The organism is Streptomyces sp. NPDC026673, assembly GCF_040638135.1.
GTDB lineage: Bacteria > Actinomycetota > Actinomycetes > Streptomycetales > Streptomycetaceae > Actinacidiphila.
Map to the genome: position 1 here is coordinate 1 of NZ_JBEZXR010000065.1, position 53,064 is coordinate 53,064.

The following is a 53,064-nucleotide window of genomic DNA, read 5'->3' on the forward strand; positions in this document are numbered from 1 at the left end:
TGACATCCAGTGTCACCTTTCGTCTGACCGCAGGACGGACAGCCGTCCGTCAGGGTGATTCTGTGGCGGAACGTCGGGGCCGTCAAGCGAGGTCTCCGACGCCTTGGCCGGTCGGAGGCGCGTCCGTGCCGGGTGTCTCGTTTTGGGACGGACCCCGGACGGGTTGCGGCGCGCAGAGGTTCCGAACCGCGTCGCGAGGCTGGCGCTCTTCCTGGTGACCGAATAGCGTACTGGTGTCCGTCAAGCGGCCAAGGGAGTTCAGTGATGGATAAGGTCGAGGCATTCACCCCGGGACGGCCCGTCGTCCTGCGCGGTGGCACCGTGTTGCCCGTCAACCGTGAACGCGAGGTCCTCGCGGACACCGACGTACTCGTCGTCGACGACCGGATCGCGGCGATCGGTCCGCGCCTCGCCGTGCCGGACGGGACGGCGGAGATCGACGCCACGGGCGGCATCGTGATGCCGGGCATGATCGACACGCATCGGCACATGTGGCAGACCGCGATGCGCGGCTACGGCGCCGACTGGACCCTCACGCAGTACTTCGTCTGGTACTACCTCGAACACGGCAGGAAGTTCCGCCCCGAGGACGTCCACGCCGGCAACCGGCTGGCCGCCGTGGAGGCGCTCGAGGCCGGTGTCACCACCGTCGTCGACTGGTCGCACGGCCTGCAGACCGTGGACCACGCCGACGCCGCCGTGGACGCCCTGCGGTCCGTGCCCGGCCGCTTCGTCCTGGCCTACGGCAACATCCAGCAGGCCCCCGCCGAGTGGACGGCGGCACCGGAGTTCCGCGACTTCGTCGGCCGCCGCATCAACGGCGACGACATGCTCGGCTTCCAGCTCGCCTTCGACGTGACGGGCGACCCGGCCTTCCCCGAGAAGCCCGCTTTCGAGGTGGCCCGCGAACTCGGCGTCGCCGTCACCACGCACGCCGGGGTCTGGGGCGCCACCAACGACGACGGCATCCGCCTGATGTACGAGAACGGCTTCATGACCCCGGGGACGGTGTACGTCCACGCCTCGACGCTCACGGCGGACTCGTACCACCGCATCGCGGCCACCGGAGGCTCGGTCTCGGTGTCCACGGAGAGCGAGCAGAGCGCCGGCCAGGGCTACCCGACCACCTGGGCCATCCGCTCGCACGACATCCCCGTCTCCCTGTCGATGGACACCAGCGTGTGGTGGAGCGGCGACCTGTTCTCCGCCATGCGCACCACCCTCGGCGCCGACCGCGCCCGCGCGCACCTGGAGGCGCACGCCAAGGGCGAGACCGTCACCCACTGCGCCCTGCGTGCCGACCAGGTCGTGGAGTGGGCCACCCTCGGCGGCGCCCGCGCCCTCGGCCGGGAGCAGGAGCTCGGCAGCCTGGAGGCCGGCAAGAAGGCCGACATCGTGCTCCTGAAGAACGACCACTCGCCCGTCTCCTTCCCGCTGCTCAACCCGTACGGCCAGGTGGCCTTCCAGGCGCAGCGCGGCGACGTGCACACCGTGCTCGTCAACGGACGGGTGGTCAAGTACGAGCACCGCCTGCTCGGTGTGGACCTGGCCGCCGTGCGCCGCGAGGTCGAGCAGACCGTCGACCACCTGCGTTCGGCCATGGGCGAGGAGGAGTGGCGCAAGGGCATGAACCCCGACGTCCCCGAGACGAAGGTCCTCGACAACCCCTACACCTACACCGACTACCGCAGCGCGTCGACGCACGGCCAGTGATCCGAAGGGGGTCCGAGGCATGAGCATGGGGCTGCTGCTGCTCCGACTGCTGCTCGCCGCCCTGCTCTTCGGCCACGCCACGCAGAAGCTGCGCGGCTGGTTCGGCGGAGCGGGGCTCGCGGGCACCGGCACGGTCTTCGAGCGCTGGGGCTTCGTCCCCGGGCCGCGGATGGCCCTGGTGGCCGGAGTGGCGGAGCTGGCCGGGGCGGCGTCCGTCGCGGCCGGACTGCTGACGCCCGGCGGGGTCGCCGTCGTCGTCGGGACCATGGCGGTCGCCGCCGCGGCGACGGCGCCCAACGGCTTCTGGGCGCAGAAGGGCGGCTGCGAGGTGCCGTTCTGGTACGGCGCGGTCGCCGTCGTCCTCGGTTTCACCGGGCCGGGCCCGTGGTCGCTCGATCACGCCCTCGGCCTGACCTGGCGGCCCGCCCCGGCCTGGGGTCTGGCCGCGCTCGCGGCCGGGCTCCTCGCGGCGGTCGTGCCGCTCGCCGGCCGCGCCAGGGTGCTGCGGGGAAGGAGGGAATCCCCCGAGTCCCCCGAACCCCACGGGAACGCGTAGCCACTTCCGGATAAGCCGCCTCCGGCCGGGCATACGGCTGGGGTACGCCACGCGACGCCGCGGCCGGACCGGCCGCGGCGGTACCGGAACCGGGGGCAGGACGACATGGGCACTTCGCTCGAGGGCACCGACCGTACGCACGGAGCGCGGCCGGAGCCGGCCGTCGCCGAACGCAAGCAGGAGCTGCGCCGCCGCCTGGAACGCCTGATCGGCATCGCCGCGACCGAGGGGAACCGGCTGCAGGCCCTGCGCAACGGCGACGAGATCTTCCCCGCGATGCTGGACGCGATCCGAGCGGCGAAGCACACCGTCGACATGACCACCTTCGTCTACTGGCGCGGTCAGATCGCCCGCGACTTCGCGCACGCGCTGGCCGCCAAGGCGGAGGAGGGGGTACGGGTACGGCTGCTCCTGGACGGCTTCGGCGGACGGCTGATCGAGCAGGACCTGCTCGACGGCCTGGACCGGGCCGGTGTGGACGTCGCCTGGTTCCGCAAGCCCGTACGGCTCTCGCCGTTCAAGCAGAACCACCGCTGCCACCGCAAGGTCCTGGTGGTCGACGCCCAGGTGGCCTTCACCGGCGGCGTCGGCATCGCCGAGGAGTGGTGCGGCGACGCCCGCCACCCCGGCGAATGGCGGGACACCCATGTCCGGGTCACCGGCCCCGCCGTGGACGGTCTCGCCGCGGCCTTCGCGCAGAACTGGGCCGAGTGCCGGCAGGACGGCCTCTTCGACGACCGCGACCGCTTCGGCGAGCACGAGCAGAACGGCGGCGCGATCGTCCAGGTGGTGCGCGGCTCGGCGAGCGTCGGCTGGCAGGACATGCGCACCCTGCTCCGCGTCGTGATCGCCTCCGCGGAGCGGCGCATCCGGCTGGCGACCGCCTACTTCGCACCCGACCCGTACTTCGTCGGCCTCCTGTGCGAGGCGGCGCGGCGCGGAGTGGAGGTCGAGATCCTGCTGCCGGGCCCGCACACCGACAAGCGCGTCTGCCAGTTGGCGGGGCAGCGCTACTACCAGCGGCTCCTGGACTGCGGTGTGCGGATCTGGCACTACCGGCCGACGATGATGCACGCCAAGGTGATCACCATGGACGGCGTCGCGACCCTGATCGGCTCGACCAACTTCAACCGGCGCTCCCTCGACCACGACGAGGAGGTGATGCTGGCGGTGCTCGACGAGCACTTCACCGCCGGCCTCGACGCCCACTTCGACGAGGACCTGCTGCGCAGCGAGCCCGTCGACGGGACCCGCTGGCGCGGCCGTTCCCCGTGGGAGCGGGCGCAGGAGGCGGCGACCGCGCCCATCCGCCGCTTTCTCTGATCCCCGCGCCCGCCCGGCGCGGACCCGCGGGATTCCGGAGAGGGGTGCCGGCCGCCGGGGACGGTGACGATGATGGTGTGTCCCGCGAGCCACGCGGGCGCACGGACCCCGGTCGCGTCATCGCACCGCTCACCCTGGAGGGCGACATCAACGTCAACACCGGCACAGAGGAACCCGCTTCGACGGACAGCCTCCCCGGCGCCGCCGAGGGTGCCGCCGATACGGCACGGCACGACGTGTTCCCCGCCGACCTCGAGGTCGCGGCGGTGGCCGAACTGACCGCCCTGATGGTCGCCGGCCACGTCACGAGCGTCGCGCTCACCCGCGCCTACCTGCGGCGCATCGAGGAACTCGACGTCGGCGGGCCCGCCCTCAACGCGGTGCGCTGCGTCAATCCCGCCGCGTTGGAGGAGGCCGCGGCGGCCGACGAACGCAGGGCGGAGGGCGGCCCCGGCGGGCCCCTGCACGGCATACCGGTGCTCGTGAAGGACAACATCGACGTGCTGGGCATGCCGACGACGGCCTGTTCGGTGGTCCTGGCCGGCTCCTTCCCCGCCCAGGACGCTCCGCTGGTCACCCGGCTGCGCGAGGCCGGCGCGGTGATCCTCGGCAAGGCGAACCTCACGGAGTTCGCCAACTACCTCACGATCGGCATGCCCAGCGGGTACAGCTCGCTGGCCGGTCAGGTGCTCAACCCGTACGACCTGAGCGAGACCCCGAGCGGTTCCAGCGCCGGTTCGGGAGTCGCCGCCGCGGCCGGTCTGGCCGCCGTCACCATCGGCACCGAGACCGACGGCTCCATCCTCAGCCCGGCGTCGGCCACCTCCGGGGTGGGCGTCAAACCCACCCTCGGACTCGTCAGCCGTACCGGGATCGTGCCCATCGCCTCCAGCCAGGACACCGCCGGACCCATGACCCGGACCGTGGCGGACGCCGCCGCGCTGCTCACCGTCATCACGGGCACCGATCCGGAGGACCCGGCCACCGCGGGCAACCCGCTGGAAGGCCACGACTTCACCGCCGACCTGACCCCGCACGCCCTGCTCCGCGCGCGCCTCGGCGTCGTCGCGGAACAGGTGCCCGAGGACGGCACGGACGAACGGGCACTGTGGGACGCGGCCCTGGCCGCGCTCGCGCGACGGGGCGCCGAACTCGTCGACGTCACCATCGAGGCCCGCCGCCGCTACGACGTCGCCTCCCCGGTGCTGAGCCACGAGTTCAAGCGCGACCTCAATGCCTATCTCGCGCGGCTGCCCGAGGGCGCGCCGGTGCGCACCCTCGCCGACGTGATCGCCCACAACGAGGCCCACGCGGGTGTCGCCCTGAAGTTCGGGCAGAGCCTCGCCCTCGCCTCGCAGGCCAGGGACCTCGGGCCGGACAGCGCGGACACCGTCGAGTACAAGGCCGCCCGCGCCCGGGACCTGGAGGAGAGCAGGGACCGCATCGACGCCCTCATGGCCGAACACGACGTCACCGCCCTGCTCTTCGTGAACAGCGGCAGCTCGTCCATCGGCGCCAAGGCCGGCTACCCATCGATCACCGTCCCCGCGGGCTACCTCGCGGCCAACCGCCGCCCGTTCAACATCACCTTCCTGGGGCGGGCGTGGAGCGAGCCGGTGCTCATCGGCTACGCGTACGACTACGAGCAGGCCACACGGCTCCGCAGGCCGCCGTCCGAGGTCAATCCCACCCTGCTGCGGCGGCGTTCCCTCGCCGTCCCGCCCGCCCGGGACGGTGCCGCCGGCGACTGACGGCCCGCGGGACCCACGGGCCTTGCGGGCCTCGCGGGCCTCGCGCGGTCAGCCGTCCCCGGCGTCCTCGAGCAGCTCCCGCACCTCCTCGGCGGTGGTCTCGCGGAGCTCCTCGCCGACGAGCAGCCAGCGGGTGATCCCGACCGACGTGAGGAACGGCAGGTCGTGGCCGGCGATGAGGAGCGCGCCCTCGAAGGAGTCCAGGGCCGTGGTCAGCTGCCGGACGCCGCTCAGGTCGAGGTTGTTGGTGGGCTCGTCCAGCACGAGCAGCTGCGGCGCCGGCGCGGCGAGCATCGACGCCGCCAGGGCGGCGCGGAAGCGCTCCCCGCCGGACAGGGTGCCCGCGGGCTGCTCGGCGCGGGCCCCACGGAACAGGAACCGGGCCAGCCGGGCGCGGATCTCGTTGTCGGAGACCCCGGGGGCGGCGCGGGCCACGTTGGCCGCGACGCTCAGCTCCTCGTCCAGTACGTCGAGGCGCTGCGGCAGGAACCTCAGCGGCACATGCGTCCTCACCTCGCCGGACAGCGGGGCGAGTTCCCCGGTGAGGGTGCGCAGCAGGGTGGTCTTGCCAGCTCCGTTGCGGCCGACCAGTGCCACGCGCTCGGGTCCGCGGATGTGGAACTCGCCGTCGCGCAACGCCCCGAAGCGCGGCCGGAGTCCGTGCGCGGACAGCACCGCCCGTCCGGCGGGGACGGCGGTGTGCGGCAGGCTCACCCGGATCTCGGCGTCCTCGCGGATCGCCTCCGCGGCCTCGTCCCGGCGCTCGCGCGCCTGGTGCAGCCGGTTCTCCTGCACAGCGCGGAGCCGGTCCCCGGACTCCTGCGCGGAGCGCTTGCGCTCCCCGGCGACGATGCGCGGGGCGCGCCGCTGGGCGTCCATCTTCCGGCTGTGCCGCATCCGGCGCGCGGCCTTGACGTGGGCCTCCTCCAGTTCGCGCCGCTGCCTGCGTACATCCGCCTCGGCGGCCCGCAGGACGCGCCCGGCCGTCTCCTGCCCGGCGGCCACGGCCTCCTCGTAGGCGGACCAGCCGCCGCCGTACCAGGTGACGGAGCCCGCGCGCAGCTCGGCGACGCGGTCGACGCGCTCCAGCAGCTCCCGGTCGTGGCTGACCACGACGAGGACGCCCGAGCGCCAGGTGTCGACGGCGTCGTGGAGTCGACGGCGTGCGAAGAGGTCGAGGTTGTTGGTGGGTTCGTCGAGCAGGAGGACGTCGGGGCGCCGCAGAAGAAGTGCGGCCAGGCGGAGCAGGACGGTCTCGCCGCCGGACATCCGGCCGACGGTACGGTCCAGATCCAGGCGGCCGAGCCCGAGGGAGCCGAGGGCCGCCAACGCGCGTTCCTCGACGTCCCAGTCGTCGCCGACGGATGCGAAGTGCTCCTCGGCGACGTCCCCCGCCTCGATGGCCCGCAGGGCGGCGCGCCTCTCGGCGATGCCGAGAACCTGGTCGACGCGGAGCGCGGTGTCCAGGGTGACGTCCTGCGGCAGGTAGCCGAGGCTGCCGCCGACGGTCAGGGACCCCCGGGTGGGGATCAGCCGGCCGGCCAGCAGCTTCAACAGGGTCGACTTGCCAGTGCCGTTGGCGCCGACGAGCCCGGTGCGGCCGGTGCCGACGGTCAGCGACAGTTCGTCGAGAACGGGTGTGCCGTCCGGCCATCGGAAGGTCAGGGCCGAGCAGGTCACGGACGCGGTGGGCGTGGTGGGGAGGGACATGGCGGTCCTCGCAGTCGCAAGCGCAGGGATGGCGGGCTTCGTGTGCGAGCACCACGCGGCGACCGTGCCGGAACGGGGGTGGCGGTCCTCCGAGGACGGGGACGGCTCGTGCACCGAGGTCGCAAGCGCGCGGGGTCACGGGCGGCGGTGACGCCGACCGCGCGTGACGGGCGTACGGCCGCGGGGCCGTATCGCGCGATGATCGCGGACCTCAGAGGAGCAACATCCACCTCTATCGGAGACAACAGGACCCGGGAACTGTACCCCAACCGGTGCCGGAAGTGCACGGCCGCGAATACCGGGGTGCCAGTCGATACAATTCGAACAGGGAACGGCGGCATCCGGCGCCGGCCGTTCGCATTCCCTGCGAAGGGGGAATCCGGACCGATGGTCGTTGAATTGTCTCCCATTTCCGGCCGCGTGGCGGTGGTGCGCGATGGGTTCGATTCCCCATGACGTGAGCGTGTACGCAGGGCGGTCCTCCGGGCTCATCGGGGCCCAGATCGCCGGGTACCGCGTGGAGCGGGAGATCGGCCGCGGCGGAATGGCCGTGGTGTACTGCGCCAAGGACCTCCGGCTGGACCGGACGGTGGCGCTGAAGCTGCTCGCCCCGGAGCTGGCCCGCAACGACACCTTCCGCCGCCGTTTCACACACGAGTCACGCGTGGCGGCCGCGATCGAGCATCCCCACATCGTGCCGATATTCGAGGCCGGGGAAACCGACGGTGTCCTCTATATCGCCATGCGTTATGTGTCGGGCCTCGATCTGCGGGCGCTGTTCGACCGGGACGGCCCGCTTCCCGTGCCCACCGCATTGCGCATCGCCACCCAGGTGGCTTCCGCATTGGACGCGGCGCACGAGCACGACCTGGTGCACCGCGACGTGAAGCCGGGGAACGTCCTGGTCGCGAAGGGCACCGACAGCGAACACCCGGAGCACGTCTACCTCACGGATTTCGGGCTGACCAAGAAATCGCTGTCGCTCACCGGATTCACCACCGTCGGTGAATTCGTCGGCACGCTGGATTACGTGGCGCCCGAGCAGATCTCCGGGCGGCCGGTGGACGGCCGCTGCGATCTGTACAGCCTGGCCTGCGTCGTCTACGAGAGCCTGACCGGGGGCCTGCCCTTCGAGCGCGAGGAGGACATGGCGCTGCTGTGGGCGCACCAGTACGACCAGCCGCCGCCGCTCACCGAGCGGCGGCCGGAGATCCCGCCGGCCATGGACGACGTCATGGCAAAGGCACTCGCGAAGATGCCCGAGGACCGCTACGACTCGTGCCTGGAGTTCGTGGGCGCCCTGCGCGCCGCCGCGAGCGGCCGGGACGAGGGCGGCCCCGCGCGTACCAGCGGCGCCGATCACGAGGCGACCCGGGTGACGCCCCGGCCCGCCGTGGTCCTGGCGCCCCCGGGACCGCCGCCGGACCCGCCGATGTGGGCCCGGGCGGTCTTCCGTCGTCTGTCCGGCTTCTGAACGTCAGGTGTTGCTCAGCTGCTTGGGCTCCGTGGTGTCCAGGGTGTTGTCGGCGAAGGTGTTGCCCTTGCCCTTCAGATCGCGGTTGGCGAGGTCGGCCGGCTTGTTGCCGCGGGCGACGTTGTCACGGATCGAGTTCTCGGAGTTGGACGTGCCGACGACGCTGCCGAACAGCACGATGCCCCCGGACATCGGGGACTTGCCGTGGTTGTCCCGCACCTCGTTGTTGGTCACGACGGTCTTCTCCACGCCCGTGAGCAGGATGCCCGTGCCCTGGATGAACGGGAGGCGGGCGTTGGGCGCGCAGTACTTGTTGTTCCCGGTCACGGTGTTGTGGGTGACGGTCAGCGCGCCGCCGCGGGGGACGCCCTCGTCGCCGACGACGAACACGCCGCCGCAGTTGCCGGTGATCCGGTTGCTCTCGACGGTGACGCCGCGGACCCGGCGCAGGCCGACGCCGATCCGGTTCTCGGTCAGCTTGTTGTCGCTGATGACGGCGCCCTGGGTGTCGAGCGCACCGCCCTCGGTGTCCATGGAGTTGGCGAGGAAGATGCCCGACTCGGCGTTGTTGTGGGCGGTGTTGTCGCGGAAGACCGTACGGACGGACTTCTCCACCAGGATGCCCTGGAGCTTGTTGTCCCGCGCCGTCACCCGGAGGACCTGCAGGCCGTCGGCCCGCGACGCGTGGATGCCCGCCTTCTTGAAGCCGGCGACGGTCAGCTGTTCCAGCGTCACGTCGGACGCCTTCTTCTTCTCCGTGCCGGTGACGCAGATGCCCTCGCCCGCCTTGGCGCAGGCGTTCTCCTTGCCGTTCGTGCCGGGGGTGATCACGGTGCCCGTGCCCGCTCCGCGCAGCGTCAGCCGCGGCGTGCTGATCTGGACGCTCTCGTGGTAGGTGCCGGCCGCGATGTCGATGACCTGACCGGGCTTGGCGCGGTCCACCGCCGCCTGGATGGATTCCCCCGCGCGAACGGAGATCTTCTGCGCGTCCGCGGACGACGAGGCCGTGGTCTGCGACTCGCCGCCGCAACCGACCGCGCCCCCCACGATGGTCGCCGTGGCGGCCGCCGCGACGACGGCCCTGCGGGACCGACAGAGCTTCATGTGTGTGCACCTGCTTTCCGTGATATGTGATCAGCCGAAAACAGACGCTATGGACGTATCTGACACCTCGCCACTCCAGAGCGCACGGCGCGCGGGTGACGATCCCCGGATCGGCCGGTGAGCCCGGCGGCCCACGGGGGCGTCGCCTTCTGTGGCCGGAATCGACCCGGTACGGCTGATGGGGTGGCCGTGGCGGCATCAGGGCCCGCGCCGCGGGCAGGCGCATCGTCATGGGAGTGCTGAGGCGATGGGAACGGGTGATCGAGGACTGGGAGCGCGCGCTGGTGGCGAGGGTGCGCCGCCGCGGGCCGGTGGAAGTGCTGGACGCCCTCCGGCGTGAGTGCGACGGCCGGGCGGTGGTGTGCAGCCCCAGTCGTGTGGTGGTGCCCAATGTGTACACGGTCGAACTCGCCGACGTGCCCCACCGGGAGCTGAGCCCGTACCGCGCCCGCGTGGGGGAGGAGTTGACGGACTCCCTGCTGCGTCACGCCGACCGGTGCGGGTACGAGTGGGCGGGCCCGGTCACCGTGCGGATCGTCCGGTCCGCCCATGTGCCCAACGGCCGCTACCGGGTGAGCAGCAGTCCGATGAGCCACATCCGCGCGGACGCTCTCGCCCGGACCTCGCCCGGGTGGTCGTGAACCGCGGCCTCCCGCGCCGACGCGCCCCGCTTCCCGTTCCGGCCGCCCGGCTCCGGCCCGGTCAGCGCGTGATGCCCTGTGCCGGGGTGAAGGCCACGTCCTCGGCGGAGAGCACGGCGCCCGTGTCGTCGACGAAGGCGACGCTGACCGGGCGCCCCGCACCCGCCGACCGCCGCAGGTGGCTCGGCCCCCGCGCGGGGGTGCGGTGCACGTCCCCCCACTGCTGGAGCGCCGCGAGGATCAGTCGCAGTTCCTCGCCCGCGGCCGTCAGGTGGTAGCTGTAGCGGGTGCGGCTGCCCGGCTCCCGGTACGGCCGCTTCTCCATGATCCCCTCGTCCACCAGCGCGGTAAGGCGGCCGGTGAGCAGGTCGGGGGCGATGCCGAGCTCGCGGCGGAAGTCGGCGAACCGCGACACCCCCCGCAGCGCCGACTCGCGCAGGATGAGGAAGGTCCACTTGTCGCCGACGACCTCGAGGGTCCGGGCGATCGAGCAGACCGTCTCTTCCTTGGTGGCGGCTTTGCTGCTGGACATGGGCCGATCCTACCTCTGAATTGACATTTCCAATTCAGCCGGGGGTGCGGCGTCCGGCCGCCGCGGGCTCATCGTGCGGCCGGGGCGGGCAGGCCGGGGTAGAGCAGGTCGAATCCCGCGGACAGGGCGGCCTTGACGTTGCGGCTCAGATCGTCGACCACCACCTCGGGCGCCCGCTGCTCGATGCCGTCCAGCGCCAGGCCGGCCACCCACGCGGGGTCGACCTTGTCGGAGGGGGCGACATAACCGGCCATGTCGGTGTCCATGTAGCCCACATGGAGCGCGGTGACGTCGATCCCGGAGGGGGCGAGTTCCTGGCGTACGACATTGGTCATGGCCCACTCGGCGGCCTTGGCCGCGCTGTACCCGCCGTATCCCGGGCGGTGGACCCAGGACAGGACGGAGAGGACGTTGAGGATCGCTCCGCCGCCGTTCGCCGCGAGCACGGGGGCGAAGGCCCGCGTGACGCCGAGGGAGCCGAAGAAGTGGGTCTCCATCTCGAGCCGGATGTCGGCCATGTCCCCGTCGGTGAGTCCCGCGTGGGTGCTGACGCCCGCGTTGTTGATCAGGAGGGTGGCGTCGGGAGCCGTCCGGGCGGCCCGGGCGATCGACGCGGGGTCGGTGATGTCCAGCTGGAGCGGCACCGCGCCGGGCAGGTCGAGGGAGGCGGGATCGCGGACGCCCGCGTAGACCTTGGCGGCGCCCCGGTCCAGCAGCTGGGTGGCCAGCTGCCGGCCCAGGCCCCGGTTGGCGCCGGTGACGACGGCGACGGAGTTCTTGATGTCCATGGGTTGCTCGTTCCGTTGTCCTGGGTAGGTATTTCCAATCTAGGTCAGCTGAGTTTGGAATTGCAAGTCAGAGCTCCTTGCTCCACGCCCGAGGGTTTCCGGCCGGCTGACGGTGCCGCTCCCGGCGGGCGGTGCCGCTCCCGGCGGACGGTGCCGCTCCCGGCGGGCGGGCCGTCCGGCACCGCGCCGTCCGCCGCGCGGAGCCCGCCCGAGTGGTGACCTCGCCCGCCTGCGCAAGACTGGGAACCAGAGGACCGGAACCCGATCGGACGGTCATGGGTACGTGGACAGCGCGAGAACCCGGAGAAGGACGCGAGGAGCCGGCGGGACGCACGGCGGCGCGGATGGTGATCGACGCGCACGGCGCGATCGCCGGGTGGAACCCCGCAGCCGAGCGCCTGCTGGGCCACCGGGCGTGCGACCTCCTCGGCCGGCCCGTGACGGACCTGATCGCGCCCTGCGCCGATGCCGCCGATGCGGAGCCCGGCGGCCCCGCCGCGCAGGGGCGCGTACTGCTCCGGCACTGCGACGGCCGGTCCGTCGCCTGCCGACCGTGCCTCCACTCGGTGGGCGACGACGGCACGGGCCCACGCCTGACCGTCGACCTGATGCCCGAGGAGTCGGGATCCCGGCTCTCCCCGGACATCGACCGCGCCCTGCTCGAGACGCTGTTCACCCGGTCGCCCATCGGCCTGTTCGTGCTGGATCCGCAGCTCAGACTGATGCGCTTCAACGCGGCGGCGGAGGGCATGAACGACCACCGGTCGGAGCTCGCCCTCGGGCGGCGGCCCACGGAGGTCTGGCCCGACTTCAGCGCCGAGCTCGCCGAGCGTGTGATGGGCAGGGTGCTCAGGACCGGGGAGTCCGCGATCTCGTTCGAGAAGCGCGGCCGCCCCCCTGGCGACCCCACGAGGGAACACGTCTACTCGGCCTCCGCCTTCCGGCTGGAGGCGGAGGACGGCCGGATCCTGGGCGTGGCCGACGCCGTGGTCGACGTCACCGAACGCCACCTCGCCGAGCAGCGCCTGGCGCTGATGGCGGAGGCGGGCAGGAGGATCGGCACCACCCTGGACCCGATCCGCACCGCGCAGGAGCTGGCCGAGGTGGCCGTGCCCGGACTCGCCGACTGCGTGAGCGTGGACCTGCTGGCATCCGTCCTCGGCGGCGAGGAGATGGCCCCGGGCCCGGTCGCGGACGACGCGGGGCTGCGGCGTGCCGCGACGTCGGCCCGCTGCGACCGGGCCGGGGGCCACACCACCGGGGCGGTCAGCAGCCACCCGGCGGGCTCACCCGGCCTGCGGGTGCTCACCGACCGCGCGCCGCGTCTCATTCCCAGGCTCGCCCAGGAGAGCGCGTGGCTCCGGGACGACCCCTCACGGGGCGGCAGGGTGCTGGAGGAACGCGTCCACTCCCTGATGGTGGTGCCGCTGCTGGTCCGGGACTGCGTGCTGGGCCTGGTCACCTTCCACCGCTGGGACCCGAGTCTGGGGCCGTTCGACGAGGACGATCTCGCGCTCGCCGTCGACCTCGCCGGCCGCGGGGCGATGGCGCTCGACAACGCCCACCGCTATGTGCGCGAGCGCAATGCCGTCCTCGCGCTGCAGCACGGCATGCTGCCCCAGCGGATGCCCGCTCCCAGCGCCGTGGAATGGGCCCACCACCTGGTGCGTTCCGGCGCCGGCGGCGACTGGACGGAGGTCATCCCGCTGCCCGGGGCGCGGGTGGCCCTCGTCAGCGGAAGCACTCCCGGCCGCGGCATGCGCACCGCCGCCACGATGGGCCGGCTGCGGGCGGCCGTGCACACCCTCGCCAGCCTGGACCAGGCCCCCGACGAGGTGCTCGCCCGTCTCGACGACCTGGTCCGCAATCTGGCCGGGGAGCACTCGGGCGCCGGCTCCGGCTCGCCGCTCGGCGCCACGTGCCTCTACCTGGTCTACGACCCCGTGACCCGGCAGAGCACCATGGCGTCGGCGGGCCATCCGCCGCCCACGGTCGTCTACCCCGACCACACCGTGCGGACCCCGGTGGCACCCGCCGGGGAGCCCCTCGGACGCCCGGGACCGCCGTTCGAGATGACCACCCTCGAACTGCCCGAGGGCTGCATGCTGGTGCTCCGCACCCCCGGGCTCCTGCAGAGCCATCCGCGGCGGGCCGGGGAGGCGGAGTTCGAACGGCTGCTGGCCACACCGTGCGAGTCCCCGCAGGACATGAGCCTGCTGCTCACCGACACCCTGGTCCCCGCGGACCCGGATCACGACGCGTCGGTGCTGGTGGCCCGCCCCCGGCCGCTGGGCCCCGACTCCGTCGTCACCTGGGACCTGCCGTCCGACCCCGCCGCGGTGGCCACCGCCCGTACGCTGACCACCCACCAGCTCGCGGCCTGGGCCCTGCAGGAGGAGAGCTTCGCCACCGAACTGATCGTCAGCGAGCTCGTCACCAACGCCATCCGCTACGCGGCACCCCCCATCCAGCTGCGTCTCATCCGGGACCGGGCCCTGACGTGCGAGGTCTCCGACACCAGCAGCGCCGCGCCCTTCCTGCGCCATGCCCGTACCACCGACGAGGGCGGGCGGGGCCTGCTGCTGGTCTCCCAGTTCGCGCAGCGCTGGGGCACCCGCTACCGGGAGCGCGGCAAGACGATCTGGACCGAGCAGACGATCGGCGTCTAGGTCCGGCCTACGGTGCGGTCGCGGCCAGCCAGACGGTGGTGTCCGCGGGCACCGACCGGCCGTCCAGCGGGGAGCTTGCCAGCAGGACCTCGTCGCCCGGCGCGAGGGGAACCGGATCCGGGCCGAAGTTGGCCAGGCACCGCAGACCCGGTGCGCGGTCGAAGGCGAACCAGGATCCGTCCGCGGGGCCCTCCGGCACCGTCGTCCCGTCCGCGGGGACGGGCGCGGCGCGCCGCAGGCGCAGCGCGGAGCGGTACAGGGCGAGCATCGAGCCGGGGTCGTCCTCCTGCGCCCGGACGGTGAGGTCCGCCCAGTCGCCGGGCTGCGGGAACCAGCAGTCGTCCGGGTCGGCCGTGCTGAATCCGTACGGCGCGGACGTGCCCTCCCACGGCAGCGGCACGCGGCAGCCGTCCCGGCCGCGGTCGCGGTGGCCGGAGCGCTCCCAGAGCGGATCGCGCAGCCGGTCGTCCGGCACATGGGCCTGCGGCAGGCCCAGTTCCTCGCCCTGGTAGACGTAGGCGGCACCGGGCAGCGCGAGCATCAGCAGCGCGGCGGCGCGGGCGCGGCGCAGGCCGCGAGGGCCGCCGCCGTACCGGGTGACCGGACGGACAGCGTCGTGGCTGGAGGCGACCCAGGTGACCGGGGCCCCGACGGCGCGCATCGACGCGACGGACCGCTCGATGACCCCGCGCATCTCCACGCCGTCCCAAGGGCTCTCCAGGAAGGCGAAGTTGAAGGCCTGCTGCATCTCGCCGGGGCTGACGTAGCGGGCCAGCCTGGCCGGGTCGAACACGGCGGCCTCGGCCACCATCACGCGCTCCTCGGGGGCGACCGCGCCCGGCGGAGCCGGGTGGGTGTCCAGGAGCCGGCGCCAGGAGCGGAACAGCGGGTGCAGTTCCTCCTGGTCGTAGTACGGCATCAGGTGGTTGCGCAGGATGTCCTGGTGCTGTCCGGGTCCGGCGTCGGGGAGCCCCGGCGCCTTGAAGAGGGTGTGGGCCACGTCGACGCGGAAGCCGTCGACGCCGCGGTCCAGCCAGTGCCGGAGGGTCCGCTCGAAGTCGGCGACGACCTCGGGGTGCCGCCAGTCGAGGTCCGGCTGCTCGGGCGCGTGCAGGTGCAGATACCACTCGCCCGGGCCGCCGTCCGGCGCCGGGACGCGGGTCCAGGCCGGGCCGCCGAACGCCGACTGCCAGTCGTTCGGGGGGAGTTCGCCGTGGATGCCGCGACCGGGCCGGAAGAGGTAGCGCTCCCTGGCCGGGCTGCCCGGGCCGGACGCGAGCGCCTCCCGGAACCAGCGGTGCGTGTCGGAGGTGTGGTTGGGGACCAGGTCGATCAGCACGCGCAGTCCCAGGCCGTGGGCGCGCGCGACGAAGGCGTCGAAGTCCTCGTCGGTGCCGAGGTCGGGGGCGACCGCGGTGTGGTCGGTGATGTCGTAGCCGCCGTCGGCCAGCGGGGACGGGTAGAACGGCGTGATCCACACCGCGTCCACGCCGAGGCGGCGCAGGTGGTCCAGACGGGCGGTGGCGCCGGCGAGGTCGCCGATGCCGTCGCCGTCGCCGTCGGCGAAGGAGCGCGGGTAGATCTCGTAGCAGACCGCGTCCCGCCACCAGGGTGCGCCGGAGGCCGGCCCGGAGGTGCTCACCGTGCGCTCCCCGCTGTCGGCGGGGCGGGAACGGGCTCGGTACGGCCGGACGCGGCGGACCGCGTGGCGGCCTCCGCGACCGCGACCGCGGACCGTCCCGACGCGGCGTCCGCCACCGGTGTGCCGCCGTCGGCCGCGCAGCGCAGCAGATCGGCGAAGGCCGCGCGCACGCTCTCCGCGTACACGTGCTGCTTGCGCGCCTCACCGCCCAGATCGACCACGCAGGTCACCCGGTGCGGGACGCTCCGCTCCACACCTCTGCCGCGGGCGGGCGCGGCCGGTCCCGCGTCGCGTTCGACCGACACGGTGATCCCTTCCCCGCCGTGCGGACGCAGCCCGGGAACGGCCAGCAGCTCGGCGGTGCGCCCGGGCAGTTCCTCCCAGCGGCGGGCGTCCTCCTCGTCCGTCCAGGCCGTGATCGTCGCGTGGGTCGGGATCCAGCCGGTGACCCGTGCCTCGGCGAAGCCGTAGTCCAGGCGCATCAACTGGCGTTCGGCACGGTGGGCGTGGGTGAAGGAGTGGGTGTGGGTGGCGACGGCGCCGCCGGGGTGGGTGGCGGTGGCCACGACGATGTCGACGGGGCCGCCGTCGCGGTGGACGGCCGTGCCCTGCACCTCGACCGGCTCGCTGCCGATGAGGGCGCGGGCGGCGTCGAAGAAGTGCACGCCGTGCTCGACGTGGATGCCGCCGCTGTGGGCGGGGTCCCAGAACCAGTGGCCCGGGCCCAGGTCCTCGTCGGCGGCGTCGTTCTCGAAGGCGAAACGCACCAGCGGGTCCAGCAGCCCTTCGCCGCGCAGCCGTTCGAGCATCCGCAGGACGGGGTTGTAGCGCAGGACGTGGTCGACGACGAGGACGCCTGTGGAGCGTTCGGCCTCGGCCTCCACCCGCAGCGCGTCCTCCAGGGTCACGGCCAGCGGCTTCTCGCAGAAGACGTGCCGGCCGGCCCGCAGGGCGCCGACGGCGAGGTCGGCGTGGGTGGCCGGGGGAGTGGCGATCGCCACGACGTCCACCCCGCGGAGTCCGGCGAGCGCGGCGGCGTCGGGGCAGACCGCGGCGCCGTGCCGCCGCGCGAGGGCGGCGGCACGGTCACGGTCGGGGTCGGCGCACGCCACGACGCGTATGCCGGGCAGATCGGCGACGGCGTCCAGCAGATAGGCGCCGAAGGCGCCGCAGCCGGCCAGCCCCAGACCGAGCGGAGTCACTCGGCACGGTCCAGGCGGGCGACGCCGATGTGCGCGTCGGCCATGCCGTAGAAGACGTACCGGACGCCGTCGATCTCCTCGATCGCGGTCGGGAAGACCACGTTGGGCACGGTGCCCGAGCGCTCCTCCTCCGTCTCCGGCTCCATCAGCGGCACGTCGGTGCGCGCGAGGATGCGGGCCGGGTCCTGCGGGTCGAGGATCATCGCGCCCGCCGCGTAGCTGACCTTCTGCTGCTGGGCGAACGGGTCGTCGATCGTGCCGGACACGCCGTGGTGGATGAGCAGCCAGCCCTCCTCGACGCGGATCGGGGCCGGACCCGCGCCGATCTTGAGCTCCTCCCAGGGGTGCTCGGACAGCGCGACCAGCCGGTGGTTCCGCGGACGGGCCAGGGCGCTGAGGTCCTTCTCGACCTCGGCGACGGGAACGTAGGAGATCCAGATGCCGGGGCGCTCGTCGGTCACGCCGGCCGGCAGGTGCACGCCCTCGCCGGGGCGGAACCAGCCCAGGTCCCACATCGGACGGTGCAGCATGGCGAAGGAGGGCTCGCCGTCCGGGCCCGGCACGGGCTCGGGGAAGTGCACGACGTCCTTGTTCGGGAAGAGGTTGAGGTCGGTGTCGAGGTCGGCCTGGTAGGCGAACTGGATCGGGCCCAGGCGCTCCCAGGTGACCAGGTCCTTCGAGACGGCCAGCGCCGGCTTGGGGCCGAGCGGGCCGTAGGCGACGTACGACATGACGTGCAGCCCGAGCGCCTCGATCCAGGTGGTACGCGGGTCCTCCACGCCGGCGTTGTTCTTGCCGCGCTCCCAGCCCTCGTCGGGGGCGAGGACCACGCCGCGGCGCTCGACGCCGGTGGGCACGCCGTCCTCGATCACGACCTCGGCGAGGCCCACGCGGGAGACGTTGCCCTCCGCGACGAGGCGGGGCAGCAGGTGCAGGGTGCCGTCGGGGGTACGGCCGGAGGCGGGGTTGAGCACGCCCTCCGCCTCGTTGGCCTCGCCGGCCAGCGGGGACATCACGACGCCGACGCGGGTCAGGCGGTACGGGACGGAGCTGTTGGAGCCGGTGGTGCGGTTGGTGCCGGTGGTGCGGTCGTTCACAGCGAGTTCAGCCCTTCGTGGCGGAATCGAGGTCGGTGGAGGTGAAGCGGCTCTGGAAGACGAGGTAGAGGGCCACCGCGGGCGCGGCCAGCACACAGGCGCCGGCGAGGATGGCGCCGAACGGGTTGGCGGCGGCGGAGGAGACGGTGCTGATGTAGTTGGCCAGGGACACCGCGAGCGGCTGCATGGTCTGCTCCTTGGTGACCAGGAACGGCCACAGGAACTCGTTCCACGGCCCGGTGAAGCTGAGCAGCACCACGGAGGCGAGCGCCGGCTTGCACAGCGGGATCGCGATCCGGAACAGGATCTGCAGTTCGCCCGCGCCGTCGATGCGCGCGGCCTCGAACATCGCCTGGGGCAGTTGCAGGAAGAACTGCCGGAAGATGAACACCGCGCTGGTGTTGATGGCGAACGGCAGGATGATCCCGATGTAGGAGTCGGCCAGGCCGTAGTCGCGGACGATCAGCACGTAGAGCGGGATCATCAGCAGCTGGAACGGGATCACCTGCACCAGCAGCACCAGGGCGAAGGTGGAGCCCTTGCCGCGGAAGTGGAGCCGGGCCAGGGCGTAGCCCGCCAGCAGGCCGAAGACCGTGGTGCAGACGATGACGCCGCCGGTGAAGATACCGGAGTTGATCAGCGAGCGGCCCAGCGAGATGGCCGAGTTGATCTCCTCGTAGTTGTGCAGCGAGAGGTTCCCCGGCCGCGGGAAGGCCCCGGCGGGGCTGCTGTCGGGCTCCTTCTGCAGGGAGCCGATCAGCATGTAGTAGAAGGGGAAGAGGAAGGCGAAGGCCCCGGCGAGCAGGGCCAGCCGCGACAGGATCCGGCGGCCGCGGGAGTGCGTGTGCGGACTGTGCCCCGCCGGGCGGCGCTTGTGCGCGGGAGCGTGGACGTCGGTCATGTCAGTCCCTCTCCAGCACTCGGCGGTAGACGAGGGAGATGCCGGTGATCAGCACGACGAGGATCACGCCGATCGCCGCCGCCTCGTCCGGGTGGCCCTGCTGCAGACCGCGCTGGTACATCAGCAGCACCGGTGAGGTGGTGGCCCCGTCGGGTCCGCCGCCGCTGGTCAGCAGGTAGGGCTCGGTGAACAGGTTCGCGCCCGTCACCGTCGCCAGGACGAGCACGAGCAGGGTCGCGGTGCGGACCGCCGGCACGGTGATCGACCAGAACATGCGCACCTTGCCCGCGCCGTCGAGCGCGGCCGACTCGTAGAGCTCGCCGGGCACGTTCTGCAGCGCCGACAGGTAGAGCACGATGAAGAAGCCGAGCTGCTTCCAGGCGACGAACAGCGCGATGGTCGGCATTGCGAGGTGCGAGTTGACCAGCCACGACGGGTCCGGTGCCAGCGGCCCGAGCGCCTTGTTCACCAGGCCGTTCGAGTTGAACAGGAAGAGCCACACGCCGACGACGGCGACGCTGGCGGTGATGTACGGGACGTAGTAGGCCGTCCGGAAGAACGTGCGCGCCCGCAGCTTGGAGTTGAGGGCGGTGGCGAGGATGAGGGACGCCGCCACCGTCAGCGGCACGTTGATGACGAGGAAGACCGCGATGTTGCCGAAGGAGCGCCACACGGCCGGATCCGTCAGGACGGCCGTGTAGTTGGCCAGCCCCACGAAGGGGCGGTCCACCTGGGCGCCCGGCGCGGCGAAGAAGTAGTCGTGGAAGGAGATCCACACCGCGAAGCCGAGCGGGTACAGGAAGATCGCGGCCAGGTAGATCACGTACGGGGAGACGAAGGCGAGGCCGATCGGCTGCCGGCCCGCGAACCGCAGCCGGCGCGGCCCCGGCTCACGGCCGGTCCGGGGGCGGGCCCCGCCCCGGGCGGACCCGGGGCGGAGGACGTCATGGTGCGTGGAGGACATGGCCGTGACTCACTGCTTCGCGAGGCCGTCGACCTTGCCCGCGGCCTCGCGGAAGGCGGCGGCGACGTCGCCCTTCCCGAAGATCACGGACTTGGTGTAGGCGTCGCGGAACGTCTGCCAGATCTCGACGGAGTTCGGCACGTTCGGGGCCTCGACGGTGTGGTCGGCCTGCTCGGCGAAGGTCTTGTAGTCCGGGTGCGAGGCGAAGTAGTCGGGGTAGGCGGCCGGGAGGTCCTGCCGCATCGGCATCTGGCCGGTGGCCTCCAGCAGCTTGCCGTCCTGCTCCTTGCTGGTGGCGAACTTCAGGACGTCCCAGGCCGTGCCCTTGTTCTTGCACGCGGTGAACATGCCGATGGACTTCTCGTCGCTGAAGGTGCCCTTGGCCTCGGCGCCGGTCGCGGTCGGCACCGGCACGGCGCCCCACTTGACCTTGTCGCCGTAGACGGAGACGGCCCACGGGCCGACGATCGCCATGGCGGCCTTGCCGTCGGCGAAGGAGTCGCCGTTGTACTGCTCGTTGGGGGCCAGGTGGTCCGCGTACATGGTCTTCCAGAACTCGGCGGCCTTGACGCCGTCGGGCGAGGCGAACTGGGCCTTGCCGTCCTCGACGAGCTGCTTGCCGGTCTGGGCCGCGAAGAGCGGGTAGAAGTCGAACCAGGACTGGTAGAACTCGGAGGTGGGGGCCGGCCAGATGGCGGCGTGCACACCGCCCTTGACCAGGGTGCGCGAGGTCTTCAGGAAGTCCTGGTAAGTGGAGAGCTTGGGGTGCTCGGGGTCGAGCCCGGCCTTCTTGAACAGGTCCTTGTTGTAGAAGATCATGACGGGGTTGCTCTTCCAGGGCATCTGGTAGTACTTGCCGTCGGGCGACGCGTACTGGGAGAGCCGCTCCCCGGTCCGCTCCTCGAGGTACTTCTTCCCACCGGGGAAGTCGTCCAGGGCGACCAGGCCGCCCTGCTTCTGGAAGCCGGGCACGGCCGCGGGGGCGGTGTTGAGGATCAGGCACGGGGCGTTGCCCGCCGTGATGGCCGCGCCGATGACCTCCTCGGAGCTCTTGCCCGCGGGTATCTCCTGCGCCTTCACCTTCTCATCGGGGTGGGCGGCGTTCCAGGACGCGACCATGCTCTTGCCCCAGGCCACCTCCTGGGCGTTGTTGGAGTACCAGACGGTGATGGGGCCGTGGGCGTTGTCGCCGCCGCCGGCGGAGTCCGATCCGCCGCTGCCGCACGCGGCGAGCGGCACCGTCAAGGCGACGGCGGAAAGGACGGTGAGGAGGGTCTTCTTCATTGCGGTGGGCTCCGTGTTCTCAAGGGGTGGGAAGCGGCCGTTCCGAGGCGTCGTCCTGCCTCGGCGACGGCCCTCCGGGGGAGCGGAGAACGTCTTGGGCGCGATGGGCGCGCTCAGGGATGTGCGGTCCCGGCGGGTGCCGGGCCCGTGGAGCCGCGCAACATGAGCGCGGCCGGGTCCAGTTCCACGTACGGGGTGGTGCCCTGCTCGATCGTCTCGATCAGGGCGAGTGCGGCGGCGCGGCCCCAGCTGGCCGCGTCGGCGCGGCAGGTGGTGAGCGAGGGCCGCGTCCAGGAGGCCAGCGGGACGTCGTCGAAGCCGACCACCGACAGATCGTCGGGCAGTCGCAGGCCGGCCTCCTGGGCGACGGCCATACCCGCCGTCGCCGACAGGTCGTTGGCGTACACGATGGCCGTGGGCCGGTCGCCCCGCGTGATCAGCGCCTGCGTCGCGAGCGCCCCGCCTTCGGCGGTGAAGCCGCCGGGCAGTACGGGGCCCTGGGGCAGGCCCGCCTCCGTGAGCGCGTCCCGCCAGGCGCCGAGTCGGCGCTGGGCGTGCAGGTACTCGTCGGGGCCGGCGACGTACGCGATGTTCCGGTGCCCGAGTTCGACGAGGTGGCGGACGGCGCCCGCGACGACGGGGCGGTCGTCCAGGTTCACCGTGGCGAGTCCCTCGACACCGCCGTCGGCGCCGACGGCCACGCCGGGGAGCCCCAGCTCCCGCAGGAGCGCGGGCCGCGGATCGCCTACGCGCAGGTCGGTGAGGAACACCCCGTCCACGCGCTGGTCGTCCACCAGGCGGCGGTAGGTGTCCATCTCGTTGCGGGGCCGGGTCACGTGCAGCATCAGGCCGTCGCCGGAGTCGGCTATGACGGACTCGATGCCGGCCATGAAGGCCGGATAGAACGGGTCGGTGCCGATCAGGTCGGGCTCGCGGGTCAGGACCAGCCCCACCGCCCGGGCGCGGCCCGTCGACAGCGCGCGGGCGCTGCGGCTCGGCGTCCAGCCCAGTTTCCCGGCCGCCGCCCGTACCCGTTCCTGGGTCGCCGCGGCCACGCCGGGACGGTCGTTGAGGACGAACGACACCGTCGCCCTGGACACGCCCGCCAGTTGGGCGACATCGGCGATCGTGGGGCGTCGGGCCATGGCGGACTCTCCGGGTACGCGGCGGAAGGGGGCCGCATCCGTGCCGCGGGTCCCGTCGACCGGCGTGCCTCGGGGGCACGTCGTCCGGCGGCACCCTTGGCGCCGGAGGCAGCACGTTCTGGCACTCGCATACCGGTGCATTCAACGCGAAGCGAAGAGTTCACCAGGCGTTTGAACCGGTTTAAACGAGCGATGTGAGGAACCATGACCGCCAAGAGGCGAGGTGTCAAGGGGCCGCTTTCGATAGGGGAGTTATATGCCATGTATGTAGCTATAAGTCCGTAATGTCGGGATGTCGTTCCGTAGTCGTGTGGCGCGGGATACGTGACGTCACGTCACGGTGACCACCGGAGTGCGGACGCGGCGGAGCGGGCTGTCACGGTCCGGCCAACCGGCTGACCTGCGGCGGACGGAGCGAGAACGACGGAAACGGATGTGTTTCCGGACACGTGCCCGCGCACCGGGGGCGGTCGCATCGCGGGCTTCGGGCACGCCGGCGCCGCGTCTCGTTCTTCCAGGTTCCCGGCCGCGCTCACGGCGCATGGTGCGTGACGCCGCAGGCCCCCGCCGCTTCATCGCGGTGGGGGCCCGACTCATGGCGACGAGGGCACCGGCGGGGAGGTGCCGGACCCTCCAACTGCACCACCGTCCAGCCTGGTCGCGTCCGGGCGGGTCCGCACGCCGCACTGGGCCGGTGAGGTGACGCCGCCTCCGGCGCCCGCCCGGGCGGCGTCAGCCGGCCGGCAGGGAGACCCGTGCGGTCAGGCCGCCCTCGGGATTCGGCGTCAGCCGGAGCTCGCCCTCGTGCAGGGCGACGATGCTCGCGACGAGGGAGAGTCCCAGACCGTGGCCGCGGTGGCCGGGGCCGGTCCCCGCGGTGCGGCCCTCGCCCCGCAGGAAGGGCTCGGTGAAGGTGTCGACCGTGTCCGGCAGGAGCGGCCCCGTGTTGGTGACGGTCAGCAGCGAACGGAGCGGGTCGCGGGGGTCGGGCCCGACCGCCACCGAGACGGTGCCGCCGGTGGCCAGATTGTGCCGTACGGCGTTCTGCAGCAGGTTCACCGTCAGCTGGCGCAACAGCACCGGGTTGCCGGTGGCCGGGGACGGTGGGGTGTGGCTGTGAACGGTGATGCCGAGGCGGCCGGCCTCATCGCGGACGACGGCGAGGGCCTCGGCCGTGGTGTCGGCCAGGTCGACCGGTTCGGTCTCCGGCTGGATGTGGCCGAGGGTCGCCAGGTCCAGCAGCGCGTCCACGATCTCGATGCCGCGCTGGTTCGTCTCCCTCAGCCGGGAGACGAGCCGGGCGTAGTCCTGGCCCGCGGGGTCCGCGGCGGCGACGTCCAGCATGGTGTGGGTGATCGACAGCGGGGTGCGCAGTTCGTGCGAGGCGTTCGCGGCGAAGCGCTGCTGGGACTCGAAGGACCGCTGGAGCCGCTCCAGCATGTGGTCGAACGCGTCGGACAGATCGGTGAACTCGTCGCGGCGACCGGGCAGCGCGATCCGGTGGTCCAGCGAACCGGCCGCCGCACGGTGCGCGGCCCGGGTGATGTGCTGTAGGGGCCGAAGCACCCGCCCGGCGATCACCCAGCCCCCGGCCAGACCGATGACCAGCAGGACGAGCAGCGCCCAGCCGGAGGCCTGCAGCAGGGCGTGCAGGATGTCACGCCGGGTCGGCGCGGCTGGGTCACGCGGGTTCGCCGAGGTCAGCGGGTAGCTGGGGATGATCCGCATGGCCAGGTAGACGATCGCCATGGTGGCAGTTCCGGCGGCGACGACGAAGAACGCGTAGGTGAGCGTGAGCCGCCAACGCGCGGTCGGTTTCCTCGGCCGCCGCGCCGGGGCGGCCGAGGAAGCCGGGGTGAGGACGGGAAGCGTTCTGCCGCGGTGGGCGGTGGTGCCGCTCATCGCCCGTCGTCCGGTTCGCCGAGGCGGTAACCGACGCCGGGCTCCGTGAGGATGACGGGTGGTTGGCCGAGGCGTTTGCGCAGTGTCGACATCGTGATGCGCACCGCGTTGGTGAACGGGTCCGCGTTCTCGTCCCAGGCGCTTTCCAGCAGTTTCTCCGCGCTGACGACGCCGCCCTGTGCGGTGACGAGGATTTCCAGGACGGCGAACTGCTTCCGGGTGAGGGAGACATGGTGTCCGGCGCGGAAGACCTCGCGCCGGAAAGGGTCGAGCCGGATTCCCGCGTATTCGAGAACGGGTGGATTTCCGGTGCTGGGGCGCCGCGCCAACGAGCGTATGCGGACCACGAGTTCCTGTAGCGCGAAAGGTTTGGTCAGGTAATCGTCCGCGCCCAGTTCGAATCCGGTCACCTTCTCGTGCAGACGGCGGGCGGCGGTGAGCATGAGGACCCGGCAGCCCCATTCCCGTCGGACGATGGTGCGGCACACCTCGTCCCCGTGGGTCCCCGGGATGTCCCGGTCCAGAACCACCACGTCGTAGGTGTGGACGGCCAGCCGTTCCAGGGCGGAGTCCCCGTCCCCGACGATGTCCGAGGCGATCGCCTGGAGCCGCAGGCCCGCCTGGATCGCCTCCGCGAGGTAGGGCTCGTCCTCGACCACCAGTACGCGCATACGGCCTCTCCGTCCTCGGTGCGGGTCACCGCTTCGCCGGCTCCAGCCTAGGGCCGGGAATGACCCGCCCCTCCAGTGAACGGCAGGCGGCGTATCGGGAGCGTATCGGGAATGCGATACGGCCCGAAAACACGCCCTGTCCTGTACTGGAGCGCATTCCGACCGATCGGCGCGAGCCGACCAAGCGATACCCGGAGGCGACCGTGCGGCACCTTCCCGCCGACGATGCGACGGACCGTGTTCCATCCCTCACCGGAATCGGCACCGAATCCGATGAGGGCGGCCGGCCTGAGGCCGCTCCAGGCGGGGGGAAAGGAAAACGCCGGCGCGGATACCGCGTGCCGGCCGGGATCGTCTCCCTTGCGGCGCTCGCGGTGCTGGCCCACCTGGCCCCGCTCGCCGGGCACCAGCGCTCCTCTCCGGGGCCGGCGGCGGAGCGGGACGGACTCGACGGGGGCGAGATCCCGTCCGGTCGCGTCGTCACCCCCTTCGACACGCGGTACCCCGCCGTCACCCGACTGAGCCCCGGCCTGCTGAAGGCGCTGCGGAAGGCGTACGAGGACGCCGGGCGCTCCGGCGTCACCCTTCGTGTCACCTCGGGCTGGCGCAGCGAGGCGCACCAGCAGCGACTGCTGGACGCCGCGGTGCGGAAGTACGGAAGCCTGAGCGAGGCGCGGCGGTTCGTGAACACGCCGGAGAAGTCCGCCCATGTGCGGGGCGATGCCGTCGACATCGGCCCGACCGACGCCGACGACTGGCTCATCCAGCACGGTGCGCGCTACGGCCTGTGCCAGATCTACACCAATGAGATGTGGCACTTCGAACTGCGCGCCACGCCGGGCGGGACCTGCCCGGTCCCGCTGACCGACGCGACGGAGTAGACGCGGCGGCACCCCGGCACACCGGCGCACCGGGGCCGCGCAGGGGTGCCGGGGTGTGCGCCGGGGTACCGTTCCGCGCTCCGCGTCACTCCTGCCGCCGGCCCCAGGCGGTGAGCATGCCGGGAGCGATGTCGGCGCAGCGTGGCGAGTCCAGATAGCGAACGGCGGCGTCGATCGCGGGTCCGTCGACGAGGCCGGTGGCGATCATGGCGGCCCGCGCCCGGTCCCAGGTCTCCACCCAGAACCGGCTGACCGGACTGCCCGGCAGGAGCGGTGGCACATGGATCTCCGCCGCCACCGACCCGAGCCCGGCGGCCCGGAACAGCCCGGGGTAGCGGGTCACCCCCGAGACATCGGTCCCGATGGTGTCGCGCAGCCCCCGCCACATGGCGCGCATCGCCAGCGTGTACGGCGTGTCGGACGCGGTGGCGGTCGTGAGGTCGACGGCGTCGCTGATCACCAGGACGCCGCCGGGGACGAGCAGACCGCCGAGCCGGGAGATCATCCGCTCCGGCGACGGCAGGTGCATCAGCACGAACCGCGCGTGGACCAGGTCGAACCCTCCCGGCGAGAAGCCGTCCGCGGTCACGTCCGCCTGCCGTACGGTGAGGCCCGGCGTGGTATGCGCCTCCAGGAACCGTACGTCCCGGTCGACGGCGACCACCTCGGAGACCCCGGCCTCGCGCAGCAGCCTGCGCGCCACCGTGCCCGTTCCGGCGCCGACGTCGAGGCAGCGCCAGCCGGGGCCCGCCCCGAGCCGCCGCAGGCGGGCGAAGGTGGTGTCGTCGTAGGCGAGGGCCGCGAGGTCGATGCGGTCGGCCTCCCCGGCGTCCTCCGGGCGGAAGACGTGCTCGCCGTAGCGACCGGTGCCGGTCATGCCCTCATTGTGGCAAGCGGGGGGCACCCCCACACGTCGGCGGCCGCCGCCGACGGCCCCTGCCCCCCGCATGGCGCCGCCCGCTACACCGCGGTGAATCCGCCGTCGACGGTGAGCGTGGCGCCGTGCACCTGGGACGCCTCGTCGCTCGCCAGGAACACCACGGCCGCCGCCACCTCTTCCGGGGTGCCCGCGCGGCGCGAGGGCATGCGGGCGATGAGCGGGGTCAGGTGCTCCCCCATCGCCGCCACCTTCTCCGTCAGGGTGGGGCCGGGAGCGACGGTGTTGACCCGGACCCCGTGCGGCCCGTACTCCGCGGCCCACGAGGTGGTGAGCGAGTGCACGGCCGCCTTGGTCATGCTGTACAGCGCCGAGTGCGCCATGCCCCGCATCCCGTTGATGGAGCCCAGGTTGACCACGGCGCCGTGGCCGCGCTCGGCCATGGGCGGCGCCAGCAGCCCGGTGAGGAGGAACACCGACCGCACGCTCACGGCCAGCGCCTGGTCGACGGTCTCCTGCGGGACGTCGGCGGTGGGGGTGGGCGCCAGCAGCAGCGCCGCGTTGTTGACGAGGATGTCGATCCGACCGCCCGCCGCGGCGATCGCGTCGGTGGCGAGGCGGCCGACGGCGTCGGCGCCGCCCGACAGGTCCGCACCGACGAACGCGGCGGATCCGCCGTCCTTCTCGATGCGCGCCACCACCTCCGCGCCGCGGCGCTCGTCGCGCCCGCTGACGACGACGAACGCGCCTTCGGCGGCCAGGGCCACCGCGATGGCGGCGCCGAGGCCCGTGGTGGAACCGGTGACCAGGGCCGTCCGCCCGGTGAGTCGCTGGGTCATGTTCCGCGCCTTTCTCCGTGAACCGGCTGGGAACGGCAAAGGTGCCACCGCGAAAATGGACCTGCAAGTCCAAAAATGGCAGGATGGCGGCATGGCATCACGACTCACGGCGAAGGGTGCCGCGACGCGGCAGCGCATCGTCGAAGGAGCGGCGGAGGAGATCCGCGGGCGCGGCGCGGCCGAGACCACACTGGACGACATCCGCGCCCGTACGGCCACGAGCAAGAGCCAGTTGTTCCACTACTTCCCGGGCGGCAAGGAGGAACTGCTGCTCGCCGTGGCCCGGCACGAGGCCGGCCGCGTCCTGTCGGACCAGCAGCCCCACCTCGGCGCGCTCACCTCCTGGCAGGCCTGGCGCGACTGGCGGGACGCGGTCGTCGACCGCTACCGCAGGCAGGGGCGGCAGTGCCCGCTCGGCACGCTCATCTCCCAGCTGAGCCCCGCCACGCCCGGCGCGCAGGCCGTCACCAGGGAACTGCTCGCCTCATGGCAGGCCCAGATCACCGCCGGCATCCTGGCGATGCAGGATCGGGGTGAGATCTCGCGGGACCTGGATCCCGACCGCGCCGCGGCCGCGCTGCTCGCGGGCATCCAGGGCGGTGTGTCGATCCTGATGTCGACGGGCTCGCTCACACACCTGGAAGCGGCCCTCGACCTGGGCATCGAACGGCTTCTCGCCGCACCCGCCGGCTGACCCGGACGCCGCTTCGGCGCTGCTCACAGGACCTCCAGCGGAACCGGTCCGGCGGGCGGCGGAAAGGCGGCGTCCAGCGCGTCCAGTGCCTCAGGGGGGAGCCGGAGGTCCGCCGCGGCGCGGTTCTCACGGACGTGCTCCTCCCGCCCCGAGCGGGGGATCGCCGCCACGCCCTGCTCCAGCACCCACGCCAGCGCCACCTGGGCGGGGGTGGCCCCCAGGCTCTCGGCCACGGCCCGCAGCGGTGCGGCGCGCAGCAGCCGGCCCTGCTCGACGGGGGAGTAGGCCATGACGCCCGCACGGTTCCGGCGGCACCAGGGGAGCAGGTCCCACTCGATGCCGCGCCGGGTGAGGTTGTAGAGCACCTGGTCCACCGCGACCGCCGACCCGCCGGGCAGGGAGACCAGTTCGGCCATGTCGCCGAGGTCCAGGTTGCTCACGCCCCAGGTGCGGATCTTGCCGGCGGTCATCAGCTCGGTGAACCCGGCGAGAGTCTCCTCCAGCGGATGCCGCCCCCGCCAGTGCAGCAGGTACAGGTCCAGGATGTCCGTGCCGAGCCGCCGCAGGCTCGCCTCGCAGGCGGCGACGGTGCCCCGGCGGTCGGCATGGTCGGGCAGCACCTTGCCGACGAGGAACACCTCGGCGCGGCGTCCCGCGATGGCCTCCCCGACCAGTTCCTCGGCGGCGCCGCCGCCGTACATCTCGGCGGTGTCGACGATCGCCATCCCCAGGTCGAGGCCGAGCCGCAGGGCCGCGATCTCCTCGCGGCGGCGTGCCGGGTCCTCGCCGAGGTACCAGGTGCCCTGCCCGAGCGCGGGGACGTCCCTGGAGGAGAGCCGGACCGTCCGCATCGACGCTGTCGCCATCCCTGCCTCCCCGGCACCGCCCTGCCCGGTCCCGTGCCCGCCCGGGCCCCTCGCGCCGGCGCCCGGGACGACACACCTTCAGGCCATCACCGCGGATCCGGTCGCGCAACTCGCACCGCCAGCGGCCTCCGCGCGCGACGCCGGCGGTCCGCTGCTCCTCCCGGGTGGACGTGCGAGCACGACCGCCCGGGACGGGTAGGCAGCACTTGAGTGCCAGCCAGTCCCCGCCGCAACCGCCGCCCCACGGAGCCGTCGTGAACATCGGGATCTCGACCTTCATCACCGACCAGGGCATCCGCCCCGCCGCGCTCGGAACCGCCCTGGAGGAACGCGCGTTCGACTCGCTCTTCATCGCCGAGCACAGCCACATCCCGGTGAAGCGCGAGACCCCCTACCCCGGCGGCGGCGAGTTGCCGGAGATGTACTACCGCACCCTCGATCCCTTCGTCGCGCTCTCCGTCGTGGCCGCCGTCACCCGGAGCCTGCTGCTGGGCACCGGGATCGCGCTGATCCCGCACCGCGACCCCATCCTCACGGCCAAGGAGGTCGCCTCCCTCGACCTGGTCTCCGACGGCCGCGCCGTCTTCGGCGTCGGCATCGGATGGAACCGTGAGGAGATGCGGAACCACGGCGCCGACCCCGCCACGCGCGGCCTGCTCACCGACGAGCGTCTGCGCGCGATCCGCGCACTGTGGACCGAGGAGAAGGCCGAGTTCCACGGCCGGTTCGTCGACTTCGATCCGGTCTACGCCTGGCCCAAGCCGGTACGCCGCCCCCATCCGCCGATCTACGTCGGCGGTGGCGAGGGCGCGTTCCCCCGGGTCGCCGCGCTCGGCGACGCCTGGCTGGCCAACAGTGACTCGCCCGACGATCTCGGCCCGCGGATCGAACGGCTGCGCGAGGTGGCCGGGCGGGAGGTGCCGGTGACGGTGTACGGGGTCCGCGGGGACGCCGAAGACCTCGAGGGCTACCAGCGGCTCGGTGTCGAGCGGGTGCTGCTTTACCTGCCGACGGTGCCCGAGCGGGAGTCGCTGGAGCATCTGGACCGGCTGGCCGCACTCGCCGACCGCTTCCGCTGACCCCCGCCGCCGACAGGACACGGGGACGCGATGCCCTCCCTGACGGGCGCCGAGGCGCGGGAGCGCTTCGCGGCGGCGCGCGTCGCCCGCCTCGCCACCGCCGACGCGGGCGGCCGGCCGCATCTCGTGCCGGTGGTCTTCGCCGTGGAAGGCGACACGATCACGCTGGCCGTCGACCACAAACCCAAGCGGACGACCCGACTGAAGCGCCTGGCCAACATCACCGCCAACCCGTCCGTCTGCCTGCTCGTCGACCACTACGACGAGGACTGGGAACTGCTGTGGTGGGCCCGCGCCGACGGCCGGGCACGCGTGCTCCCGCCGGCGGCCGGGTCCGCCGCGGCCGCCCGCCGCGTCACTTCGCTCACGGTCAAGTACGAGCAGTACGCCCACCGTCCGCCCGCCGGGCCGGTGGTGGAGGTCACCGTCGGACGCTGGAGCGGGTGGCGCGCCGCATGAGGCCGTGCGGGGGCGGGGTCAGCCCGCGAGGCGGCGTGCCAGGTACGGCGCCGTACGGCTGCCGGGCGCCCGGGCGAGATCCGCGGGGCGCCCGGTGGCGACGACCTCGCCCCCCGCGTCCCCGCCGCCCGGGCCGAGGTCGATCACCCAGTCGGCACCGGCCACCACGCTCATCTCGTGCTCGACGACGACCACCGAGTTCCCGGCGTCCACCAGATCGTGCAACTGCCGCATCAGCAGCTCCACATCGGCCGGGTGCAGGCCCGTCGTGGGTTCGTCCAGCAGATACACGGTGTGCCCGCGGTGCCCCCGTTGCAGCTCCGAGGCGAGCTTGATGCGCTGCGCCTCACCGCCCGACAGCTCCGTGGCGGGCTGCCCCAGGCGCAGGTAGCCCAGCCCCACTTCCCGGAGCGTGCGCAGGCTCCGCGCCACGGCGGGGACGTCCGCGAAGAAGTCCGCCGCCGTGTCCACGGTCATGCCCAGCACCTCCGCGACGTCGCGCTCCCGGTAACGGATCTCCAGCGTCTCCTCGTTGTAGCGGTCGCCGTGACAGGTGGGGCAGGGCGCGTAGGTCCCGGGCAGGAACAGCAGTTCGACGGCGACGAATCCCTCGCCCTGGCAGGTCTCGCAGCGGCCGCCCGCGACGTTGAAGGAGAAGCGGCCCGCCTTGTAGCCGCGCCGCCGTGCGTCGTCGGTGGCCGCGAAGAGCTTCCGCACGGCGTCGAACAGGCCGGTGTACGTGGCCAGATTGGAGCGCGGGGTGCGGCCGATGGGCTTCTGGTCCACCCGCACCAGGCGGTGCACGGCCTCCAGACCGCCCGCCGGCACGACGGACGCCGCGTCGGCCCCGCCGTCCTCCCATTCCTCGCCGTCGCTCCCGTCCCGGGTGCCGCCCCCGTTTCCGGGGCCGTCCGCCGTGCCGGCCGACCCCAGATGCCGCGTCAGCACTCCCGCGAGTACGCCGACCAGCGTCGACTTGCCGGACCCGGACACCCCCGTGATCGCCGTGAACACCCCGAGGGGCAAGTCGACGTCGAGACCGCGCAGATTGTGCAGTGTCACGCCCCGCAGACCCAGCCACCCCGACGGCTCCCGCGCGGTACGCCCGGCGTCCGGAGGGGGGCCGGAGGGGAACAGGAAACGGCGGGTGGCCGACTCGGCGACGGCCTCCAGGCCGTCCACCGGACCGCTGTACAGGACCCGGCCGCCGTGCTCGCCCGCGAGCGGGCCGACGTCGACGATCCAGTCGGCCCGGCGCGCCACGTCCATGTCGTGCTCGACGACGAACACGGAGTTCCCCGCCTCCCGCAGCCGTACCAGCACCGTCAGCAGCGCCTCGCCGTCCGCCGGGTGCAGTCCGGCCGAGGGCTCGTCCAGCACATACACCACGCCGAACAGTCCGGACCGCAACTGCGTTGCCAGGCGCAGGCGTTGCAGTTCCCCGGGGGAGAGCGTCGGCGTCGTGCGGTCCAGGCTCAGATAGCCCAGCCCGAGTTCGGTGACGACCTCGATCCGGGCGACGAGGTCGGCGCAGAGCGCCGTGGCGATCCGCCGCTGCGGGCCCTCGGGCAGGTCGTCCACCTCGCCCCGCGCGGCGGGCCGCAGCACCTCGGCGAGCCGCGCGAGCTGCAGGGCGTTGAGCTCGGCGATGCTGTGCCCGGCGAAGGTGACGGCCAGCGACTCCGGGCGGAGCCGGCTGCCGCCGCAGGCGGGACAGACCGAGCTCTCCAGGAACCGCTCCGCGCGGGCGCGCAGCGCCGGGCTCTTGGAGTCGGCGAACGTGTGCATCACATAGCGCCGGGCGCTCTGGAAGGTGCCCTGGTAGGGGCGCTGGATCCGGCCGGCCTCCCGCACCGGGTGCACGGTCACCACGGGCTGCTCGTCGGTGAAGAGGATCCACTCCCGGTCCGCGGGCGGCAGTTCGCGCCAGGGCCGGTCGACGTCGTGGCCGAGGGTCCGCGTGACGTCCCGCAGGTTCTTGCCGTGCCAGGCACCGGGCCAGGCGGCGATCGCGCCCTGCGCGATGCTCAGCGAGGGATCGGGGACCATCAGTTCCTCGGTGGCGCGATGCACCCGGCCGAGCCCGTGGCAGACCGGGCACGCGCCCGCGGCCGTGTTGGGGGAGAAGGCGTCGGAGTCCACGGGCCCGGCGCCCTCGGGGTAGCGGCCCGCGCGGGAGAAGAGCATCCGCAGCGTGTTGGACAGGGTCGTCACGGTGCCGACGTAGGAGCGGGAGGTCGGCGCGCCGCGCCGCTGCTCCAGCGCGACCGCGGGGGGCAGTCCCAGGACGTCGTCGACGGCCGGCGCGCCCACCTGGTGGATGAGCCGGCGGGCGTACGGGGCGACGGACTCGAAGTAGCGGCGCTGGGCCTCCGCGTAGATCGTGCCGAAGGCGAGCGAGGACTTGCCCGAGCCGGACACCCCCGTGAACACCGCCAGCGCGTCCCGGGGGATGTCCACGTCGACGTTCCGCAGATTGTGCTCGCGGGCGCCGCGCACCCGGACGTACGGGTCGTGGGCCGTGCTGTTCATGCCCCTCCGGAGGGCGTCGGGGTACGGAACGGGCGGACGCCGCCGCGCCTTCGGCACCAGTGTGCGCGTCCGGCGGCGTGTCCGCAGGTCCGGGGCGCGGGCGTCGAGGGCGGTCCGGGCGGCGCGGACGTCACGGTGACCGTGAACGTCATGGCAGGTAGGAGAGCAGCTTGCGGGCGGCGGGGGAGACCCGGTCCTCCTGGGGCAGCGCCGCGGACACCTCCCACAGATGATCCTCGGCGCCCGCCAGGGCGACCGTGCGCAGTCCCGCGGCGTGCTCCTTGCGCGCGATCGGCTGCGGCACGACGGCGACCCCGAGCCCGTGGTGGACCAGGTCGATCAGGCTGTGCACGTCGTTGACCTCCAGGGCGACCCGGCGCTGCACGCGGTTCGCGGCGAAGGCCCGGTCGGTGAGGCCGCGCGCGCCCCAGTCGGGATGGAAGTCGACGAACACCTCGCCGCCGAGGTCCGCCCAGTCGGCCGTGCCCGCCCCGGCCAGCCGGTGCTCCGGGTGGCACAGCAGGACCATCGGGGCCCGGGTGATGGGCTTCAGCCGCACCCCCTCGGGCGCCCGGCCGCTCAGGGCCGTGAACGCCACGTCGAGCCGGCCGCTGGTGATGTCCTGCACCAGGGCCGCCGACCCGGCCTGCCGCAGCCGTACCTCGACGCCGGGGTGCCGGCCGCGGAAGCGGGCCAGCAGGGCCGGTACGTCGACCCCGGCCAGGCACTGCTCGGTGCCGATCGTGAGCACACCTCGCATCAGGCCCTGCACCGCGGCCACCGCCTCCTTGGCGGCGCGCACGCTGGCCAGGGCACGGGACGCCTCGCCCAGCAGGGCCCGCCCCGCGGCGGTCAGCTCCACGCTGCGGGTGCTGCGCACGAAGAGCGGCGTCCCGAGCTCCTGCTCCAGGGCGCGGACGGAGGCGGACAGCCCGGACTGGGAGATCATGAGGCGTTCGGCGGCGCGGGTGAAGTGGTGCTCCTCCGCGACCGCGACGAAGTACTCGAGATGGCGAAGCTCCATGATTCAGAAGCGTAGCTCCTGAATATGTTCGCTTTCTTCTATTGGACGTGTGGGTGCGGCTCCGGCGAGGCTTGATCCCGTGCCCGCACGGCTGCGGCCCCATCCGGCCGTGCCGGGCACGCCCATCGGTTCGCACGAACCGAGACGCACGTCGAGAGAGGCCACGGACACATGCAGACTCGCCGCATCGGTGACACCGAGGTCAGCGCGATCGGCCTGGGCGGCATGCCCATGTCGATCGAGGGGCGGCCGGACGAGGCGCGGTCCATCGACACCATCCACGCCGCGCTCGAGGCGGGCGTCACGCTGATCGACACCGCGGACGCCTACCACCTGAACGCCGACGACGTGGGCCACAACGAGTCCCTCATCGCCAAGGCCCTCGCCTCGCACGAGCGCGGCTCGGAGGTCCTGGTCGCCACGAAGGGCGGCCATCTGCGCCCGGGCGACGGCAGGTGGACCCTGGACGGCTCGCCGGAACACATCAAGCGCGCCTGCGAGGACTCGCTGCGCCGGCTCGGCGTGGAGGCGATCGGCCTGTACCAGTTCCACCGCCCCGACCCCAAGGTGCCGTACGCGGAGTCCGTCGGCGCGGTGCGGGACCTGCTCGACGAGGGCAAGATCCGCATGGCCGGCATCTCCAACGCGAACCCGGAGCAGATCCGGCAGGCCGACGAGATCCTCGGCGGCCGCCTGGTCTCCGTGCAGAACCAGTTCTCCCCGTCCTTCCGCTCCAGCGAGCCGGAGCTCGAGCTGTGCGACCGGCTCGGCATCGCCTTCCTCCCCTGGAGCCCGCTCGGCGGCATCTCCCAGGCCGGCGAACTGGGCTCGGCCTACGCGCCGTTCGCCCGGGTGGCCGAGGCCCACGGGGTCAGCCCGCAGCGTGTGTGCCTGGCGTGGATGCTGGCCAAGTCGCCGGTCGTCATCCCGATCCCGGGCTCCAGCCGTCCGGAGACGATCCGCGACTCGGTGGCGGCGGTGGAGCTCGTGCTCACCGCGGAGGAGATCGCGCAGCTGGACACCGTCTGAGGCGTCGCGGTCGCGATCGCGGTCGAGTGCCGTACGGAACGGGGCGGGGCGGTGCGCCGCCCCGTTCCGTCGCGCGGGTCAGGCGTTGGGGTCGAAGGGGATGCCCGCCGGCTTGGCCTTCGCCAGGTGGGAGTTGAGGTTGCCGTCCTTCAACCCGAAGACGGCACTGCCGAAGTCGGCCTGGCTGAGCTTGTCCCGCAGACCCGCGGGGTAGCCGTTCCAGCCGATCAGGTCGGGGAACTGCCAGCCGTGGTAGTGGTTCTCCGGCGGCTCGTCGTTGGTGTTGGCGGGGCGGAAGCAGTGCGTGCTCGCGCCGTCCTTGTGGTAGACGACCTTGGGGTGGGTCCCGTCCCAGCGGATCTGGTCGCGGCTGTAGACGTTGAAGTTCCCGTGGGCCGAAGTGGACACGTACTGGGCCTGGTTGTTCTGCACCCAGACCACGACGTGCTCCCAGTCGTGGCGGTGTCCGCCGAGGCTGATGCCCGGTATGGCCTGGTCCTTCTCGAAGTAGAGGCCGTAGATGATGGCGCACCAGCCGTTGTTGCACTTGTAGCGGGCGTACCCGTTGGTGTTGTCCAGGTCGGACTGGTCGCGGCAGTTGCCGTTGAGGGCGCCGGTCGGGTTCAGGCCCGGGTTGATGGAGCCGTCGGGGCCGATGGCGGGAGTGGGGTAGCAGCCGTCCGTGTCGTAGTCGAACGCCGGCTGGAACGTCTGCTCCATGCCGTCCGCGTTGGCGGGCAGGGCGGGGGGCGGGGCGGCGAACGCCGTACCCGGAAGGGCGATCACCAGCGCGACGGCGCTGCCGAAGACGGCCGAGACCCTGCCGATACGCGAGCTTCTCTTCACTTGCTTCCTCCTGGTCGACCGCGGTGGGGGAGCACGGCCTGATTGACATGCCCGGCTCATCTTGGCGGAACCTCGGTGACACGTCGAGCGTCCGTGGATGTCTCGTTGATGAAGCGTCAACCAATAGCCGGGTCACGCCTGTTCGGTGACGAGTTCCGGAATCCGTCACCGCGGCGTACCGATCCCGTCCGCCCCCGCGACGCGCGCGTCCGGATCCCGTTGGATTGCGTCGGCCGGACGTCGTGGGGGCGTCCTGACGAGGGGGAAGCCATGAAGTACGCGGTGCCCGTCGCCCTGTTGCTGCTGCTCACCGCCTGCGGCGGCGGGGCCTCGAACACGGGCGGCGGATCGTCGTCCGACGCGCCGAGGCCGGACGCGAGCGCGAGCGCGTCGAGGAGCGCCGCTTCCGGGGCCCCGGCGCAGGACCGGACCGGGAACCCGGTCGACGCCGCGGCCTTCTGCGCGTTCCTGGCCGAGGAGCAGCCCAAGCTGAAGAGCGTCGGCTCCGAGGTCGGTGCGCAGGCCGCGCTGACGATCGACCTGGCGGGCTGGATCGAGGAGCACCCGGAGCAGCAGCCGCGCACCGCGGCGGACTTCGACGACGCCGCGCGGCGCGACTGCCCGGACGTCCGGGAGTCGATCCTGGCCGCCACGGGCCACGACACTCTGCGGGAGGTCCTCGGCTGACGGCCGGGTCGCGGTACCGGCCTGCCGTGGGGCGGGCGGGGGCGTCCGGGCCGGCCGGGCGTTGTCGCGGCCGGGTTCGTCGTCCGGCGGACGGTGCCGGGCGCCGGTCCCCTCGACCGCGGCCGTCCGCGCTCCGCTGCCGCCGGTGTACCGCCCACGCTCCTCACGTCCGGGAGTCGATCCTGGCCGCCACGGGCCACGACACTCTGCGGGAGGTCCTCGGCTCACGGCCGGGTCGCGGCTTCGGGGGCGGTACCGGCGAGCGCGGCGGGCGAGGACGTGGCGCTCGCCGCCACCGGCCTGCCGTGGGGCGGGCGGGGGCGTCCGGGCCGGCCGGGCGTTGTCGCGGCCGGGTTCGTCGTCCGGCGCACGGTGCCGGGCGCCCGTTCCCTCGACCGCGGCCATCCGCGCTCCGCTGCCGCCGGTGTACCGCCCACGCTCCTCCGCAGCTGGGGTGGGGGCGGAGGGCCGGTCGGCGCAGCCCGGCGTGCGGAGCGGGGACGGTGCCACGAAGCTGGTGAACAGGGTGTGCCGTCACGACGCAAGGAGACCTTCCATGACCTCCATGAGCGCGGAAGCCGACGCCCGCGACTCCGGCACGTTCGCCATCGGCGGCGACCTGCCCGTCCGCCGGCTGGGGTACGGGACGATGCAGCTCACCGGAGAGGGTGTCTGGGGCGATCCCCGGGACCCGGACGAGGCCGTGCGGGTCCTGCGGCACGCGGTCGCACTGGGCGTCACCTTCGTGGACACCGCGGACTCCTACGGCCCCTTCACCGCCGAGCTGCTCATCCGCAAGGCGCTCCGCCCGTATCCGCCGGACCTGGTGATCGCCACGAAGGCGGGTTTCGCGCGGCCGGGCCCCGGTGAATGGGTCCCGGTCGGACGGCCCGCGTACCTGCGCCAGCAGGTCGAGCTGAGCCTGCGCCACCTGGGCGTGGAGCGCATCGACCTGCTCCAGTTGCACCGCGTCGACCCGGAGGTCCCCATCGCCGACCAGGTCGGTGAACTCGCCGCGATGCAGGCGGAGGGAAAGATCCGGCACATCGGACTCAGCGAGGTGAGCCCGGAGCAGATCGAGGAGGCCTCCAGGACGGCCGTCATCGTCTCCGTGCAGAACCGCTACAACCTCGCCGACCGCGCGGCCGAGGACGTGCTCGCCTACGCCGAGCGGCAGGGCATGGGCTTCATCCCCTGGTTCCCCCTCGCCACCGGCGAATTGGCCAGGGCCGGCGGTCCCCTGGACCGCATCGCCGCCGAGCACGGCGCCCACCCGTCCCAGCTCGCGATCGCGTGGCTGCTGAGGCGGTCACCGGTCATGCTGCCGATCCCGGGGACGTCCAGCGTCGCGCACCTGGACGACAACGTCGCCGCCGCCGGCATCAGGCTCACGGACCAGGAGTTCGAGGCCCTCACGGCGGCTGTCTGACAACGGCGGACCGGTGCGGTCCCGTGAGCCGGGGCCGGGGCCGGGGCCGGGGCCGGGGCTGGTGGCGGGGCCACGCGTGCGGTAGGAAGATCGAATGAATCGACTCCCCGCCTGCGGCCCCGAGGGGCCCCTGCGCGTCACGGACGCCGTTCGGGAGCCCGTGCCGGTGCGCGCGGTGCTCTTCGACTTCTCGGGGACGCTGTTCCAGATAGCCTCGTACGCGGACCGGATCCGGGCCGCGTTCCAACGCCCCGTGGGCGAGGCGGAGATGAGCCGGCTGCTGGACGGGCTGGAGGCCGGGCTCGCCGATCCCGAGGTGATCCGCGCGCAGCCGGGGCGGGACGTGTCGTCGACGGCGCATCGCCACGCCTTCACGACCTGGTACGCCTCGGTTCCCGAACTGGCACCCTACGCGGGGGCGCTCTACGAGCAGTTGCAGGCGCCCGAGCACTGGGTGCCCTACGCGGACACCGAGGCCGCCCTCAGCGCCCTGCGGGGTGCGGGCGTCGCGCTGGGCGTCGTGAGCGACGTGGGCTGGGACCTGCGGAAGACCTTCGCCCACCACGGGCTCGACCGCTACTTCACGGCGTGGGTGCACTCCTACGCGTACGACACAGAGAAGCCCGATCCGCTCCTCTTCGCGCAGGCCTGCCGGGAACTCGGCGTCGACCCGGCCGGGACCCTGATGGTGGGCGACCATCCGGCCAAGGACGGCGGTGCGGCCGCCGCGGGCCTGCGCTCGTACGTCCTTCCGGCCGGCGCGGCCCCCGGCGCGCACCGCGGGCTGGACGCGGTGCTCCGGCTGGCCGGGCTGCGGTGATGGCCGGGGTGCGGTGATGGCCGGGCTGCGGCGATGACCGGGGTGCCGGGTGGCGAGGGCCGGCCACGGAGCGGGCGCCCGGGGCGGGGCTGAGCCGGCGGTGCCGGGCGGGCGCGTCTCGCGTGTCCCGGGAGTGGTTTCCGCGCGTCGTGTGCGGGGACGGCGGTCGTCCGGTCGCGTGCCCCGTCCCTGGCCCCGTTCACCGGCGGACCGCACCGCCTACGCCCGGCTCCAAACGATCCGCAGCCGGCGCCCCTGCGCACGCCCGGCCTCGGCGGCGGGCCGGCGGGTGGACGGGTCGAGCGGGTTCGTGCCGATCGCCGCCAGCGACGCCTCGTCCGGTTCGACGACCGCGACCTCGGCGCCCGCGGCCCGCAGTTCGCCCAGAGCCTGATCGAGAGGTTTCTCGCTGGGGAACAGTTCGGCCGCCCCCATCGGGGCGATCACCAGCACCCGCGACGCCCCCAGGGCGAGGTCGGCGTTCGCGCTGGACCGCACGCCGCCGTCGACGTAGCGGCGCCCGTCGATCGTGACGGGCGGCCACACGCCCGGTACGGCGCAGCTCGCCGCGACCGCGTCGACCAGGCCGACTCCCGAGGCGCGGTCGAAGATCCGCGGCTGCCCCGTCTCCGCGTCCACGGCGACGATCCGGATCGCCCGGGCCGCGGGCCAGTCGTGCGACGGGAGACGCGACTCGATCACCCGGCGCCGTGCCGCCTCCGGCACGGTCTCGGCCACGAGGGCGTACGCGCCGACCGCGCGCCGCAGGGCGGAGGCGGTGTCGGCGTCCCGCAGCACCTCGGCGATGTCCGCGCCGAAGTTCGCCAGGTCCACCTCGGCCGTGATCTCGGCGGACTGCAGCTCCGGCTCGGTCTGCCGGGCGTAGAGCTCGTCCGGCGACAGCCCGCTGCCCAGCTGGGCCGCGACCGTCGCGCCGGCGGACGTGCCGACGAGCACATCGGCGCCCGCCACGTCCTGCCCCGCGTCCGCGAGGCCGGCCAGCAGTCCGGTGGTCCAGGCGATCCCGGCGACGCCTCCGCCGCCGAGCACCAGCGCCTCGGTCATCTCCCGTCCTCTCCTGCCGCGTTGTTCTCGTGGGCCCTGGCCTCATCCTCTCCCACGGCGACCGCGTCGACCGCGTGGACGGTGCCGGGCGTGGTGCGGGCCGGGGCCGGCCGGGTGTCCGGTGCGGACCACGACTCCTCTGATCGTGGATGTCTTCGTCCGGAGATAAGATGAGACGCCCGGGCAGTGGGTAGCGGATGCGTCCGAGAACCGAGCCGAGGAACCCGAGCGCGCCGGCTCCCGCCGCCCGACGTGACGATGTGCGGGCCGGAGTCCGTGTCCGCCACCACAAGGAACGTCCGGAGTGGTGAGCATGTCCGACACACTGATCAGTCCCAGGTCCGTCATCGGCCCCACGATCGGCCCCTTGAGCATCCCCACGACCGGTCCCGCTTCCCGTCCCGCGGCGGCGTTGCGCCCCCATCGCGACAGGGTGGAGCCCACCCCGACGCCGCCCTGCGAGGAGAGCACCACCGCCGGCATCTCCTATGCCGAGCCGCCCGAGATCACGAGGACCTGGGAGGTGGTCGCCCTGGTGGCCATCTTCCTCGTCACGCTCCTGATCGCGGTGGGGACGTTCGGCAGGGTGCTGTCGCTCTAGGCCCGGTCCGATCCGAGGCGGGCGACAGGTCCCCCGTCCTGTGCGACCGGTCCGGCGTTCAGTGGCAGTCGTAGCGGTGGGCGTAGGGCAGGCCGGGGCACTGGCGGCAGAGGAAGACGTATACGCCCCCGCAGTCGCCCATGACCATGTCCGGTCCGATCGCGTCCATCACCGCGTCGTCCGCCGGGGACTCCCACAGCGCCGGTGCCGTGACACCCGGGCGATGCTCGTCGAGCGGGAGCCACCGGCCGTAGGCGGGTTCCCCGGCGACGCTGAGCAGGTGTTCCATACGGTGGCCGGCGGCGCAGTGCGGCCAGTCCGGCGGCTGGGTCCAGGCGGGGTAGCCGCCGACCTTGCTCTGCAGGGCGCAGGCGAACTCGGTGTACCAGAGGCCGAAGCGCTCCTCGATCTCCCCGAGCCGCGGACCGAGGGCGTCGGAGAACTCCTTCGGCAGGTCCCAGTTCGGGTACTCCACCACGGCGGTGGGGGAGACCGTGCAGGGCCGGGGCGTGAAGTCGTCGTGGTACTCGCCTTCGCCCGGCGCCGGGACGTCCCGCAGCAGCCCCGCGGCCACGACCTCCGACTCCCTGCGCCAGTACAGCCCGGGCAGGGCCGCGGGAGTGTCCTCCTCGGCGTGGAGCAGCGGGCACCAGACCAGTTGCAGCAGGTCGCTGCCGTCCGGGAAGGCGAGCCGCGGCACGTCGCGGGCGAAGAGCTGGACGACCGGGACCATGGGAACCGGCCCCGGCGTCAGATCCCGGTAGGTGACGGGGTCGTACGTCTGGTGGCCGGGCCGCGCGCAGTACGGCCAGGGTTCGCCGGCGGGCCAGAGCAAGGGGCCGCCGAGGGAACTCTCCCGGACTCCGGGGCTGCCGGCCCTGGGGTACAGCAGTGTCGTCTCCCTGGCGAGCGGGGCGAACTCCGGTATCAGCGAACCCAGTTCGAAGGGCGGTTCGGGCAGGCGGCGGGGCACGGGCTGAGTCCTCCTGGGGGACGGCCGGTCGATCCGGGCACGGGCACGATCGCACACCGGACCGACACCGGCGGCCGTGCCGCGGGTGGCGGCGGGCCCGACCGTGCCGGTCCGTGGCGGCCGGGCGAGCCCGGGTACGCCCGCGTGGCTCAGGTCGGTGCGGGCGACTCGGCCGGGCGGCTCTCGCGGGGGGCGGGTGGGGAGTGCGGCGCCCGGGCGGTCCCGGGACCCGTGCCCCCCGTGGCCCCCGTGCCCTCCGGGACCGCCGTGTCCAGCCCGGCTTCCAGCTCGTCCAGTGCCCGGCGGGCGGCGGCGATGCGTTCCCGCAGATGGGCCGTCCCCTCGGCGGCCGGCTCGGGGGCCCGTTCACGGTCCCGCTCCAGTTGCCTGGCCTCCTCCAGCGAACCGATCACGACGCCGATGAGCAGGTTGACCAGGACGAACGAGCCGAGCAGCACATAGGAGGCGTAGAAGAGCAGGCTCCAGCGCGAGATCTCCAGGCCGCCCCGGACGGCGTCGCCGATGCCGTCCAGGGTGATCAGCAGGAAGAGCGAGAGGGCTGCGCGCCCGAGGGAGCCGTAGTGCTCGGGGTCGGCGTCGGCGAAGAAGACCCAGCCGATCATCGCGTAGAGGTACAGCAGCATCGTGCCCACGAGCAGGAAGCTGAGCGTGCCCGGCAGGCTCTTGCCGACCGCGACGATGATGATCCTCAGCTGCGGCAGGAAGCGGGCGGCGCGGACGACCCGGGCCAGCCGCAGCAGCCGCAGCACGGTGGCGTCCTCCCGGGCGAAGGGGAGGTACGCCAGCGCCACCACTCCCACGTCGAAGAGGTTCCACGGGTCGCGGAGGAAGTCCCCGGGACGGTCGGCGTGGGCACAGACCCGTAACAGCACCTCGGCGGTGAAGACCGCCAGGAAGCCGTGCTCCACCAGCTTCAGGGGTCCGTGCCAGCGTGCGGCCAGTCCGTCGTAGGTCTCGATGCCGAGGAGCGCCGCGTTGGCCAGGATGACGGCGAAGACCGTGACGCCGAACCAATCGGAGTCGACGATGCGGCGGCAGCGGGCCGCGAGCGCGTGGCCGGGGGGAGGGGCGATCTGTTCTGCCATGTGCGTGTACCCGGTCCTCCGCTGACGCTGCCTGCCTGATCCTCTTGGAAGTGGATCTTATGGCGGACCGGCGATCGGGAGGGCGGTTCGGCCGACGGGCCGGCGGACGGCCCGGTACCGGGTCCGGCGGGCGGGCCGCCCGGCGCCCTGGAGATCGCCCGCGGTGTCGTCCGCGATCACGGCTCCACCGCACCGCCGCCGACGCCGGCCGCGACGGAGGGCCGGGTGGGGAGCGTCGTGTGGTCGTCGGGGCCGGTGAGGGCGTCGTTGCCGTAGAGGTCGCTGATCCAGGGCGTGTGATAGATGGTGTCCAGATAGCGTTCGCCCAGGTCGGGGGCGATGGCGACGGCAGTGAGGCCGTCGTGTCCCGCGTCGGCGAGCCAGCGCGTGGCGGCGCTGACGACCGTGCCCGTGGAGCCGCCGAACAGGAAGCCCCGGTGGGCCAGCCGGTGGCAGGTGCGGATGGTGTCCGCCTCCGCCACGTGGACGACCTCGTCGACGCACGAGATGTCGAGCAGAGGCGGGCGGATGCTGGTCCCCAGACCCGGGATCATGCGCCGGCCGGGTGCCTGGCCGAAGGTGACCGAACCCGCGGTGTCGACGGCCACGATGCGGACGCGCGGGCGGTGGTCGCGGAAGTAGCGGGCGCAGCCCATCAGGGTGCCGGTGGTGCCGGCGCCGATGAACAGGACGTCCAGGTCGGGGAAACGGGCGGCGATGGCCGGGGCGGTCGTGCGGTAGTGGGCCTGGCCGTTGTCGGGGTTGCTGTACTGGTTCAGCCACACGTACCGGTCGTCGTCCGCGCACAGGGCGCGGACGTGGTCGATGCGGGCGCGGAGGTAGCCCCCGGTCGGAGCCGGTTCGGTGATCAGGTGCACCCGCCCGCCCAGGGCGCTGATCAGCTGCCGGGTGGCCAGGTTGCAGCGGGTGTCGGTCACGCACACGAAGCGGTAGCCGCGGTTCGCGGCGATCATGGCCAGGGCCACGCCGAGGTTGCCCGATGAGGACTCCACCAGGACCGAGTCCGCCTTCAGCCGTCCGCTCCGCTCGGCTCCGCGGATCATGGCGGCGGCGGCCTTGAGTTTGATCGACCCCGCGAAGTTGAAGCCCTCGCACTTGAGGAACAGCCGCTGCGCGACGATGGGTTCGAGGTCGACGTAGAGGTCGTCCTCGTTGAAGTCCTGGGGTTCGGAAATGACCGGCACGGTGTCTCCCTTCGCAGTGGTCATGCCTCCAGTGACGCCCATCGGGGCGGTGGCCGTCATGTCACCGCAATTCGTGACTTGACGCCGTACGGCAAGGCGGGTAAAAGCCCCGCCGCCGGATGGGCGGGACGGGCGGATTATCGGGATGCGAGCGCCGGAGTCAAGTACCGAATTGCCGGGGCAGGACAGGCCGGTGGCACCGGTGCCTACTGGAGGGCAGCGCCGCCGGATCCCCGGACGGCGCCCTGAGAGCACCGTCTGCGAGGGAGCGTCACCATGCCCGGTAAGTGTTCCGAGGTCCTGACCGCCGACTCGGTCACCGGACCGGCCCCCGTCCCCGTCCCCGCCACAGCCGTGGCGCTGGAGGAGGCTCTGGCCGAGGTCCTCGCGGGAGTGGTGCGCGTGGACCGGGTGCCGGCCGATGCCGACTTCTTCCACGACCTGGGCGCGGATTCGCTGCTGATGGCCCAGTTCTGCGCCCGGGTGCGGAAGCGGCCGGAGCTGCCGGCCGTCTCCATGAAGGACGTCTACCGGTATCCCACGGTCGCCGCCCTGGCCACCGTGCTGGCCGCCCGCGCCACGCCCGCCCCTTCCCCCTCGTCCACCTCTTCGTCCACCCCGTCGGCCGCCCCTGATGCGGCGGCCGGCGGCGTGCAGGACGCGGCATCGGCCCACGGGGCCGTGTGGTTCGTGCTCTGCGGGGTGCTCCAGGCCGCGCTCTTCCTGGCGTACGGATGCGCCCTCGCAGCCGCGGCGGCGCGGGCGGGAGCGTGGATCGCCGCCGGTTCCGGACCGCTGGAGACGTACGCGCGGTCCGTGCTCGCCGCCTCGGCGGGATTCGCCGCGCTGTGCCTGCTGCCGGTGGCGGCCAAGTGGCTGCTGGTCGGGCGGTTCCGCGCGGGGCGGCGGATCCGCGTGTGGGGCCCCGGGTACCTCCGGTTCTGGTGCGTGCGGACTCTCGTGCGGGCCAACCCGCTGGTGCTGTTCGCCGGGACGCCGCTGTACACGCTCTATCTGCGAGCGCTCGGCGCCCGGATCGGCCGCGGGGCGGTGATCCTGTCGACACGGGTCCCGGTCGCCGCCGACCTGCTGACCGTCGGGGAGCGGGCGGTGGTCCGCAAGGACGTGTCGCTGTCCTGCTACCGGGCCCGCGCGGGGGTGATCGAGACCGGCCCGGTCGCCGTCGGCGCCCGGGCCCGGGTCGGCGAGCAGACGGTGCTCGACATCGACACCGCGATCGGCGCGGACGCCCAACTCGCCCACGCCTCCAGTCTGCACAGCGGCCAGTCGGTGCCCGCCGGGGAGCAGTGGCACGGCTCCCCGGCCCAGCCGGGCGGGCCCGACCGGCCGGCGCCCGCCGCCGTGCCCTGCGGCGCGGTCCGCCGGGCCGTCTACGGCGCCGGGCAGGTGCTGACCACGGTCACCGTTCATCTGCCGCTGGCCTTCGGCGGGCTGTACCTGCTGCACAGCGTGGTGCCCCGGCTGGACGGGCTGCTGACGCCGGGTCCGAAGGCGCTGACGAGCGCCGGCTTCTACCGCGACGCGGCCCTCGCGGCGCTCGTGCTCGGCGCGGCCGTGGTGCTGCTGGGCGTGCTGACCACACTCGTACTGCCCAGGCTCGCGCGGCCGATGCTGCGCCCCGACCGCGTGTACCCGCTGTACGGGCTGCGCCACGGACTCCACCGCGCGATCGGCAGGATGACCAACCGCAGGTTCCCCACCAGCGTGTTCGGCGACAGCTCGGCCATCGTCCACTACCTGCGCGCGGTGGGCTACGACCTGTCCCGCGTCCGGCAGACCGGCTCCAACTTCGGGACCGAGGTCAAGCACGACAACCCGTACCTGTGCCGGGTGGGCAGCGGCACGATGGTCGCCGACGGCCTGTCGCTGATCAACGCGGACTACTCGGCGACCTCGTTCCGGCTGAGCCGGGCGACGATCGGCCCGGACAACTTCCTGGGCAACCGCATCGCCTACCCGGCCGGGGGCCGTACCGGCGGGAACTGCCTGCTGGCGACCAAGACCCTGGTCCCGCTGGACGGTCCCGTACGGGAGGACACCGGGCTGCTGGGCTCGCCCGCCTTCCCCATCCCCCGCACCGTGGACCGCGACAACCGCTTCGCCGACCTGGCGCGCGGGCCCGCCCTGCGCCGCCGGCTCGCCGAGAAGAACCGGCACAACGCGGTCACCGCCGCCGTCTACCTCCTGATCCGCTGGCTGCACCTGTGCGGCCTGCTGCTGATCGCCGCCTGCGCCGCGGGACTCCACTCCCGGCTGGGCGCACCGGCGTTCGCCCTGGCGGCCGCCGCGGCGACGGTGTTCACGGCCGGATGGTTCGCGCTCGCCGAGCGGGCGGCGACCGCCTTCCGTCCGCTCCGGCCGCTGTACTGCTCGATCTACCAGCGCGCGTTCTGGCGGCACGAACGCTTCTGGAAGCTGGCCTCGGTCGACTGGCTCAAGTGGTTCGACGGGACGCCGTTCAAGCCCCTGCTGCTGCGGCTGCTGGGCGCACGCGTAGGACGCCGGGTCTTCGACGACGGCTGCTTCCTGCCCGAGCGGTCCCTGGTGACCATCGGCGACGAGTGCACCCTGAACGCGGGCACCGTCATCCAGTGCCACTCGCAGGAGGACGGCGCCTTCAAGTCCGACCGCACCACGCTGGGGACCGGCTGCACCCTTGGCGTCGGCGCCTTCGTCCACTACGGGGTGACCCTCGGCGACCACGCGGTGCTCGCGGCGGACTCCTTCCTGATGAAGGGCGAGGACGTGCCCGCCGGCGCCGCGTGGGGCGGCAACCCGGCCCGGGACATGCCCCTCGCGGGCACTCCCACGCCGCAGTCCTGATCCCCGGCCCACACAGACCCGGCGCCGCACCGCGCAGGCGTCCGGCGGGACGGTCACGGCCCGGCCCGCATCACACACGAAGGGAAGACCCCGATGGACATGTACGCGCACACCGGCCGCAGGTTCTGGCACTCCATGGTGACCACCGGCGGGTTCACCTCGATCCCGCGCTGGACGTGCCGGTCGTCACCGCCCGGGTCCGATGTGCACCGCGAGCCGCTGCCGGACACCCTCGTCGCGGCGGTGCGGCGGCTGGCGTACCGGCTGGGCGTGCCCATGGGCGCGATGGTGCTGGCCGCCCACGCCAAGGTGCTGGCGGCGCTGTCCGGGGAGGCGGAGGTGATCACGGGCCACGCCACGGCGAGCGGAGGGGTGCTTCCGTGCCGGCTGTCGGCGGCCGCCCCGACCTGGCGAGGTCTTCTGCTGGCCGCGCATCGGGTGCAGGCGCAGGTGCTGGCCTTCCAGGACTTCCCGGTCGACGAACTGAGCCGCGAACTGGGCGTGTCCGGACCGCTGTTCGAGACCGTCTGCGACCCCGGCGGCGTGGGCGGCGAGCCGGACGGCGCCACGGTGCTGCGCGTGGGGCTGCGCCCCCACGACGGCCGGCTGGCGCTCGAGGTGCGCTACCGCACCGAGGTGCTGGACGAGGAGGCGGCCGCCCGGATCGCCGGCTACCACCTGACCGCGCTCACCCTGATCACCGCCGACGTCGACGCCGAGCACGCCCGGCAGAGCCTGCTCGCGCCGGACGAGGCCTGTCTGCAACTGGACGCGATGGCGGGCCCCCGGCGCAGGCTGCCCGACCGGCGGTTCCACGAGCTGTTCGAGGAGCGCGCGGCACGGCACCCGCACGAGGTCGCCGCGGTGCACGCGGGACAGCGGTGGACGTACGGGGAACTCAACGCCCGCGCCAACCGCCTGGCCCACACACTGCTGGCCGGAGGGCTGCAGGCCGAGGACGTGGTCGCGGTGGTCACCGAGCGGAACCTGGACTGGCTGGCGGCGGTGCTCGCCGTCTTCAAGGCCGGGGGCGCGTACCTGCCCGTCGAGCCCCATCTGCCGCCCGGCCGGATCGCCTCCGTCCTCACCCGCGCCGCCTGCACGACCGTGCTCACCGAGCACGGCAGCACGGCCTCCCTGGAACGCGCCCTGCCCGCGCTGCCCGGCACCACGGCCCACTTCGTGGCGGACGCCGCCGACGAGGACCTGCCGCAGTCCGATCCGGGGATCCCCGTCGCGGGCGACCAGTTGGCCTACCTGTACTTCACCTCCGGCTCGACGGGGGAGCCCAAGGGCGCGATGTGCGAGCACGCGGGCTTCCTCAACCACCTCTACGCCAAGATCGACGACCTCGGCATCGGCGAGGGCCACGTCGTCGCCCAGACGGCCCCGCAGTCCTTCGACATCTCCCTGTGGCAGCTGACCGCCCCGCTCCTGGCGGGCGGGCGGGTCCTCATCATCGGGCAGGAGACGGTCCTGGACGCGGACCGCCTCCTCGACGAGATCGCCGGAGAGCGCGTCGGCGTACTCCAGGTCGTGCCGTCCCACCTGGACGTCGTACTGTCCGCGCTGGAGCACCGGCCGCGCCGTCTGCCGGACCTGCGCTGTGTGTCCGTGACGGGCGAGGCGGTGAAGAAAGACCTCGTCGAGCGCTGGTTCGCCGCCGCTCCCGGGACCCGGCTGGTCAACGCCTACGGTCTGACCGAGACCAGCGACGACACCAACCACGCGGTGATGGAGCGCGTCCCGGACACCGACTGGGTGCCCGTCGGCCGCCCGGTCAACAACGTCCGCGTCTATGTCGTCGACGAGCACCTGGCCCCCGTCCCGCTGGGCGCCCCCGGCCTGATCGCGTTCTCCGGGATCTGCGTCGGCCGCGGATACGTCAACGACCCGGCACGCACCCGGGAGGCCTATCTGCCCGATCCCCACCACCCCGGGGCCTGGCTGTACCGCAGCGGCGACGTGGGCCGGTGGCATCCCGGCGGACAGTTGGAGTTCCTCGGCCGCGTCGACCAGCAGGTCAAGATCCGCGGCTTCCGCATCGAGATCGGCGAGATCGAGAACACGCTGGCGCGTGCCGAGGGTGTGCGTGACGCCGCCGTGGTCGTCACCGACCGCGGCACCCGGCTGGCGGCCTTCTGCACCGGGGACCGGCCGCTGCCCGGAGCCGTGCTCCACGACCACCTGGCCGCGTCCCTGCCCGCGTACATGCTCCCCTCGGCCTTCCACTGGCTGGACCACCTGCCGCTGACCGGCAACGGGAAGACCGACCGCGAGGCCCTGTCCGCGCTCGCCCGCCGTTCGGGCCCGGCGGGCGGCCACCAGCCCCCGGAGACGGCGGCGGAGCACCGCCTCGCCGCCGCCTGGGCGCAGGTGCTGGGCGTCGCCGAGCACCGGATCGGCCGCGGTGACCACTTCTTCGACCGCGGCGGCACTTCCCTGGCCGCGGTACGCCTGGCAATCCTGCTGGACCGCGCCGTCACCCCGGCCGACGTCAACGCCCACCCGGTGCTGGCGGACCTGGCCGCGGTGCTGGAGGCCCGGCCGGGCCGGTGTGAGGAAGGGGAGGGTCCGCTCAGGCCATCGGGGGCCGGCACCGCCGGGCAGCGGCCGGCGCGTCGAGAGGCGGCGCCGGCGCCGGCGCGGGCCGCTGGCAGGCCTGGCACAGCTGATGCCCCCGCCCGGTGATCCTGGTGCCCCAGCCCAGGCACGTGGGACAGCCGCGCGCCGCGGACAGGTCGGGGTGCGGGACGCCGGGAGCGGCGGGTGCTCCGTGGTGCATGCGGTGCTCCTTGGGGTGCGCGGAGGGCGGCACGGCAGTGAACCTTATGGGCTCTTTATCCAGGTATAAACGGAATGCACCTTTCAGGACAAACGTCCTGCGTAACCTCCCGGACACCGACGGTGCTCTGCGGCACCCCGCATTGCCGGGAATGACGCCGTCCGGTCGGCGGTTGGAACCGTCGCGGGTGACCGGTGGCGGGAGTACGCAGCCGGGCGGCGTGAGGACCGCGGAGCGGTCCGGGCCCACGCGGCCGTCGGCGAGCGGCGACCGGCACCCGCCTCCGATCCGGCGCCGGTCCGGCCCCCATCCGGGCCGGCGCGGGGTATGCCACGGCCGATTGTCGGTGCCGGGTGACACCGTGGACACCATGGACGAGCTGATACGCCCCCGGGTCTACGGCGCGGACGTCGACGACCCGGATCCCGGACCCAGGCCGGGGCACCTCTACCGGGAGCTGGTCGGCGGCCCGCTGGACGGGCTGCTCCTGGACGTCACCGGCTGGACCGAGACGGAGCACTCCGCCGGCGCCGAGCTGCGCACCGACATCGGACGCTTTGGGCCCGGTGGTCGCGCCCGGTACACGCCTCGCTCCGGGGACGCGGCCCACTGGGACTGGCGCGGCGACAGCCGCTGACCTCACCGTCCGCGGTGCCGCGGACACCCCGTCACACCCGTTTCGCTCGTGGCCGGTTGCCCCGGCAGCCCCCGGGTGGGTCAGTCCGGGTCGCCGGAAGGCGTCACGGGGTGTCTGATGAACACAGCGGTCCCGGGGTCCCGGAGTGGCCCCCGGGAGTCCCGGGACCGCTCTCCTCGCCATGTCCGCGGCCGCGGACACCACGGCCCGCGCACATGACGGTGCGTCGACCGGTCGGCGGGGGAGCCAGGCGTGCGCGTGGGCGGGCGAATCGGTCCACGGACCCCCGGGAAGTACCGCGGGCGTTACGGCTTCCGTGCCATCCCGGCGGCGATGAGTCGCTCCCAGACGGTGAGTTCGCGCTCGGCGTCACCGATGCGCGCGACCCCGTCGGCCGGGTCCGGGCGCCACAGTGAAGCGGGCACGATCCCCGGCTCGAGGAGCTCGAGGCCGTCCATCAGGTCCTCGATCTCCTTGTCGGTGCGCCAGCGGCCGCGTCCGAAGGTCTGCTGGAGGATCCGCTCGGCCTCCGCGGTCTCCGGGTTGTTGCCGGAGCGGAAGTGACTGACGAAGAAGTAGCTCCCGGAGGGCACTTGTTCACGCCAGTAGCCGACGATGCCCGCCGGGTCCTCGTCGTCGTTGACGTGGTGGAGGATGGCGCTGAGGATGACGGCGACGGGCCGGTCGAAGTCGATCACCTCAAGGGTGTCCGGGTGGTTCCGGATGAGCTCGGGCTCGCGTATGTCGGCCCGGATGACCCTCGTGTCGTCGTTCTGCTCCAGCAGCGCACGGCCGTGGGCGAGCACGATGGGGTCGCTGTCCACGTACACCACGGTGGATCCGGGCGCGTGCCGCTGGGCGACCTGGTGCACGTTGTCGGCGGTCGGCAGACCGCTGCCCAGGTCGACGAACTGCCGTATGCCGGTGGTGGTCGAGATCTCCCGGATCGCGCGGATCAGTGCGGCGCGGTTGGCGAAGGCGATCGCCACCGACCCGGGGAGGTCACGCTTGAAGACGTCGCCGATCTCCCGGTCGACGGCGTAGTTGTCCTTGCCGCCCAGCAGGTAGTCGTAAACGCGCGCGATGCTGGGCTTGGTCTGGTCGACCCAGGCGACGTCGTCTGTCATGACAGCCATCCTTCTCCGCGATGATGCCGGGCAACCGTCATCCTAGGGAAGATCGTGCACAGTTCACCCGGATCGGCGACGGTCAGCCCATGCGGTCGAGGAGGCGCGTCAGGATCCGGGCGGTGTTGCGCGGCGGCTGGGACTCCGCCGCGAGCCGGTCCATGACCGTCAGGTAGTGCTCCACGTCGTCCTGCTTGTCCAGGTAGAGCGCGCTGGTCAGCTGCTCCAGGTAGACGATGTCGGGCAGGTCCGGCTCGGAGAAGCGCAGGATCGTGACGGGGCCGCCGGCCGCGGCCAGCCCGCCGATGTCGAACGGGGCGATCTGCAGCGTCACATTGGGGAGGGCGGCGACCTTCATCAGGTGCTCCAGCTGACCCCGCATCACCTGCGCGCCGCCCAGCGGCCGGTGGAGGCAGGCCTCGTCGAGTACGACCCACAGCTGGGGGGCGTCCGGCTTGGAGAGCAGGCTCTGACGGGTCATCCGCAGGTCCACGCGGCGGCTGATCTCCCGCTCGGTGGCCCGGGAGTGCCCGAGCCGGGTGACCGCCCGGGCGTACGCCTCGGTCTGCAGCAGCCCGGGGACGAACTGCACCTCGTAGGTGCGGATGGTGTGGGCGGCCTCCTCCAGGCCGATGTGCGTCTCGAACCAGCTCGGCAGGACGTCGGCGTACTGGTGCCACCAGCCGGGCGTGTTGGCCCGGCGGGCCAGTGCGAGCAGGTCCGCCCGCTCCTGCTGGTCGGTGACGCCGTAGAGCGTCAGCAGGTCGGCGACGTCGCGTTCCTTGAAGCCCACCCGGCCCAGCTCGAGGCGGCTGATCTTCGCGTGCGAGGCGCGGATCGCCTCGCCCGCGGCCTCCCGGCTGATGTGCCGGGCTTCGCGCAACCGGCGCAGCTGGGTGCCCAGAACGATGCGCAGCACCGTGGGCCCGCCGCGTTGCGCGGCGAACGGCGAACCGGCGGCGGACTCGTCGTCCGGCCGAGCGGCAGTCATGTCGGATCCCCCTGAACGACTGGTCGAGGACTCAGTGTTCCACCGCCGGGCCCACCAGTACAGGCACATTCGTTGCGTATCCCTTCGGGGTGGCCGGGTGTTTGTGTGCGGCGCCGTTTGTGGTTGCGGTTGGGGGTCCCCCGCCCGCCCTCCCTCCCCCAGCCTTCGGCCGGGGGTGCCCCCATCCGGCGCGGTCGGTGCGGGCCGCGCACCGTGTGCCTGGGGTCGGTGCCGCGCCGGGGTACGTCCTCAGCGCTCGCGGTTTACCCCGACATCATTCGGCGCCGGGTTCGCCGCTCGTCGCTTCCGGGCGCACCCCGCCACACCCCCTCCGGTCGGTTGGCGCGCACGACGGCCGGTGGGGGTTCAGCAAGGCACCTGCGGCGACCCCGAACCGTCTCCGCACCCCTGCGTCCCCCAGCCACCGCTGGGCGGTACCCCCGTGGGGCGCCTGGCCCGGTGGGGGTGAGTTGGGTGCTTGCAGTGACCCCGAACCGCCCATTTACCACCCTCCGGGGATCAGGCGCGCTACGAGACGGAGGGGGCGGGGTCGGAGGGGTGGGCGTTCTGGACACTTACGTGTATTTGTTGTGCGGCAC

Annotated in this window: 44 protein-coding genes; 19 read left to right on the forward strand and 25 right to left on the reverse strand. The window is 73.0% G+C overall.

What is annotated here, in order from left to right:
• Positions 1–264: 264 nt before the first annotated feature.
• From AB0F62_RS32425 to AB0F62_RS32440, 4 genes are all read left to right on the forward strand, one after another.
• Positions 265–1,713 carry an amidohydrolase family protein gene (locus AB0F62_RS32425; RefSeq protein ID WP_361807485.1) on the forward strand — a complete coding sequence of 483 codons (1,449 nt, stop codon included), beginning with the start codon at positions 265–267 and terminating at the stop codon, positions 1,711–1,713.
• Between the two features lie 19 nt (positions 1,714–1,732).
• A complete protein-coding gene (locus tag AB0F62_RS32430) occupies positions 1,733–2,269 on the forward strand; it encodes a DoxX family protein (RefSeq protein ID WP_361807488.1) in 537 nt (178 codons plus the stop codon).
• Positions 2,270–2,374: 105 nt separating this feature from the next.
• Positions 2,375–3,592 (forward strand): phospholipase D-like domain-containing protein, encoded by a 1,218-nt coding sequence (locus AB0F62_RS32435; protein WP_361807491.1) that lies wholly within the window; start codon positions 2,375–2,377, stop codon positions 3,590–3,592.
• 77 nt (positions 3,593–3,669) lie between these two features.
• Positions 3,670–5,343 carry an amidase family protein gene (locus AB0F62_RS32440; RefSeq protein WP_361807494.1) on the forward strand — a complete coding sequence of 558 codons (1,674 nt, stop codon included), beginning with the start codon at positions 3,670–3,672 and terminating at the stop codon, positions 5,341–5,343.
• 48 nt (positions 5,344–5,391) lie between these two features.
• On the opposite strand, the gene AB0F62_RS32445 is transcribed toward AB0F62_RS32440, so the two are convergent.
• A complete protein-coding gene (locus AB0F62_RS32445) occupies positions 5,392–7,053 on the reverse strand; it encodes an ATP-binding cassette domain-containing protein (RefSeq protein WP_361807497.1) in 1,662 nt (553 codons plus the stop codon).
• Between the two features lie 436 nt (positions 7,054–7,489).
• Between AB0F62_RS32445 and AB0F62_RS32450 the strand changes: the two genes are divergently transcribed.
• A complete protein-coding gene (locus AB0F62_RS32450; protein WP_361807500.1) occupies positions 7,490–8,527 on the forward strand; it encodes a serine/threonine-protein kinase in 1,038 nt (345 codons plus the stop codon).
• A gap of 3 nt (positions 8,528–8,530) precedes the next feature.
• Here the strand turns inward: AB0F62_RS32450 and AB0F62_RS32455 are convergent, their stop codons facing one another.
• Complete coding sequence (locus tag AB0F62_RS32455) at positions 8,531–9,631, reverse strand: right-handed parallel beta-helix repeat-containing protein (protein ID WP_361807503.1); 1,101 nt, start codon at positions 9,629–9,631, stop codon at positions 8,531–8,533.
• Between the two features lie 230 nt (positions 9,632–9,861).
• On the opposite strand from AB0F62_RS32455, the gene AB0F62_RS32460 reads away from it, so the two are divergent.
• Positions 9,862–10,272 carry a DUF3662 domain-containing protein gene (locus tag AB0F62_RS32460; protein WP_361807506.1) on the forward strand — a complete coding sequence of 137 codons (411 nt, stop codon included), beginning with the start codon at positions 9,862–9,864 and terminating at the stop codon, positions 10,270–10,272.
• Between the two features lie 61 nt (positions 10,273–10,333).
• Here AB0F62_RS32460 and AB0F62_RS32465 read toward each other — a convergent pair whose 3' ends face one another.
• Both AB0F62_RS32465 and AB0F62_RS32470 read right to left on the reverse strand, forming a co-directional pair.
• Complete coding sequence (locus tag AB0F62_RS32465) at positions 10,334–10,804, reverse strand: helix-turn-helix domain-containing protein (RefSeq protein WP_361807509.1); 471 nt, start codon at positions 10,802–10,804, stop codon at positions 10,334–10,336.
• Between the two features lie 68 nt (positions 10,805–10,872).
• Positions 10,873–11,592, reverse strand: coding sequence for an SDR family oxidoreductase (locus AB0F62_RS32470; RefSeq protein WP_361807512.1), 720 nt, complete (start codon positions 11,590–11,592; stop codon positions 10,873–10,875).
• A gap of 344 nt (positions 11,593–11,936) precedes the next feature.
• On the opposite strand from AB0F62_RS32470, the gene AB0F62_RS32475 reads away from it, so the two are divergent.
• Positions 11,937–14,261, forward strand: coding sequence for a SpoIIE family protein phosphatase (locus AB0F62_RS32475; RefSeq protein WP_361807515.1), 2,325 nt, complete (start codon positions 11,937–11,939; stop codon positions 14,259–14,261).
• Between the two features lie 7 nt (positions 14,262–14,268).
• Here AB0F62_RS32475 and AB0F62_RS32480 read toward each other — a convergent pair whose 3' ends face one another.
• The 9 genes from AB0F62_RS32480 to AB0F62_RS32520 all read right to left on the reverse strand — a co-directional run bounded on the left by AB0F62_RS32480 (position 14,269) and on the right by AB0F62_RS32520 (position 25,069).
• Positions 14,269–15,903, reverse strand: a complete 1,635-nt coding sequence (locus tag AB0F62_RS32480; RefSeq protein ID WP_361807518.1) for a glycoside hydrolase family 13 protein — start codon at positions 15,901–15,903, stop codon at positions 14,269–14,271.
• Complete coding sequence (locus AB0F62_RS32485) at positions 15,900–17,105, reverse strand: Gfo/Idh/MocA family oxidoreductase (protein ID WP_361807521.1); 1,206 nt, start codon at positions 17,103–17,105, stop codon at positions 15,900–15,902. Before AB0F62_RS32485 ends, AB0F62_RS32480 begins: the two co-directional genes overlap by 4 nt.
• Positions 17,102–18,202, reverse strand: coding sequence for a glycosidase (locus AB0F62_RS32490; protein WP_361807524.1), 1,101 nt, complete (start codon positions 18,200–18,202; stop codon positions 17,102–17,104). The genes AB0F62_RS32485 and AB0F62_RS32490 overlap by 4 nt, the downstream gene beginning before the upstream one ends.
• A 7-nt stretch (positions 18,203–18,209) precedes the next feature.
• Entirely contained in the window at positions 18,210–19,103 is an 894-nt protein-coding gene (locus AB0F62_RS32495; protein WP_361807527.1) for a carbohydrate ABC transporter permease, read from the reverse strand.
• Between the two features lies 1 nt (position 19,104).
• Entirely contained in the window at positions 19,105–20,067 is a 963-nt protein-coding gene (locus AB0F62_RS32500) for a sugar ABC transporter permease (protein WP_361807532.1), read from the reverse strand.
• A 9-nt stretch (positions 20,068–20,076) separates the two neighbouring features.
• Complete coding sequence (locus AB0F62_RS32505) at positions 20,077–21,351, reverse strand: extracellular solute-binding protein (protein WP_361807536.1); 1,275 nt, start codon at positions 21,349–21,351, stop codon at positions 20,077–20,079.
• A gap of 113 nt (positions 21,352–21,464) precedes the next feature.
• Entirely contained in the window at positions 21,465–22,496 is a 1,032-nt protein-coding gene (locus AB0F62_RS32510) for a LacI family DNA-binding transcriptional regulator (protein WP_361807539.1), read from the reverse strand.
• Positions 22,497–23,228: 732 nt separating this feature from the next.
• Positions 23,229–24,398, reverse strand: coding sequence for a HAMP domain-containing sensor histidine kinase (locus tag AB0F62_RS32515; RefSeq protein WP_361807542.1), 1,170 nt, complete (start codon positions 24,396–24,398; stop codon positions 23,229–23,231).
• Positions 24,395–25,069, reverse strand: a complete 675-nt coding sequence (locus tag AB0F62_RS32520) for a response regulator transcription factor (protein ID WP_361807545.1) — start codon at positions 25,067–25,069, stop codon at positions 24,395–24,397. The genes AB0F62_RS32515 and AB0F62_RS32520 overlap by 4 nt, the downstream gene beginning before the upstream one ends.
• A gap of 338 nt (positions 25,070–25,407) precedes the next feature.
• Here AB0F62_RS32520 and AB0F62_RS32525 point away from each other — a divergent pair, with 338 nt between their 5' ends.
• Positions 25,408–25,950 (forward strand): M15 family metallopeptidase, encoded by a 543-nt coding sequence (locus tag AB0F62_RS32525; protein ID WP_361807548.1) that lies wholly within the window; start codon positions 25,408–25,410, stop codon positions 25,948–25,950.
• Positions 25,951–26,035: 85 nt separating this feature from the next.
• On the opposite strand, the gene AB0F62_RS32530 is transcribed toward AB0F62_RS32525, so the two are convergent.
• Together AB0F62_RS32530 and AB0F62_RS32535 are read right to left on the reverse strand one after the other, a co-directional pair.
• Positions 26,036–26,827: a class I SAM-dependent methyltransferase gene (locus AB0F62_RS32530; protein WP_361807551.1), complete on the reverse strand. Its 792-nt coding sequence runs from the start codon at positions 26,825–26,827 to the stop codon at positions 26,036–26,038.
• 83 nt (positions 26,828–26,910) lie between these two features.
• Entirely contained in the window at positions 26,911–27,666 is a 756-nt protein-coding gene (locus tag AB0F62_RS32535; protein ID WP_361807554.1) for an SDR family oxidoreductase, read from the reverse strand.
• Positions 27,667–27,757: 91 nt separating this feature from the next.
• Between AB0F62_RS32535 and AB0F62_RS32540 the strand changes: the two genes are divergently transcribed.
• Positions 27,758–28,360: a TetR family transcriptional regulator gene (locus AB0F62_RS32540; protein WP_361807557.1), complete on the forward strand. Its 603-nt coding sequence runs from the start codon at positions 27,758–27,760 to the stop codon at positions 28,358–28,360.
• A 23-nt stretch (positions 28,361–28,383) separates the two neighbouring features.
• Here the strand turns inward: AB0F62_RS32540 and AB0F62_RS32545 are convergent, their stop codons facing one another.
• On the reverse strand, positions 28,384–29,226 hold the full coding sequence (locus AB0F62_RS32545; protein WP_361807560.1) for an aldo/keto reductase: 843 nt from the start codon (positions 29,224–29,226) through the stop codon (positions 28,384–28,386).
• Between the two features lie 254 nt (positions 29,227–29,480).
• Here AB0F62_RS32545 and AB0F62_RS32550 point away from each other — a divergent pair, with 254 nt between their 5' ends.
• Both AB0F62_RS32550 and AB0F62_RS32555 read left to right on the forward strand, forming a co-directional pair.
• Positions 29,481–30,305 (forward strand): LLM class F420-dependent oxidoreductase, encoded by an 825-nt coding sequence (locus AB0F62_RS32550; RefSeq protein ID WP_361807563.1) that lies wholly within the window; start codon positions 29,481–29,483, stop codon positions 30,303–30,305.
• 30 nt (positions 30,306–30,335) lie between these two features.
• Complete coding sequence (locus AB0F62_RS32555) at positions 30,336–30,764, forward strand: TIGR03668 family PPOX class F420-dependent oxidoreductase (RefSeq protein WP_361807567.1); 429 nt, start codon at positions 30,336–30,338, stop codon at positions 30,762–30,764.
• 18 nt (positions 30,765–30,782) lie between these two features.
• Here the strand turns inward: AB0F62_RS32555 and AB0F62_RS32560 are convergent, their stop codons facing one another.
• Positions 30,783–33,296 carry an excinuclease ABC subunit UvrA gene (locus AB0F62_RS32560; protein ID WP_361807570.1) on the reverse strand — a complete coding sequence of 838 codons (2,514 nt, stop codon included), beginning with the start codon at positions 33,294–33,296 and terminating at the stop codon, positions 30,783–30,785.
• A 148-nt stretch (positions 33,297–33,444) separates the two neighbouring features.
• Positions 33,445–34,320: a LysR family transcriptional regulator gene (locus AB0F62_RS32565; RefSeq protein WP_361807573.1), complete on the reverse strand. Its 876-nt coding sequence runs from the start codon at positions 34,318–34,320 to the stop codon at positions 33,445–33,447.
• Between the two features lie 171 nt (positions 34,321–34,491).
• Between AB0F62_RS32565 and AB0F62_RS32570 the strand changes: the two genes are divergently transcribed.
• The gene (locus AB0F62_RS32570) at positions 34,492–35,349 is read left to right on the forward strand and encodes an aldo/keto reductase (RefSeq protein ID WP_361807576.1); all 858 of its coding nucleotides are present in this window, start codon (positions 34,492–34,494) and stop codon (positions 35,347–35,349) included.
• Positions 35,350–35,427: 78 nt separating this feature from the next.
• Here AB0F62_RS32570 and AB0F62_RS32575 read toward each other — a convergent pair whose 3' ends face one another.
• Entirely contained in the window at positions 35,428–36,195 is a 768-nt protein-coding gene (locus AB0F62_RS32575) for an NPP1 family protein (RefSeq protein ID WP_361807579.1), read from the reverse strand.
• 270 nt (positions 36,196–36,465) lie between these two features.
• On the opposite strand from AB0F62_RS32575, the gene AB0F62_RS32580 reads away from it, so the two are divergent.
• The 3 genes from AB0F62_RS32580 to AB0F62_RS32590 all read left to right on the forward strand — a co-directional run bounded on the left by AB0F62_RS32580 (position 36,466) and on the right by AB0F62_RS32590 (position 39,131).
• Positions 36,466–36,882 (forward strand): hypothetical protein, encoded by a 417-nt coding sequence (locus AB0F62_RS32580; protein WP_361807582.1) that lies wholly within the window; start codon positions 36,466–36,468, stop codon positions 36,880–36,882.
• Positions 36,883–37,438: 556 nt separating this feature from the next.
• The gene (locus tag AB0F62_RS32585) at positions 37,439–38,311 is read left to right on the forward strand and encodes an aldo/keto reductase (protein WP_361807585.1); all 873 of its coding nucleotides are present in this window, start codon (positions 37,439–37,441) and stop codon (positions 38,309–38,311) included.
• 94 nt (positions 38,312–38,405) lie between these two features.
• Positions 38,406–39,131 (forward strand): HAD-IA family hydrolase, encoded by a 726-nt coding sequence (locus tag AB0F62_RS32590; protein ID WP_361807588.1) that lies wholly within the window; start codon positions 38,406–38,408, stop codon positions 39,129–39,131.
• A 219-nt stretch (positions 39,132–39,350) separates the two neighbouring features.
• Here the strand turns inward: AB0F62_RS32590 and AB0F62_RS32595 are convergent, their stop codons facing one another.
• Positions 39,351–40,196 carry a patatin-like phospholipase family protein gene (locus tag AB0F62_RS32595; RefSeq protein WP_361807591.1) on the reverse strand — a complete coding sequence of 282 codons (846 nt, stop codon included), beginning with the start codon at positions 40,194–40,196 and terminating at the stop codon, positions 39,351–39,353.
• Positions 40,197–40,509: 313 nt separating this feature from the next.
• Here AB0F62_RS32595 and AB0F62_RS32600 point away from each other — a divergent pair, with 313 nt between their 5' ends.
• Complete coding sequence (locus AB0F62_RS32600) at positions 40,510–40,797, forward strand: DUF6480 family protein (RefSeq protein ID WP_361807594.1); 288 nt, start codon at positions 40,510–40,512, stop codon at positions 40,795–40,797.
• 58 nt (positions 40,798–40,855) lie between these two features.
• On the opposite strand, the gene AB0F62_RS32605 is transcribed toward AB0F62_RS32600, so the two are convergent.
• The 3 genes from AB0F62_RS32605 to sbnA all read right to left on the reverse strand — a co-directional run bounded on the left by AB0F62_RS32605 (position 40,856) and on the right by sbnA (position 44,081).
• Complete coding sequence (locus tag AB0F62_RS32605; RefSeq protein ID WP_361807597.1) at positions 40,856–41,770, reverse strand: hypothetical protein; 915 nt, start codon at positions 41,768–41,770, stop codon at positions 40,856–40,858.
• 149 nt (positions 41,771–41,919) lie between these two features.
• Positions 41,920–42,876: an ion transporter gene (locus tag AB0F62_RS32610; protein ID WP_361807601.1), complete on the reverse strand. Its 957-nt coding sequence runs from the start codon at positions 42,874–42,876 to the stop codon at positions 41,920–41,922.
• A 176-nt stretch (positions 42,877–43,052) separates the two neighbouring features.
• Positions 43,053–44,081 (reverse strand): 2,3-diaminopropionate biosynthesis protein SbnA, encoded by a 1,029-nt coding sequence (gene sbnA / locus AB0F62_RS32615; protein WP_361807619.1) that lies wholly within the window; start codon positions 44,079–44,081, stop codon positions 43,053–43,055.
• Between the two features lie 276 nt (positions 44,082–44,357).
• On the opposite strand from sbnA, the gene AB0F62_RS32620 reads away from it, so the two are divergent.
• From AB0F62_RS32620 to AB0F62_RS32630, 3 genes are all read left to right on the forward strand, one after another.
• On the forward strand, positions 44,358–46,925 hold the full coding sequence (locus tag AB0F62_RS32620) for a Pls/PosA family non-ribosomal peptide synthetase (protein WP_361807604.1): 2,568 nt from the start codon (positions 44,358–44,360) through the stop codon (positions 46,923–46,925).
• A 93-nt stretch (positions 46,926–47,018) separates the two neighbouring features.
• The gene (locus AB0F62_RS32625) at positions 47,019–49,616 is read left to right on the forward strand and encodes an amino acid adenylation domain-containing protein (RefSeq protein WP_361807607.1); all 2,598 of its coding nucleotides are present in this window, start codon (positions 47,019–47,021) and stop codon (positions 49,614–49,616) included.
• 464 nt (positions 49,617–50,080) lie between these two features.
• Positions 50,081–50,347: a hypothetical protein gene (locus AB0F62_RS32630; RefSeq protein WP_361807610.1), complete on the forward strand. Its 267-nt coding sequence runs from the start codon at positions 50,081–50,083 to the stop codon at positions 50,345–50,347.
• A 305-nt stretch (positions 50,348–50,652) separates the two neighbouring features.
• On the opposite strand, the gene AB0F62_RS32635 is transcribed toward AB0F62_RS32630, so the two are convergent.
• The gene (locus tag AB0F62_RS32635; RefSeq protein ID WP_361807613.1) at positions 50,653–51,474 is read right to left on the reverse strand and encodes an SAM-dependent methyltransferase; all 822 of its coding nucleotides are present in this window, start codon (positions 51,472–51,474) and stop codon (positions 50,653–50,655) included.
• 82 nt (positions 51,475–51,556) lie between these two features.
• Positions 51,557–52,465 carry a helix-turn-helix transcriptional regulator gene (locus tag AB0F62_RS32640; protein ID WP_361807616.1) on the reverse strand — a complete coding sequence of 303 codons (909 nt, stop codon included), beginning with the start codon at positions 52,463–52,465 and terminating at the stop codon, positions 51,557–51,559.
• Positions 52,466–53,064 lie beyond the last annotated feature (599 nt).

Coding starts and splice junctions, on each gene's coding strand:
- AB0F62_RS32425 (WP_361807485.1), top strand. CDS start 265: ATGGATAAGGTCGAGGCATTCACCCCGGGACGGCCCGTCGTCCTGCGC.
- AB0F62_RS32430 (WP_361807488.1), top strand. CDS start 1,733: ATGAGCATGGGGCTGCTGCTGCTCCGACTGCTGCTCGCCGCCCTGCTC.
- AB0F62_RS32435 (WP_361807491.1), top strand. CDS start 2,375: ATGGGCACTTCGCTCGAGGGCACCGACCGTACGCACGGAGCGCGGCCG.
- AB0F62_RS32445 (WP_361807497.1), bottom strand. CDS start 7,053: ATGTCCCTCCCCACCACGCCCACCGCGTCCGTGACCTGCTCGGCCCTG.
- AB0F62_RS32450 (WP_361807500.1), top strand. CDS start 7,490: ATGGGTTCGATTCCCCATGACGTGAGCGTGTACGCAGGGCGGTCCTCC.
- AB0F62_RS32455 (WP_361807503.1), bottom strand. CDS start 9,631: ATGAAGCTCTGTCGGTCCCGCAGGGCCGTCGTCGCGGCGGCCGCCACG.
- AB0F62_RS32460 (WP_361807506.1), top strand. CDS start 9,862: ATGGGAGTGCTGAGGCGATGGGAACGGGTGATCGAGGACTGGGAGCGC.
- AB0F62_RS32465 (WP_361807509.1), bottom strand. CDS start 10,804: ATGTCCAGCAGCAAAGCCGCCACCAAGGAAGAGACGGTCTGCTCGATC.
- AB0F62_RS32470 (WP_361807512.1), bottom strand. CDS start 11,592: ATGGACATCAAGAACTCCGTCGCCGTCGTCACCGGCGCCAACCGGGGC.
- AB0F62_RS32475 (WP_361807515.1), top strand. CDS start 11,937: ATGGTGATCGACGCGCACGGCGCGATCGCCGGGTGGAACCCCGCAGCC.
- AB0F62_RS32495 (WP_361807527.1), bottom strand. CDS start 19,103: ATGACCGACGTCCACGCTCCCGCGCACAAGCGCCGCCCGGCGGGGCAC.
- AB0F62_RS32500 (WP_361807532.1), bottom strand. CDS start 20,067: ATGTCCTCCACGCACCATGACGTCCTCCGCCCCGGGTCCGCCCGGGGC.
- AB0F62_RS32505 (WP_361807536.1), bottom strand. CDS start 21,351: ATGAAGAAGACCCTCCTCACCGTCCTTTCCGCCGTCGCCTTGACGGTG.
- AB0F62_RS32510 (WP_361807539.1), bottom strand. CDS start 22,496: ATGGCCCGACGCCCCACGATCGCCGATGTCGCCCAACTGGCGGGCGTG.
- AB0F62_RS32515 (WP_361807542.1), bottom strand. CDS start 24,398: ATGAGCGGCACCACCGCCCACCGCGGCAGAACGCTTCCCGTCCTCACC.
- AB0F62_RS32520 (WP_361807545.1), bottom strand. CDS start 25,069: ATGCGCGTACTGGTGGTCGAGGACGAGCCCTACCTCGCGGAGGCGATC.
- AB0F62_RS32530 (WP_361807551.1), bottom strand. CDS start 26,827: ATGACCGGCACCGGTCGCTACGGCGAGCACGTCTTCCGCCCGGAGGAC.
- AB0F62_RS32535 (WP_361807554.1), bottom strand. CDS start 27,666: ATGACCCAGCGACTCACCGGGCGGACGGCCCTGGTCACCGGTTCCACC.
- AB0F62_RS32540 (WP_361807557.1), top strand. CDS start 27,758: ATGGCATCACGACTCACGGCGAAGGGTGCCGCGACGCGGCAGCGCATC.
- AB0F62_RS32545 (WP_361807560.1), bottom strand. CDS start 29,226: ATGGCGACAGCGTCGATGCGGACGGTCCGGCTCTCCTCCAGGGACGTC.
- AB0F62_RS32555 (WP_361807567.1), top strand. CDS start 30,336: ATGCCCTCCCTGACGGGCGCCGAGGCGCGGGAGCGCTTCGCGGCGGCG.
- AB0F62_RS32560 (WP_361807570.1), bottom strand. CDS start 33,296: ATGAACAGCACGGCCCACGACCCGTACGTCCGGGTGCGCGGCGCCCGC.
- AB0F62_RS32565 (WP_361807573.1), bottom strand. CDS start 34,320: ATGGAGCTTCGCCATCTCGAGTACTTCGTCGCGGTCGCGGAGGAGCAC.
- AB0F62_RS32570 (WP_361807576.1), top strand. CDS start 34,492: ATGCAGACTCGCCGCATCGGTGACACCGAGGTCAGCGCGATCGGCCTG.
- AB0F62_RS32580 (WP_361807582.1), top strand. CDS start 36,466: ATGAAGTACGCGGTGCCCGTCGCCCTGTTGCTGCTGCTCACCGCCTGC.
- AB0F62_RS32585 (WP_361807585.1), top strand. CDS start 37,439: ATGACCTCCATGAGCGCGGAAGCCGACGCCCGCGACTCCGGCACGTTC.
- AB0F62_RS32590 (WP_361807588.1), top strand. CDS start 38,406: ATGAATCGACTCCCCGCCTGCGGCCCCGAGGGGCCCCTGCGCGTCACG.
- AB0F62_RS32595 (WP_361807591.1), bottom strand. CDS start 40,196: ATGACCGAGGCGCTGGTGCTCGGCGGCGGAGGCGTCGCCGGGATCGCC.
- AB0F62_RS32600 (WP_361807594.1), top strand. CDS start 40,510: ATGTCCGACACACTGATCAGTCCCAGGTCCGTCATCGGCCCCACGATC.
- AB0F62_RS32610 (WP_361807601.1), bottom strand. CDS start 42,876: ATGGCAGAACAGATCGCCCCTCCCCCCGGCCACGCGCTCGCGGCCCGC.
- AB0F62_RS32620 (WP_361807604.1), top strand. CDS start 44,358: ATGCCCGGTAAGTGTTCCGAGGTCCTGACCGCCGACTCGGTCACCGGA.
- AB0F62_RS32625 (WP_361807607.1), top strand. CDS start 47,019: ATGGACATGTACGCGCACACCGGCCGCAGGTTCTGGCACTCCATGGTG.
- AB0F62_RS32630 (WP_361807610.1), top strand. CDS start 50,081: ATGGACGAGCTGATACGCCCCCGGGTCTACGGCGCGGACGTCGACGAC.
- AB0F62_RS32635 (WP_361807613.1), bottom strand. CDS start 51,474: ATGACAGACGACGTCGCCTGGGTCGACCAGACCAAGCCCAGCATCGCG.
- AB0F62_RS32640 (WP_361807616.1), bottom strand. CDS start 52,465: ATGACTGCCGCTCGGCCGGACGACGAGTCCGCCGCCGGTTCGCCGTTC.